The 56,413-nt window shown below is 58.6% G+C and carries 59 protein-coding genes (2 of these 59 running past the window's edge); 19 read left to right on the forward strand and 40 right to left on the reverse strand.

What is annotated here, in order from left to right; all coding sequences use genetic code 11:
- Nucleotides 1–984: the 5' portion of an alanine racemase gene (locus Q666_RS51700; RefSeq protein ID WP_023000454.1), read on the reverse strand. 237 nt of this gene lie to the left of the window's left edge; 984 of the gene's 1,221 nt are visible here — the first part of the coding sequence; its start codon is at nt 982–984; its stop codon lies beyond the left edge, outside the window.
- Between the two features lie 73 nt (nt 985–1,057).
- Complete coding sequence (locus Q666_RS65560) at nt 1,058–1,894, reverse strand: extensin family protein (RefSeq protein ID WP_161633245.1); 837 nt, start codon at nt 1,892–1,894, stop codon at nt 1,058–1,060.
- 50 nt (nt 1,895–1,944) lie between these two features.
- Here Q666_RS65560 and Q666_RS51710 point away from each other — a divergent pair, with 50 nt between their 5' ends.
- Entirely contained in the window at nt 1,945–2,571 is a 627-nt protein-coding gene (locus Q666_RS51710; protein ID WP_023000451.1) for a LysE family translocator, read from the forward strand.
- Between the two features lie 5 nt (nt 2,572–2,576).
- On the opposite strand, the gene Q666_RS51715 is transcribed toward Q666_RS51710, so the two are convergent.
- The 26 genes from Q666_RS51715 to Q666_RS51835 form a co-directional block, all read right to left on the reverse strand.
- Entirely contained in the window at nt 2,577–3,722 is a 1,146-nt protein-coding gene (locus Q666_RS51715) for a DUF2336 domain-containing protein (protein ID WP_023000450.1), read from the reverse strand.
- A gap of 748 nt (nt 3,723–4,470) precedes the next feature.
- A complete protein-coding gene (locus Q666_RS0133415; RefSeq protein ID WP_031269103.1) occupies nt 4,471–5,070 on the reverse strand; it encodes an NAD(P)H-dependent oxidoreductase in 600 nt (199 codons plus the stop codon).
- Nucleotides 5,071–5,202: 132 nt separating this feature from the next.
- Nucleotides 5,203–5,457 (reverse strand): hypothetical protein, encoded by a 255-nt coding sequence (locus Q666_RS51720; protein WP_023000448.1) that lies wholly within the window; start codon nt 5,455–5,457, stop codon nt 5,203–5,205.
- On the reverse strand, nt 5,454–5,681 hold the full coding sequence (locus Q666_RS51725; protein WP_152533359.1) for a hypothetical protein: 228 nt from the start codon (nt 5,679–5,681) through the stop codon (nt 5,454–5,456). Before Q666_RS51725 ends, Q666_RS51720 begins: the two co-directional genes overlap by 4 nt.
- A gap of 7 nt (nt 5,682–5,688) precedes the next feature.
- A complete protein-coding gene (locus Q666_RS51730; protein ID WP_023000446.1) occupies nt 5,689–6,042 on the reverse strand; it encodes a hypothetical protein in 354 nt (117 codons plus the stop codon).
- Nucleotides 6,042–6,506: a lysozyme gene (locus Q666_RS51735; RefSeq protein ID WP_023000445.1), complete on the reverse strand. Its 465-nt coding sequence runs from the start codon at nt 6,504–6,506 to the stop codon at nt 6,042–6,044. The genes Q666_RS51730 and Q666_RS51735 overlap by 1 nt, the downstream gene beginning before the upstream one ends.
- 273 nt (nt 6,507–6,779) lie before the next feature.
- Nucleotides 6,780–7,052: a hypothetical protein gene (locus Q666_RS51745; RefSeq protein WP_023000443.1), complete on the reverse strand. Its 273-nt coding sequence runs from the start codon at nt 7,050–7,052 to the stop codon at nt 6,780–6,782.
- A 9-nt stretch (nt 7,053–7,061) separates the two neighbouring features.
- Entirely contained in the window at nt 7,062–9,020 is a 1,959-nt protein-coding gene (locus tag Q666_RS66775) for a collagen-like protein (protein WP_023000442.1), read from the reverse strand.
- A gap of 90 nt (nt 9,021–9,110) precedes the next feature.
- Entirely contained in the window at nt 9,111–10,451 is a 1,341-nt protein-coding gene (locus Q666_RS51750) for a hypothetical protein (protein ID WP_152533360.1), read from the reverse strand.
- A 211-nt stretch (nt 10,452–10,662) separates the two neighbouring features.
- Entirely contained in the window at nt 10,663–11,163 is a 501-nt protein-coding gene (locus Q666_RS51760; protein ID WP_152533361.1) for a hypothetical protein, read from the reverse strand.
- 3 nt (nt 11,164–11,166) lie between these two features.
- Entirely contained in the window at nt 11,167–13,599 is a 2,433-nt protein-coding gene (locus Q666_RS51765; RefSeq protein WP_023000438.1) for a hypothetical protein, read from the reverse strand.
- The gene (locus tag Q666_RS51770; protein ID WP_023000437.1) at nt 13,596–14,183 is read right to left on the reverse strand and encodes a hypothetical protein; all 588 of its coding nucleotides are present in this window, start codon (nt 14,181–14,183) and stop codon (nt 13,596–13,598) included. Before Q666_RS51770 ends, Q666_RS51765 begins: the two co-directional genes overlap by 4 nt.
- A gap of 21 nt (nt 14,184–14,204) precedes the next feature.
- A complete protein-coding gene (locus Q666_RS51775) occupies nt 14,205–14,543 on the reverse strand; it encodes a hypothetical protein (RefSeq protein WP_023000436.1) in 339 nt (112 codons plus the stop codon).
- 212 nt (nt 14,544–14,755) lie between these two features.
- A complete protein-coding gene (locus Q666_RS51780) occupies nt 14,756–15,793 on the reverse strand; it encodes a hypothetical protein (protein ID WP_152533362.1) in 1,038 nt (345 codons plus the stop codon).
- 378 nt (nt 15,794–16,171) lie between these two features.
- On the reverse strand, nt 16,172–17,080 hold the full coding sequence (locus Q666_RS51785) for a hypothetical protein (protein WP_023000434.1): 909 nt from the start codon (nt 17,078–17,080) through the stop codon (nt 16,172–16,174).
- A 14-nt stretch (nt 17,081–17,094) separates the two neighbouring features.
- On the reverse strand, nt 17,095–17,541 hold the full coding sequence (locus Q666_RS65945; protein WP_152533363.1) for a hypothetical protein: 447 nt from the start codon (nt 17,539–17,541) through the stop codon (nt 17,095–17,097).
- Between the two features lie 278 nt (nt 17,542–17,819).
- Nucleotides 17,820–18,605, reverse strand: coding sequence for a hypothetical protein (locus Q666_RS51790; RefSeq protein WP_031285083.1), 786 nt, complete (start codon nt 18,603–18,605; stop codon nt 17,820–17,822).
- Nucleotides 18,606–18,742: 137 nt separating this feature from the next.
- Complete coding sequence (locus tag Q666_RS51795; RefSeq protein WP_023000432.1) at nt 18,743–19,654, reverse strand: hypothetical protein; 912 nt, start codon at nt 19,652–19,654, stop codon at nt 18,743–18,745.
- Between the two features lie 2 nt (nt 19,655–19,656).
- Nucleotides 19,657–19,971 (reverse strand): hypothetical protein, encoded by a 315-nt coding sequence (locus tag Q666_RS51800; protein WP_023000431.1) that lies wholly within the window; start codon nt 19,969–19,971, stop codon nt 19,657–19,659.
- Nucleotides 19,958–21,661, reverse strand: coding sequence for a portal protein (locus Q666_RS51805; protein ID WP_023000430.1), 1,704 nt, complete (start codon nt 21,659–21,661; stop codon nt 19,958–19,960). The genes Q666_RS51800 and Q666_RS51805 overlap by 14 nt, the downstream gene beginning before the upstream one ends.
- Complete coding sequence (locus Q666_RS65950) at nt 21,661–21,882, reverse strand: hypothetical protein (RefSeq protein WP_006936041.1); 222 nt, start codon at nt 21,880–21,882, stop codon at nt 21,661–21,663. Before Q666_RS65950 ends, Q666_RS51805 begins: the two co-directional genes overlap by 1 nt.
- A 325-nt stretch (nt 21,883–22,207) precedes the next feature.
- Nucleotides 22,208–24,457, reverse strand: a complete 2,250-nt coding sequence (locus Q666_RS51815; RefSeq protein WP_023000428.1) for a hypothetical protein — start codon at nt 24,455–24,457, stop codon at nt 22,208–22,210.
- The gene (locus tag Q666_RS51820) at nt 24,457–24,936 is read right to left on the reverse strand and encodes a hypothetical protein (RefSeq protein WP_023000427.1); all 480 of its coding nucleotides are present in this window, start codon (nt 24,934–24,936) and stop codon (nt 24,457–24,459) included. Before Q666_RS51820 ends, Q666_RS51815 begins: the two co-directional genes overlap by 1 nt.
- 146 nt (nt 24,937–25,082) lie before the next feature.
- Complete coding sequence (locus Q666_RS51825; RefSeq protein ID WP_023000425.1) at nt 25,083–25,553, reverse strand: hypothetical protein; 471 nt, start codon at nt 25,551–25,553, stop codon at nt 25,083–25,085.
- A gap of 148 nt (nt 25,554–25,701) precedes the next feature.
- A complete protein-coding gene (locus tag Q666_RS51830) occupies nt 25,702–26,172 on the reverse strand; it encodes a hypothetical protein (RefSeq protein ID WP_023000423.1) in 471 nt (156 codons plus the stop codon).
- A 225-nt stretch (nt 26,173–26,397) separates the two neighbouring features.
- Complete coding sequence (locus Q666_RS51835) at nt 26,398–26,796, reverse strand: rhodanese-like domain-containing protein (RefSeq protein ID WP_023000422.1); 399 nt, start codon at nt 26,794–26,796, stop codon at nt 26,398–26,400.
- 80 nt (nt 26,797–26,876) lie between these two features.
- Here Q666_RS51835 and ftrA point away from each other — a divergent pair, with 80 nt between their 5' ends.
- Entirely contained in the window at nt 26,877–27,878 is a 1,002-nt protein-coding gene (ftrA, locus tag Q666_RS51840; protein WP_023000421.1) for a transcriptional regulator FtrA, read from the forward strand.
- Between the two features lie 167 nt (nt 27,879–28,045).
- Nucleotides 28,046–29,830 (forward strand): radical SAM protein, encoded by a 1,785-nt coding sequence (locus tag Q666_RS51845; protein WP_023000420.1) that lies wholly within the window; start codon nt 28,046–28,048, stop codon nt 29,828–29,830.
- On the opposite strand, the gene Q666_RS51850 is transcribed toward Q666_RS51845, so the two are convergent.
- From Q666_RS51850 to Q666_RS51865, 4 genes are all read right to left on the reverse strand, one after another.
- Nucleotides 29,827–30,444, reverse strand: a complete 618-nt coding sequence (locus tag Q666_RS51850; protein WP_023000419.1) for a hypothetical protein — start codon at nt 30,442–30,444, stop codon at nt 29,827–29,829. The two genes, Q666_RS51845 and Q666_RS51850, sit on opposite strands and share 4 nt — an antisense overlap.
- A gap of 74 nt (nt 30,445–30,518) precedes the next feature.
- The gene (locus tag Q666_RS51855; RefSeq protein WP_152533364.1) at nt 30,519–31,085 is read right to left on the reverse strand and encodes a hypothetical protein; all 567 of its coding nucleotides are present in this window, start codon (nt 31,083–31,085) and stop codon (nt 30,519–30,521) included.
- Complete coding sequence (locus tag Q666_RS51860) at nt 30,995–32,575, reverse strand: terminase (protein WP_023000417.1); 1,581 nt, start codon at nt 32,573–32,575, stop codon at nt 30,995–30,997. Before Q666_RS51860 ends, Q666_RS51855 begins: the two co-directional genes overlap by 91 nt.
- Nucleotides 32,547–33,038, reverse strand: a complete 492-nt coding sequence (locus Q666_RS51865; protein WP_023000416.1) for a hypothetical protein — start codon at nt 33,036–33,038, stop codon at nt 32,547–32,549. The genes Q666_RS51860 and Q666_RS51865 overlap by 29 nt, the downstream gene beginning before the upstream one ends.
- 526 nt (nt 33,039–33,564) lie before the next feature.
- Here Q666_RS51865 and Q666_RS51870 point away from each other — a divergent pair.
- The 7 genes from Q666_RS51870 to Q666_RS51900 all read left to right on the forward strand — a co-directional run bounded on the left by Q666_RS51870 (nt 33,565) and on the right by Q666_RS51900 (nt 41,340).
- The gene (locus Q666_RS51870; RefSeq protein WP_031269095.1) at nt 33,565–34,779 is read left to right on the forward strand and encodes an ROK family transcriptional regulator; all 1,215 of its coding nucleotides are present in this window, start codon (nt 33,565–33,567) and stop codon (nt 34,777–34,779) included.
- A complete protein-coding gene (locus Q666_RS51875) occupies nt 34,779–36,059 on the forward strand; it encodes a M20/M25/M40 family metallo-hydrolase (RefSeq protein WP_023000414.1) in 1,281 nt (426 codons plus the stop codon). The genes Q666_RS51870 and Q666_RS51875 overlap by 1 nt, the downstream gene beginning before the upstream one ends.
- A gap of 24 nt (nt 36,060–36,083) precedes the next feature.
- Complete coding sequence (locus Q666_RS51880) at nt 36,084–37,139, forward strand: substrate-binding domain-containing protein (protein ID WP_023000413.1); 1,056 nt, start codon at nt 36,084–36,086, stop codon at nt 37,137–37,139.
- A gap of 137 nt (nt 37,140–37,276) precedes the next feature.
- Nucleotides 37,277–38,344 (forward strand): substrate-binding domain-containing protein, encoded by a 1,068-nt coding sequence (locus tag Q666_RS51885; RefSeq protein ID WP_023000412.1) that lies wholly within the window; start codon nt 37,277–37,279, stop codon nt 38,342–38,344.
- A 67-nt stretch (nt 38,345–38,411) separates the two neighbouring features.
- Nucleotides 38,412–39,365 (forward strand): ABC transporter permease, encoded by a 954-nt coding sequence (locus Q666_RS51890; RefSeq protein WP_031269094.1) that lies wholly within the window; start codon nt 38,412–38,414, stop codon nt 39,363–39,365.
- A 14-nt stretch (nt 39,366–39,379) separates the two neighbouring features.
- Entirely contained in the window at nt 39,380–40,591 is a 1,212-nt protein-coding gene (locus Q666_RS51895; protein WP_023000410.1) for an alanine racemase, read from the forward strand.
- Nucleotides 40,588–41,340, forward strand: coding sequence for an ATP-binding cassette domain-containing protein (locus tag Q666_RS51900; RefSeq protein WP_023000409.1), 753 nt, complete (start codon nt 40,588–40,590; stop codon nt 41,338–41,340). The genes Q666_RS51895 and Q666_RS51900 overlap by 4 nt, the downstream gene beginning before the upstream one ends.
- A 42-nt stretch (nt 41,341–41,382) precedes the next feature.
- Here Q666_RS51900 and Q666_RS51905 read toward each other — a convergent pair whose 3' ends face one another.
- Nucleotides 41,383–46,266: a choice-of-anchor D domain-containing protein gene (locus Q666_RS51905; protein WP_161633244.1), complete on the reverse strand. Its 4,884-nt coding sequence runs from the start codon at nt 46,264–46,266 to the stop codon at nt 41,383–41,385.
- A 609-nt stretch (nt 46,267–46,875) separates the two neighbouring features.
- On the opposite strand from Q666_RS51905, the gene Q666_RS51910 reads away from it, so the two are divergent.
- From Q666_RS51910 to Q666_RS51930, 5 genes are all read left to right on the forward strand, one after another.
- Nucleotides 46,876–47,388, forward strand: coding sequence for a tail fiber protein (locus tag Q666_RS51910; protein ID WP_023000407.1), 513 nt, complete (start codon nt 46,876–46,878; stop codon nt 47,386–47,388).
- Nucleotides 47,389–47,406: 18 nt separating this feature from the next.
- Nucleotides 47,407–47,925: a tail fiber protein gene (locus tag Q666_RS51915; RefSeq protein ID WP_023000406.1), complete on the forward strand. Its 519-nt coding sequence runs from the start codon at nt 47,407–47,409 to the stop codon at nt 47,923–47,925.
- 10 nt (nt 47,926–47,935) lie between these two features.
- On the forward strand, nt 47,936–48,463 hold the full coding sequence (locus Q666_RS51920) for a tail fiber protein (RefSeq protein WP_023000405.1): 528 nt from the start codon (nt 47,936–47,938) through the stop codon (nt 48,461–48,463).
- 64 nt (nt 48,464–48,527) lie between these two features.
- A complete protein-coding gene (locus Q666_RS51925) occupies nt 48,528–49,751 on the forward strand; it encodes a hypothetical protein (protein ID WP_031269093.1) in 1,224 nt (407 codons plus the stop codon).
- Nucleotides 49,748–50,296: a GNAT family N-acetyltransferase gene (locus Q666_RS51930; RefSeq protein WP_023000403.1), complete on the forward strand. Its 549-nt coding sequence runs from the start codon at nt 49,748–49,750 to the stop codon at nt 50,294–50,296. The genes Q666_RS51925 and Q666_RS51930 overlap by 4 nt, the downstream gene beginning before the upstream one ends.
- A 57-nt stretch (nt 50,297–50,353) precedes the next feature.
- Here the strand turns inward: Q666_RS51930 and Q666_RS51935 are convergent, their stop codons facing one another.
- The 5 genes from Q666_RS51935 to Q666_RS51950 all read right to left on the reverse strand — a co-directional run bounded on the left by Q666_RS51935 (nt 50,354) and on the right by Q666_RS51950 (nt 52,466).
- The gene (locus tag Q666_RS51935) at nt 50,354–50,647 is read right to left on the reverse strand and encodes a hypothetical protein (protein WP_031269092.1); all 294 of its coding nucleotides are present in this window, start codon (nt 50,645–50,647) and stop codon (nt 50,354–50,356) included.
- A 265-nt stretch (nt 50,648–50,912) separates the two neighbouring features.
- Nucleotides 50,913–51,296, reverse strand: coding sequence for a DUF6362 family protein (locus Q666_RS51940; RefSeq protein ID WP_023000401.1), 384 nt, complete (start codon nt 51,294–51,296; stop codon nt 50,913–50,915).
- A gap of 86 nt (nt 51,297–51,382) precedes the next feature.
- Complete coding sequence (locus Q666_RS66230) at nt 51,383–51,547, reverse strand: hypothetical protein (protein ID WP_023000400.1); 165 nt, start codon at nt 51,545–51,547, stop codon at nt 51,383–51,385.
- 155 nt (nt 51,548–51,702) lie between these two features.
- Entirely contained in the window at nt 51,703–52,119 is a 417-nt protein-coding gene (locus Q666_RS51945) for a hypothetical protein (RefSeq protein ID WP_023000399.1), read from the reverse strand.
- Nucleotides 52,119–52,466, reverse strand: coding sequence for a hypothetical protein (locus Q666_RS51950; RefSeq protein WP_023000398.1), 348 nt, complete (start codon nt 52,464–52,466; stop codon nt 52,119–52,121). The genes Q666_RS51945 and Q666_RS51950 overlap by 1 nt, the downstream gene beginning before the upstream one ends.
- Before the next feature lie 178 nt (nt 52,467–52,644).
- Between Q666_RS51950 and Q666_RS64975 the strand changes: the two genes are divergently transcribed.
- Nucleotides 52,645–53,373: a S24 family peptidase gene (locus Q666_RS64975; protein WP_161633243.1), complete on the forward strand. Its 729-nt coding sequence runs from the start codon at nt 52,645–52,647 to the stop codon at nt 53,371–53,373.
- 216 nt (nt 53,374–53,589) lie between these two features.
- Complete coding sequence (locus Q666_RS51960) at nt 53,590–53,913, forward strand: hypothetical protein (RefSeq protein ID WP_152533365.1); 324 nt, start codon at nt 53,590–53,592, stop codon at nt 53,911–53,913.
- Nucleotides 53,914–53,946: 33 nt separating this feature from the next.
- Here the strand turns inward: Q666_RS51960 and Q666_RS51965 are convergent, their stop codons facing one another.
- Nucleotides 53,947–54,429, reverse strand: coding sequence for a sigma-70 family RNA polymerase sigma factor (locus Q666_RS51965; RefSeq protein ID WP_023000395.1), 483 nt, complete (start codon nt 54,427–54,429; stop codon nt 53,947–53,949).
- Nucleotides 54,430–54,803: 374 nt separating this feature from the next.
- Here Q666_RS51965 and Q666_RS51970 point away from each other — a divergent pair, with 374 nt between their 5' ends.
- The gene (locus Q666_RS51970; RefSeq protein WP_023000394.1) at nt 54,804–55,166 is read left to right on the forward strand and encodes a hypothetical protein; all 363 of its coding nucleotides are present in this window, start codon (nt 54,804–54,806) and stop codon (nt 55,164–55,166) included.
- A 67-nt stretch (nt 55,167–55,233) separates the two neighbouring features.
- Here Q666_RS51970 and Q666_RS51975 read toward each other — a convergent pair whose 3' ends face one another.
- On the reverse strand, nt 55,234–56,181 hold the full coding sequence (locus tag Q666_RS51975; RefSeq protein WP_023000393.1) for a helix-turn-helix domain-containing protein: 948 nt from the start codon (nt 56,179–56,181) through the stop codon (nt 55,234–55,236).
- Between the two features lie 77 nt (nt 56,182–56,258).
- On the opposite strand from Q666_RS51975, the gene Q666_RS51980 reads away from it, so the two are divergent.
- Nucleotides 56,259–56,413, forward strand: the 5' portion of a protein-coding gene (locus tag Q666_RS51980) for an acyl-CoA dehydrogenase family protein (RefSeq protein ID WP_023000392.1). 1,006 nt of this gene lie beyond the right edge of the window; only the first 155 of its 1,161 coding nucleotides appear in the window; its start codon is at nt 56,259–56,261; its stop codon lies off the right edge, out of view.

Genomic DNA, 56,413 nt, shown 5'->3' on the forward strand with positions numbered 1-56,413 from the left:
GGGAACAATCTTGTCGGGCTGACCAGCCCGTGTTTTGCGAGCCGGATCTGGAATGAAACGAGCCGGCAGCGTGATCTTTCCGGTCCAACTGTCGGAAAGAGATGCCCAGATGCCATCATTGATGTAAAGGCGGCGCCCCTTTTTCAACAGTACTCTGACAATGAGAGAGATCGATCGGGCCACGATCACTCTGCCTGGCTCGGCGACAAGAGGCAGGTCATCAAATTGCCAATCAGCAATATCGGCTTTCAACTGCCCCATCAATTCCACGAGCGAGGGCATCTCAGGCGCTTTGCGGCGCGGATCGTGACCATAAACGGCCGGAAACCCTCCCCCGACATCAAGCTCCACAACGGGCACGCCAGCACGTGACCTGATCCAATCGGCTGAAGCCAGCGCTCGCTCATAGGTTTCCGGTTCTTCGATCTGGCTTCCTACGTGAAAACACAATCCGCATTTGAACCCGATACGGTCGATCCGTTGCAGCAACTCAACGGCGTGACCTGGAGCCGCGCCAAACTTCTTCGACAACTCGTAAGCAGCATGCCCCTTTGTGGCGATACGAACGAAGAGCGTGATCGTTCCAGGATCTATATCAAGGGCCCTAACAACACGCAGGATCTTCGCGACTTCGTCTTCGTGGTCGAGCGAAAGGGTTCGAATACCGTAGGTTTCCAAAGCTAGCCGAATGTCCGACTGTGCCTTGATAGGATGCATGTAAAGCATCTCAGCCTTTGGTGCTGCCTCTTTCACCGCGGCGAACTCTGCAGGCGATGCGACATCGAAACAACTGATCCCGGCCTTTGCCAGTGCCTCAAGGACAAATGGCTCACCATTCGTCTTGACCGCGTAAGCCGTCTTGCCGGGGAAGAGCGACTGGAATTGCTGTGCGTCATGCCTGAGCACGTCCGGCCGGAAACAATACACAGGCTGATCGGGACGAAGATCCAAGGCGGCGTCAAGAGCTGTTTTATAACGTTCCATCAGTCCTTCCGGCGTTAGAAGTCATCGAATAGAAAGGAACAAGCTTGAGGCTGATTTGCAAGCCGGGATTGGGTTATTGGCAGATAATGTAATTACAGCTTTTGCCGTGGCATCCGATATCGAGATGGAAGTGAGACTTGTGATTTGGGTCTGCATCGGGGCCGAGAACGGTGGTGAACCTTTTACAGGCAGCCTTGTGTATGGCGGACAGGAAGCTTCCGCTCTGCGTGTTGCGCGCCCAATCCTTTTCAACTGAAATCTCAGTACCGTCACTTAATCGGAAGGCCACAATATCAATGGCTTTGCCAAGCGCATGTTCGGAGAGCTTTCCATCTGGAAGATTGTTTCGTCGGCGACACTGATAACCAGGGCCTGTGAGAAACTCGGACACTGGTTTCCCGAACTGTGCTTGTGCAATGGGCAAGACATCTTCGATCACCCACGCTGTAAGTGACGTCGCAAAACCGCATGATAGCGTGGCTTTCATCGGGAAGGTCACTTCGGCATCCTCGCCACGTAACCCAGAAAGGTTGACAGGTACGGTGATCCCGCAATCCTCATCAGGTTGATCCCCTTGCAAGGGAGCAAGTTGTTCAAAAGTAGCACCCGGAATATCGCAAGCTGACGGTGTGGAGGATTCGCCCGCAGAAGCTTTTCTGCCACTGTCGTCAGGTCCTGCCAAAGGCCCTTCCGGAAGAGTAGCTGGCTTGATCGCCGGCACATCCACCCCCTCGATGAATTGCGAACTACCGAGGCCAGGAAGCGGCTTTTCCTGCGGCAATGGAGGATTTGCGTAAACATCTAAAGGCAGCAGGCAACACAACGCGAGAGCAGTACAAATCGACACGAGGTTTAAGTGCATTCCCAACTCCGCACATTGTACTTGCCAGCGACCCTCATGATTGATCAACGCTTGTCCTGCGTCTATGGTTGCATGACCCAAAAAGTGGATGGCTCCCCATGACATTAGAACTCTTTTTCGCCTATGTGATTGCCACATTGATCGTCCTCGCCATCCCGGGTCCGACGATCATGCTTGTTGTCAGCTATGCTTTGACCCAGGGACGCAAGTCTGCGGTTGCCAGCGTATTGGGTGTTGGCTTGGGGGACGCGACAGCAGCAGCTGCGTCGCTGATGGGTCTCGGTGCCATTCTGGCGACGTCTGCAACAGCATTCACCGTGCTCAAATGGGTAGGGGCGATCTACCTGGTCTGGCTTGGCCTGAAAATGTGGAGAAGCCGGCCAACTGCACTTGGGCCGCATCAGGTTGCCGATGTTCCCCCCAGAAAAATATTCTGGCATGCATATGTGGTCACAGCGCTCAATCCAAAAGGCATTGTTTTCTTTATGGCTTTCCTGCCACACTTCATCGCACCTCACGCCCCAGTTGTCCCGCAGCTCGCACTTTTGGGAACGACCTTCGTCGCATTGGGTGTTTTGAATGCAGCTGTTTACGCCTATGCAGCAGCAGCCCTCGGACAAAAACTGAGAAGTCCTTCCCTGCTTAGACTGGTAAACAAGGTGGGCGGCGCATTCCTGATCTCCGCTGCGGCGATGACGGCAACATTGCAGAGATCTGCGAACTGAAAAAATCAGCGACTTGATGCGAAGGGAATGTTCTTTTTTGACCGTACGGCTTCCGCTTCGGTTTTTTCTTCTTCAGTTTTCAAACCGAAATTAGCACCGGATTGCTTCAAGGTTTCAAGTGATCTGCGAGCGCCATCTTCACTAAGCGCTGCATAACGCTGGATGGCGGCATTCAGCTCCAATCCGCCAATGCGCAACCGCCTGGCCCTCATCGTGAGAATATCCTTGTAGGCTTCGGCTGTAACGCCGTTCGCCTTGCAAAGAATTATCAATGGCTTGTCGCTTGCGCTGAACAAGAGCTGGGATACCGCACTGGGCGGCAGATTGCTTACCTTGGCAAGCAACATACCCAGCTCCGCTGTTCGATCCGAACGGGCGAACAAGGTCACGGCATCATCGATTTTGGTCTTCTTGCTCACCACGTCACGGATCAATGCGTTGGATTGTTCACGTGCCTCTTCAAGCTTGTGCGCACGAGCGGCCACTTCGGTAGCGGCACGTTCAGCCAGGAGCTGAACAAGCGTGCTGTCGGCACCGAGTGCACTGACCCTTTCTTTCAACTCTTCCGTCAAGAAAGGCAGCAAGGCATGAGCAGCTGCATCCGGCAAGTCGGTGCGGTTGATCAAGGCAGCCTGGATTGCTTCACTCGATCGGGCTTTTTCCACCAATTTCAGGAAGGATGCATCAGCGAACTCTGCACCCTGGTTTTCAGCGACTTTACTTAAAACCGCCGTATCCCCCCGATCCACCAATACAGTGGTAACTGCCTTGTCGACGGTTTCACGCCCGGCAATTGCCCCCAGATGCTCCATCGACGCAGAACATGCGATCTCGACCAGGTCTTCTGAGGTGAGTGCAGGTGAGTTTTCCAGAACCGGGCCGGCAACCGGAAATTCATCCTGTGCCAATTTCACCATCAGTTCACGAGGAGCATCTTTCTCCTTGCAAACTCGTTTGGACAGAATGATCCTGGTTTCTTCCTCCAGCTGTCCGAGAACTTTGAGAACGATGTCGCCAAATAGCAGGCTGATCTGCTCGTCACGGTCGTCACCGGAGTTCACGAATAGGTCCGTCAGCATGCTGACCAGGCTTTTGCGCCCTCCAGCGCTTGTGTCCCTCGCCAGATCAGCAAGTTTTGCAAGATTGATCATCGACACTCCGGCGCGACAGTCGCGTAAGCCTCGACATTATCAGCAGGCCCTTAACATTAAGCTACCGTTGAACGCCGCATAACCTGGAGAAACGGCCAGCAGCAGGAAGGCCTCCCCACAAATAAATCGACGCGCCAAATAATTATTTGCAACCCTCGATCGTACCTCCAGGACAAATTAGTTCTGTTTTTTCGCAAAAGGCAGTGAACGTTTCCAATCAAGGCTTTACTTAATGCTTCCTCAACAAACACAACCCTGGAATGCAATTCTCCGCTGCGCTGCAGCATCTTTTTTGCTTCGCTTCGGCATTATGCTGACTTAGTATCACCCCGTCAGAAAGAGGTAATCGGGAGCGGACATATGACCCTTGTACGGAACCTGAACATGATTGCCTTCCTAGCAGCCTTTGCGTTTTTGGCTGCAATTGTAGTTGGTGCAATCTGAACCAAACGGCAAAAAATCAAAGAAAACGAGCTGCGCCGAGCAGACAGCAGGACAATTCAACGAACAATTTTAGATTCCCGGCGTAGTCGGCTGCACCAGAAGGTGCAGCCGCCGAAGATGCTGTGCTGATTCCAGAATTGATTGCTCGTACGGGTGTCGAGGGAGAGAAATAGCGCCCGAACGCACTGGAGACTGGGCAATTGCCGCAGCTGCCCAGACACAACCAAAAATTTCACTTCACAGGAAGCCTGTTGCATTCCGCAATTTCAAACACTGGAATATTAGGTCTCAACACAGGTTCCGCTCATGCGGCCAACTCTATCGTTTGAGCCAGTGCTGCGTCACGGTTTTCCGGTTCGATCATCAATTGATCTGCCGCGATCATTGTCACATCGGAGATGCCGATAAAGCCAAGAATATGCTTCAGGTAATTTCCGGCAAAGTCGATCTCTGATCCTATTTTGGTTCCACCAGAGGCAATGATGACGTACGCCTTTTTACCCTGAAGCAGACCGACAGGTCCGTTCTCAGTGTACTGAAACGTCTCTCTTGCTCGCGCGATCATATCAACCCAGGCTTTTAGCGTAGCCGGAATAGAAAAGTTGTAAACAGGCGTCCCAATTACGATGGTGTCTGCCTCCTTCAATTCTCCAACAAGCGTGTCGGACAGAGCAAGCACCATTTTTTGTTCTGCACTCCGTGCAGCAGGATCTGTAAAAGTCGCGCCAATCCACTCTTCGCTCAGGAACGGTACCCCTTGGGAAACATCGCGAGTAAGGACTTTTGCATCTGGTGATTTTGCCAGCAAACGTGTCACGAAGGTCTGCCCGAGGTCACGCGTCACTGAACCGGCGGTACGTGCTGAGGCATTGACATGCAGAATTGATTTCAACGGTGAGGACATCTTGATCTCCAAAGTTTCAAAACCGGCATCGGCGTTTGTTCGTTAATTGGAGATAGTTTTGATATTTTCGAATAACTAGAATTAAAATAGTGAACAGTATGTCAAGTTAACGAACAATGCCTTTTTGAGAATTCAAGCCCCCCATCTAATTCCCGACAGAAGCTTGTAGAGGCCAGCCAGCGCCAACGCCCCCACAACGGTATTGATCACCTTGCCTTTGACGCTGGACGTTCCTTTTCGCAGATCACGCAGAAAGTGCATGTCTTTCTGCGCTTCGATGGTATTCTCGATGTCAACACCGAGCGCCTTGAGTACTTCTTGGGCAGCTTCCCGGCCGCCTTCTTTGCCACCTTCACGGGCGATTTCCCGCATCTGATCTTCGTTCATTGCACGCCCCCTGCGTAGCCCTGTTTGATTTCGTCGAACCACCGGCTGCACCGCATCACGCGGGCATTGGCCCGGCCAAGCGCCTGGTCTGTCCGGATCAGGGCCACGTCCAGAGGCTCCCCGACCCGAACGCCGGACGCTTCTTTCTGTCGGCAGTCGTCCGGATAACCCGGAAGCTCTTTGGTGATTTCCACTTGTGCCGACAATGCGGCGGCCGTTCGCAACCGGTCGTCATTGGTTGCGCAAGCGCTCAAAAAGATCAGGCTGCAAAGTGCAGCCATCCCCAACGGTCGAAACATAGTGTTCCAACTCCTTTGCTGCGGCTTCCGCTTCCGCGTTGGCCTGATCGATAAGAGAGAGGAAACGCCGGTTTGCCCGTTCCGTGACAACCTTCCGGCGTTTCAGTTCTTCAAGCTGCACCCGGGCTGCGGTCAATTCCGCGTCGGCCACATACTCGACAACGGCCTGGCGAACCGCGCTCGACTTGTCGACCTTGTGCCAAACAAAAAAGCCGCCCAGAACGGCGGCAATGGCGAGGGCAGCACACGCGGTGCGGCTTTGGAGTATCCAGGCGATCACCGGCATTACCGCAGCCCTTCCAGGCATAGCGAATGCTCGGCCGCACGGCGGTTTACAAGTCCCCGGATCGTCCGGCCGCCTGCCTTGTTGAACCACTTGGCTGTGTTACAGGCGCCGCGCACGTCCCCGGCATCGAGACGCTTGCGCGCAGTCGACCGGCAAAAGTCCCCTACCCCGATGTTGTAGGTGAGACTGACGAACGCGACATAGGATTTTGCGGGAATGGCATCCGGCCGCTTGAGGCACTTTCTCATTCCGGCTTCATGCCGTTGCAACGAGGCCAACAGCATTGCGTCACACTCGGCCTGTGTGTGCTTGTCCCCAAGCTTCACCCCGAGCGTTTCGCCGTAACAGACGGTTGGAACGCCGACAACGTCCCGGTATGCCGCCAGGCGCAGACCTTCCCAGGCACCGACCAGCACAATCGCAGCCGTGCCAATGCCGCCGACAAGGCGGGTTTTACGTCCCATCGTTCATGTTCCTTTGTACGAGAAGCCGGGCCACGAACGCGGCCGACACTGTGAGCGCCGACAGGGCTGCAAGTAAGCCCGGCGCAATGAAGTCGCCCAAAAAGGGCAGAGCCACTTCCGCGCCAGAGAGCAGCGCAGAAAGCAGCATAAGGCGCACGCTCCAAGCCCTTTGCAGGACCGCGCGCCAGTCTGAAACCAATTTCATTGGAGTGCCTTTCAGGCATAAAAAAACCGCCTCAAGGGCGGTGCGTGTTTCGGTCGGTTGGGCCGAGTTTATTCAGACGTAGACGGAACCCATTCCGGAATGACCCCACCGGAGTTTCGCCAGGCCTGCGCAGCCTGGATTACCTTAATGCTCCACCCGAAGTTTTCGCCCGGCCGCAAGCCGGTTTCGATTGTTTCCGTGTACCCATTTGCGTGTTGCACATCATAGGAGCACGCACCGACAATCTTGGACATATCGGTTAGGGTGTGGTCGGTTTCGTGGTTTGCAAAGAAGCCATGAAAATTGGTGATGACGGTTGTCTTGACGTTGATTTCGGTCATGCCTTTTCCTCACGCAACACGCTGATAGATGGCGACAGCACCGGCTTGCCCTCGGCATCGCCAAGTGCCCGATAGGCCGGAAGATCTGTTACCGTCCGAACTGTCGGCGTAGCCCGTTGATGCCGTGTGCAAGTAGCAGGCTCGTGAAGCGTTTCTGTTGATCCCGGCGGGTGCAGATGCCCAGATGATATGCCCAATCGGAAAGTTGGTTTCGTTTACACTTGAGCCGTCATAAACAAGCGCCAGCTTGTGAATGCCGCCGTCATTCTCTTCAGCAACAAGGGCATTCGCACTGTCGTCCCAGCCTAAAAGGCGGTCTGCACCGCCGCTGTTTGCATCCTTGAACACAATCCAGGCGTCGCCGCTATTGTCCGTGTTCACGTAAACGTAGCCGGTGGCGTAGACGTGACCGTTGACGGTCAGACTACCGCTGATCGTGCCCCCGATGTCGGACCGTAAAAGCTGGCTTGGCGTCAGGCCGCCAACGGTCCCGGCGTCGTAACTGGTTGAACCTTGTGGCCCTTCCGGACCAGTTGCGCCAACCGGCCCCACATCACCCTTTGCAGCAAGCAGGCCCCAATCATCCGGCGAAATGCTTGGGTTCTGTCCGATGCTCACCCGCAACGAGATATACGAAGATCCGTTGTATGTGACCGTTTCGTCAGAATTGTACGTTTCGCCCGAAGTCCAGACACCGCGATAGCTCAACCCGGGATCGCCCTGCGGTCCTTGCGGACCTTCCGCGCCCGTCGGCCCCTGCGCGCCGGTATCACCTTTCGGGCCTTGGATACCTTCCGGACCTTGCACGCCCTGCGGGCCTTCCGGACCCTGAATGCCCTTCAACCCCTGCAGGCCGCGCTCCCCTTTGGCGGTGACAATGTCCCATTCGGCCGCAGCATCTTCCGGGGTGACGCCGGTGTGAGCCGCCACGCAGATGAAGTAAGACCCGTCATGGCTGACCGTATCCCGCTCGACGTAAGCGGTTGCCACGTTCCACGTTCCCCGGTGGTTCAGCCCGACAGGACCAGCCGGGCCTTGAATGCCCTGTGGCCCCTGCAAGCCCTGCGGCCCGCGCCCGAAGTTGACGCCCGTCGACCAGGCGCCGACCGCGTTGGAGAGCTTCCAATAAACAATCCCGGCCTCGGTATCGAGAAAGGACGTGTCTTTGGGTTCGGCGTCATAGGCTGCACGGTCGGCCGTCAGGCCGGTGTAATCCGGGTCAAATGACTTGCCAATCGGCCCCTCTGGCCCGTGTGGACCCTGCGGCCCAATCGGTCCTTGCGAGCCAGTCGGACCGGATGGCCCTTCAGGACCGCGCGGGCCTTCCGGACCTTGATAGCCGGTAGGGCCTCGCGGACCTTCATAACCGAGCGGGCCACGTTCCCCCTGTGGTCCCTGCGGACCCGCAGGGCCTTGCGGACCGGACGGACCCGTCGGGCCTTGGTTGCCGACCGGGCCTTTCGGCCCTTGCGCGCCTGGCAGTGAGGCGATTTCAAGAACCTGCTGCAGCGTCGGCAAGTCCTGATTATCGGCCGCATCAAGCGCGTTGATCATCCGCCGGCCTTTCAGGTCAAAGCCGCCGTTGACCTCGATCAGCGCCCGAGTGGCGACCGACTGCATGTTGATCGCCGTCCGGTCCATGGCGCGTTCCATGACCGCAGGGTCAATCTCACCACCCGCCAGGCTGTAAGGCTGATCGTATTTGCTCACCAGCAGAACCGTCAGCGTTTCGCCTGCCTGCAATGCGCTGGCGTCAAAGAGCACGGTACCGGTGCCGAAGTTGCCGCCGGTAAAGTGCCAGTTGCCCGGGCTTTGCTGATACTGCCAAACGGTAATCACGCCGGTTGCAGTCCGGTGCGATACCTGCAGGTTGTTCTGGTCGACAAACTGGAAAGGCAAGTCGACGCGATCCGTCACGCCGTCGCCCGTGATCTGGGCGCGGCCTTCGGTCAAGGCTGCTACTGTCATGGAGTTCCCTGGTAAAATTTGAGATCAGAAATTGAGCCACGGTCACATTGGCGGCTCGAAAAGGCTCTCGCCGGATTGAACCTGTTGCGCTTATCCGCCAGATCCTTCTGGAATTCTTGTATCTGCAGGTGTCAGCAACTCTTTCAAGGTCTGGCTGCCGAGGTCTTTCCCTTCCCAATCAGGAAACTGCCGGTCAAAAGCCTCCTCCAGATTGTGCGCAGAACCAGAATCATTGCCTTTCGCCAGCGTCTCCGCGGCTTCCTCAGGACTCAGGCCATAGCCTTTTGTCAAAAGGGTCCACTTTTCAAACCTGTCGACAAGGTTGCGTTCTCTTTTTGCCAACACCGCCGACTGCGGTGCCAACGCCAGAACCTTTGCGAGGTTTTCGTATGCTCGTAAAATGACCTCGGGTTCGTTGCTCCGAGTTCCCTTGCTCAAAGCGGCGGCATAACTCTCCGGAACAACGCCCTTCGTTTCCACAATCTTGAGTGCAAGTGTGTCCCGGTCGATTTCGCCATTTTCCAGAAAGATGAACGCCCGGTCTGCGTTCTTCTGGCGCTGCGGTCCCCGATCCCCTTCTTCAGAAGACAAGAGCCAGTTCGCAGCTTCAATGTTCGCGATATGCTCCTTTTTTGCGACTTCAAGCTGAGCGATCAGTCGTGTTTTCTGCCTTGGGTCGAGCAACCCGTTTGCTTCGATCTCGTATTTGTCGAACTGGCCAAAACTCGCCTCGATGCGGCGTTCGATCTTGCCAACTTCCCCAGCAGCAATCGCCGCTCTGCTTTTAACGGCATTTACCTGCATTCGGCCCAGTGTTTCACCAGGCAGCAGTTTCAGCCGCTCTGCCAGAACCTGGCTTTCGTCCGCAAACGCCTCCGGCCCGTCGGGGCCATTGACGGCCTCACCCACCTGGTCGAGCTCATTTCCTAAACCTTCCGGTCCTGCAATCTCTCGCCTTGCAAGTTCGTCGCCGATTGCTGGTAGCAGTTCTTCAAACGGTCTTGTCTCAGCCCACGCCTCTGCCAGTGTCTCGCTTATTTTCGCATAGGCTGCCTCTTTGCCTACGGCCGGCAAGGGAGCAGCCGACAGCAACGTTCTTGCCTGTTCGAATGCTTCTTCGAGACCATCCGGGTTCTCGCGCACCTCTGATGCCAGCCGGATGCCTTCTTCTTCCAAACCCTGCTGGAAATAGCGTTCGTTTTCCCCCGCCTCAATTGCAGCAAAGCCGTTGATATAGCGGTCGCGCTGCGCCTCCACGTGGCGGTTGAACGCATCTCTTGAACCTGCAGGCAGTTCCTTGAGCGCCTGCTCTCTAGACTTTTCAAGATGAGCCATCATGGCCTCGGTGAAGCCGAAGCCGCCTGGTTGCGCCTGCCGCTGTTCCTCCGCAGCCTTTTCCTTCAACCTGGCGTCAAATTCCCGTTGAGCCATTTGAACTTTAAAGTCCTCAATTCGCCTGCGTCTTTGAGCAGCGGTCCCGGCAAGATCACCGAAAGCCCCTGCCGAACGGCGGATTTGTTGTCCCAGCCCTGCCACAGCTTGTCCAACCGCGGTGTCAGCGACAACTTGCGGACTGCCAACGCCCGGAAGGCTGTCGGCACCATTGAATTTCTGCAACCTCGCCATTGTCAGTACCGTTTTGTCACCTGAATTTGAAAGCACCGTTGTAGGCGGCATTGCCAAGCGTCGTGAATGCCTGGGTAACACCACCCAGCATGGCACCGGTGGCGCTGATACGGCCCACGCGGCGGCTCGAATGTGCCCGCTCCCGGGCCGTTTTCGCCTCGAAGGTCAGATTGTCCCGCTTGCCTTCCGCGCCATACCGAATTGCCTCGATGCTTTGTGCCGCTTCAAAGGCATTGTCGTCCGCGACGTCAGTCAGCGAACCGGTTTGCGATAGCCCGCGTTCGGCTCCGGCAGCCCGGTTGAAGCCGAGTGCCCTTTCGTATTTGTCCAGGGTCCGTTTTCGCTCAAAAGAAGCCTGGGTCTGGTTGACCGCCTTCTGGCGGTCGGCCAGTTCTGCACGGCGCTCTTCCGCCTTTGCCTGGGCATCTGCCTGCTGGCGCGCGCCCTGCGCTTGCACGGCGCCGCCGGCCAGCGATCCCGCAACGGAGACCGCAGCCAATATTGCTGGGTGACACATGAATTAAGGCTCCACGTCTCGGCCGAAATTAACGGCCAGGATGGTGCAGGGTTTGCCGCCGCTGGCTGCCAGCGTAAGCTGCCCCCCGTCTTCCCATCGCGTTTCTATTGGCTGGTCGAGCACCCCAGTGCGCAAGGGCGCCGGCTCTCCGGCAGGATCTCCCGCACGGTAGTAGATCAGCTCGTCCAGAAAGGTTTCGTCTGACCCGGCCTTCAGGGTTCCGGTGTTCAGAACCGCGATGCTGCAATTGTCTACGCGCATCTTGCGGCCCATGGCTGAGCCATCCTGCGCATTAATGGGAAACGGCAAGGTCTTCGCCCTCGCCGAAACATTCAGCCCGACCAGGATCTTTTCCGCTGTCTGGCCATTCGGCAGGCTCGCTTCTCCGGCGGTCACAGTTGCCGGATAGTCGGTCCCATCGGCATAAAGGATCACCTCTTCGCCTTCCAGATGCTGAAGTCCCGAGACCGTGTTTGCCGGCTGGCCTTCGTAGCGCGCGCTGCAATCGAGATGCCACGCATCCTCGATTGCCCCGCCCGGAAACGGCCGCTGCATGATTTCGATGTACCGCCGCACCTGTCCGTCGATGGTCCGTTTCACGATCATCCAGACGGTGTCCGCTCCAGCGCCCGAAAGGTCTGCCATACATTCCACCACACCACCGAAATCGTGGCGCTGCATGCCATAAACCTGCTGCTGGCGTTCATAGGTGAAGCCGATCCCGAGGCCTTTCTGGTCCCACTGCCAGATGACGCTATCGGGATATTGCTGGTAGCAGGCCCCGGAAATCCCATCCTGAAACAGATGCGACTGCACCTCGCTCACCGCCTGAGACACCCGGCCATCGGAGCCGAAGTCATAGGCCATTTCGCGCATGTCGGTTCCATAAGGGCCGTAGTAGATCAGCACCGACCCCACCTTGATCGGGCTGACGTCATTGGCGCCGAAATTCGTTTCAGGCTTCTGGTCGACATTCTCCGGCCCGTAAGGGTCCTGATCGGTCGCCTTGCCGACGGCACGCACCGCGCGGGTCGTGCCGACAATCAGGTCGTTATCATCGACCAGCCACTGGATCCGGTTCACCTGTCCGGAAAGAATGCCCGCGGTCACCGCGTCGGATGCCTTCAGGACATGGGATACGGAAAAATTGGTGAAGTCCTCCGTCTGGCTTTCCCAGATCTTCTGCGGTTCCTCGCTGGTGCCCGCGAAGGCGAGCCTGTTCTTGTGCCAGCCGATCGTTTCCGGCCACCCCGTCGTGCCGGACCATGCCCCCAGCCGCCAGATGCTTTGCGCCTTGGTGTCCTGCAGTGCCTGGCCGAAAAGCTGCACCTTGACAGTGGTTGCCGACTGGCGGCTGTAGATCCGGAACCAGCGCCAGAACCCGTCCGACCCGCGAAACCGGATATGCCGCCCCACGTCAGACGACTGAAAGCCGGCACCTCCATTGATCCCTGCAGTGCCTGATGCGGTCAGCGTGAAGGGGTTCTGATCGTTGCCAGCCTGGTGAAACACCAGTTGCCCGATGGCGGAATTGTCCGAAGCAGATCCGCCTCCTTGCGTGAAGCTCAGCCGGTAATGAGTAAAGGCGGTTTCGTTGTGAAAATCATATTCCCGCCATTCGTTGGAGGCCCAGGTATCCTGACCGTCCTGCGTATCCAGAATTGTCCAGTCGGAGCCGTTGTTCGACGCCTCAATGTTCCACTGCCAGGGCATGTCGTCGTTCTGGCTGTTGTCGTTCGGCGCCTGCAGCATGTAGGCGTCGATCACGACACTGCTGGGGAACTGGTATTGCACCCAACCCGTTGCCCCGGATGAAAGCACTGTCTTGCCCTCCGACCGGCTGAACACCTGCCACGCCGAAGCGCTGCCGTTGGAGGCAGACACCACTCCGCTCGGGGCTGAGTTCGATGTCATTTTCGGAACAGCATTGCCCGTGCCGGCCGGTTTCAGGTTCGTCGGCGAGATATTGACATCCAGATAGGGCCCATCCCTGAACGCCATCGGTTCTATCGCCCAGGAAAGTTCCGACAACCGCTTGAGCGCCTGCGGGGCAACGCCGCCTCCGGCGATGAACAGCGTGTCGGTCGACTGCACGAATTTCAGCCGTGGCAAAACCTCGGAGGAATAGGGTGTCGCCACTTCAACAGTGCCGACCCGCCCCTCGCTGGTGAACACCCGGAACATGTAGTGGCCGAACTCAAGCATGTAATATTGCCCGTTTCCGAACTCGAACGGGATCAGCCAGCCTTGCCGACTGCTGTCCTTCAGCTCTGCAATAAATTTGGTGCCGCCGCGCCGGCGCAGACCGCCGCGTTTCAGGGTCAGGAAATTCCGGCATTCGGCCAGGGAGGACCGGAACAGTTCCAGGTCCGAACGGTAGATCAGCTCCGGGTCGAGTTCGCCCCGGCTGAATGTGGCTTGAAGGTGATAGCTCATCTGTTTGCAATGATATCCAGGTCAATCATGGGCAGCGGCGTGCCCTGCAGGGCGTCGGATGTTCCGGCCTGGTCGAAGGCTTCCCGCGCCGCCTGGCGCAAGGCTTCCGCACGGCTGTTCTTTCCGGTGATCGAATGGGCGCAGCCTGCCGCCAGAAACAGGGCGAACCCGTTCACGAACAGCGGCGCGAATTCGGCCTCCCGCACCACCCGGTGCACATGGCGGAGCGGAAACGGCGGCGGATGATCCGACATGATGCGCTGGCCCACCACTTCGAAGGGAATGATCGTCCCTCCCGGCGATCCACCAACACTCTGCTGTGGAATGCGAAGCGTGTCGGCCGGCAGCTTGTACTGGTAGGCCCAGCGAAACGGCGGTTTTTCGGTTTCCGCAGGCAGGTTCACCAGCTCGATGGCAAAGTCCCAGTCGTGCATGGCCAAATAGGCATCCCGGTGCGCTGCATAATGGTTCCTGAACCAGCGCGACGCCACGGAGGAAAAATCGAAGTCGCGGATGGGCGCTTCTTTCAGATGCGCAAGCGCAAGGTTCGCCATCTCAACGGCTGTGTTGACGGTTCCCGACATGAAACAGTTTCCTTGAAAGGATCAGGCGGCGGCAAGGTTGCCGGCTTTGGCCTCATAGGCAGCAAGCGCCTGAACAGCCTCGTATTTGTTGGCGGCCTTCACACCGGCATAATCCGCGGCCATGGCCTGCTGGGTCTTCCAGTGCTCCTTGCGCCAGCCTTTGGGCAGCGGCTTTTCGGCCTGTGGCTGCCTTGCTGCCCTTTGCTTGCGGTTCCAGTCCGCGGCCAGCGCATCCGCCAGGTGTTCCTGCCGCTTTTCGACCTCGGTTTTGGCCGGGGCGCAACGGGCAAGAAAATCGGCTTCGTGTTGTTCTTCCAGGCGCTGGAGATGCCGCAAGCGGCGCATGATGATCTCGTCCATGTCTGGCCTCTTTTTCGAGAAAATGAAAAAGGGCGGCAAACGCCGCCCGAAGAAGTTTGGCAGGCCCTGACTTGATCAGGCCCATGAGGGGTCGAACCGACCAAACAAAAAGCCCGCAGGAAAGGCTACGGGCAGAAACGTCGATCGGTGGCAAAAACGTTGGGGTGGATGTCTGCGGTCGCTCGCCTCCAGACTGCCCGCTGGGTACGCCGTCAGATGTTCACCTTCAGGCAGGCCAGCTTCACGTTCTTGCGGTTGTATTTCCGGTCCCAGTTGGCCGCGTTGCGCAGTTCGGCCAGGCTCGCCCCCTGGGATTTGGCAAGAGAGGACGCCGTAAAGTCCATTCCGGCCGGATGGATCAGCTCGAAACGGCGGGTGGTCAGATAGTCGGCACCACCACCGTCGCCGATGTCCGGATCACGGGTGATTTCGGTGCCTTCGTTGCCGTAGATCGTCGAGCGGCTCGGCACTTCGTCGATATGCATGAAAGCGCCCGGTGCAAACAGGAAGCAGGAGTATTCGTCCGAATTGGCACCCGCCGTCACCGGCATCATTTCCGAATGCACCACCATCATTCCGGCGTAGTAAGGCACCTCGAACGGCGCTTCGGACGGTTTCTTGAACTCGATCTTTTCGTCGTCCAGAAGCGTGCCATAGGCGAAGCTGTGCATGGCGATCACGCGCAGGTCGTCCAGGTTTTCACCCATGGTCAGCCGGGCCCGGTTGATCGCCTGATAGCTGATGCGGTTGGCAGCCGTCGGCGAACCGACATCGGAATAGATGGAATAGACCATGTCGCCGCTGTCATTGGCGACATTGTCGGCGATCACGCCTTCAGCCGTCGCAATGATGCGCTCTTCCTTGCGGCGTCCCCAGTAAGCGCTGATCCGCTCCGCCACCCGGTTCATGGCGCTGTCGCCCCGGCCCGTTGCGGCATAGCTTGCCACCGTCTTGGCACCGTATTTCTTGGCCAGGCGGTGCTTGTAGGCCTTCATGTCACTGGCGGTAATCTTGCTGACACCGATCTTGTTGTCGCTGTCGTCGATCACCGTCGGCTCGGCATCATCAAGGTCTTCCCAATAGGGCACTTCAATCTGGTTGCCACCGGCCTTGAAGCGCTTGCCGATTTCCGGTGCCGGACCGGCCAGAATGCCGGATTTTTCCAGCATGATCAGCTTGGCCGGCTTGTTCTCCGCCATATAGGGGGTGAACACACGCGGGACGACGATGTCTGAAATTTGAGATGTCATTGAATTTCCTTTGATTTTGACAATTTTCCGGCTCGAACGGACTGCTGTCGATGGCGCACGTTTTCTCGCCATGGCCGCAGGCAATTTGCCAAAAAGTCGCCCCTTCCAATTTTGAAGTAGCTGAAGCAACGTTCCGGTTGAAAAAAGTAATACGCAGTTTTGGAGGACTTCCGTTTCCCCGATTAACGGGGCAGAAATCGCTCAAAGCGGGTACGATCGCTCAGCCGAGGTGGCAATATCGCGATGACAGTCACAGGCCTGCGTTGCTTTGACGGCAAAGCGCACAAAGGACTTCGCAAGTGAGCAAGTATCTGGCGTCTGATGGATCCGATTTGTGAGGTAATGCATCGGACCACGTAAATTCGAGGAGTCGTTCAGTTAAACGACAACACCCTTGAACCCGAACAACTCCGGGTTTCGTCCAGCAGAAAGGATAAGCTGCTTCGCCTTCGTCGGCTGATGGTCCAAAAGGAAGGCCTGCTGTTTGAGGTCGGGTTTTCTCACGTCGAATGGATTTGCATTCTTCAGATTATCAGGCTGGAGCATAGAGCGAGCTCTACTCGGTTTGGCGCTCGGAATGGGACCGTTCTCAAAAGCCTCACCGCTCTTCGGTTCGCTCAAGGATGGCGGCGGAATATCACTTTCGCCACGCAACGCGGGCTGACTATCCCTCGAACGGTTGTCATCCGCTGCCAAATGAGGTCTCGGCATCGGAAACGGAGCAGAAACATGGTTTCGTAATCTGTTGCCATGCGCCGACTGACCATCCAATTCAGGATCTGACTGCGCCGATCCTGCAGATAAGACATCTTTGTTGCCGATCAGATCTTCGGTAAAGCCTGGGACTGGTTTTTCAAATTGATGCCTTGTTGAATTCAGCAATTCCTGTGGCGAAATCCCGAAAGACTTCAGGACCGTCCCCGCCACGCTGTTGCTATTTTGGTTGTCGATTCTGTAATCAAGGTTTTGAGCATTGATCCGATCAATAGCCCTGCGAGCTCTTATCCTGTATGCCTCGATTTCAGCCGGCGTCCCCGCGATAATTGTTGTCTGGTTGTCGACGAGATGCCCCATCCTTGAAAAATTATCCAAGTGACCTTTGATCGTATCGCTTCCGTCCCAGGGTTTTCCTATTGGAATTATATTATTTTGCCTGTCATGTGAAAGTCCGTTGACTTCCCAGATCTGCTTGCCGGTTTCATCATGAGCTGTGATGACAATATGTGAGGCAACACCAAACAGCTTGTACTCACCGATGCGTATCGTTTGCTGTCTGTGATTATCCATTACTTGGCCCTTATCTAAATGTTGTCAGTCCAACCGCCCTTTTCGCAATACCATTTCGGTGCGGAAATCAACGAACTTTCCGAGCCCTCCCGACTGAGGCAAAGCTCACCTTTTCGGGATATTTTTTGCGTATAAATATACGGGGGAGGCGGTGGAAAACCGAGAAATGCGGCGGTTCTTTTATCAGCATATTCTTGCTTCACGACATAAGTCATATCTTGAGTTTTGTCGCAAATTCTCACTATTCGAAAATATTCGTTGTATACGCGAGAAATCCTCTCCTGATCCGCGCCAGCAAGACCGGTTTTCATTTCTTTCTCAAGCCGTTCGAAAATCGGTCCGGGATCACAGGCCGAAACCACCGTTTTCCCGTTTGCACCTGATAAATTTCTCTCTTCATCTGACGCACAGGCAACGAGAAACAGGCCCAACAAAATGCCCGATAGTCTTGATAGTTTCACAATCGAACTCTCCGATTTCGATCTTTTGATACCGGTATATTGTTCATGATATGTTCCAAAAAACAACCGTTAATTGCATCCGGTTAGAAAGCCAGGCCTTCGCACCGGAGACTGAAAAGATCGCCAGATTTTTCTGCCGGGGTGTCTGACCTGCTCCACAGACGGGTTGCTGGCATCAGGTGGCACGATTGCTCATGGCACAGCACGACTTTGCAGGCAGGTGTCAGCTTGTGCAGGTTTATGGAAATGCGCAATAAACCGACACCTGCCAGCGAGTTTCATCTCTCTTCGAGCGCTGTGGAAAGTGGTAGGCTCGCAGGCCGCAGGAAGACCAAAGACTGCATCTTCAGGCACTGGAGCTGGTCGGCAGAACCGGGTTCGGCGCCGGAATAGACAACCATGGTATTTTCCTGTCCACCGTCGTCAAACCCGGCGAACTCGAAGACCGATGTGCAAGGCGTTCCGAGAACCTTGTCCCGAAAGGAAAACTCGAAATCGCCGAACTTCGTCATTGGCGGCCCGAATTCGACGAGGGTGCCTCGACCGTCCTTGACCTTCATCAACTCAAAAATCGATAATCCGAGCGACTGAAAGAACCCTCCTTTCGGTGCAAGGACTTCAGTCAATTCCGTGCTGTTCTCGCCACTACCTTCTCCCGACCCCGGCTTCTTGGCCAGATCGACATTGAGAACGGTAATCGTGTTGGAAAGCTGGTAATCCAACTCATCCACCGGAATGCTGTAATAGTCATTCCGTCCATAGGGCAGGTGCGAAATGCGATGCCCCGGGACATCCGGAAACTGCTCCGCATTTTGGTCGATTTCCTCAGGCGAGAAGCCCAGATAAACCACGCGGACGTCCTCCGCGACCCGCACCTTGAACGTGGCGGGATCGAGGCTTGATTTGACATAGCCCTCAATCTCCGAGCGAAGAATTTCAGGCTGCTGTTCCCACGGGATGGCGGAACCATCTGCAGCCAGGCAAACCGACGGGAGAACAATGATCCCCGTCACTTTGAGAATTGCCCCTAATCCTTTGAAACAACGAAAGGTGCTTGTTTTCATTCCGGATCCCTCAAAATATGATCGCTCGCGAAGAAAAGCGTCGAAACGCTGAACAATCAGAATATGTTCATTATTTGTTCCAGATCAACCCTTAATTGAAATCGGCACGAAAACCTCTTCCGAAATCGGCGGCATTTTCAGAGACCGAACAACTGTGGATCCCGCCCCGCCGCGACGATCATCTGCCGTGCCCGCAAGGGGCTGTTTTCCAGAAGGTCCGACTGCTGCCTGAGGTCCGGATTGCCGGTCTCGAAGGGATTGCCGCCCTCGCCACCCGAGCCGAAACCGTTCAGGCCGTCTTCCGAAAAGGCGCTGTCGTGGATGAAGGCGAGCAGCTTTACCGCCACGGGGTCCGTCACCTGCTGCAAACCGTCGCTGCCAGCCGTGGTCAGGGCGCCTTTTTCCGCAAACCATCCCGTCAGATCCACCCCGGCCGTCTTCAGGGTGCTCAGCGCCCGGTCGGCCTTGGCAATGGCGTTCTGATAGCCGTCGCTGTCCGGTTCGCCATATTCCCTGACCAGGGAGAGGTGCGCAGCCTCGGCGGCCTCGCCCTGTTTCTGCGCGGCGTCAACAGCCGCTTCCTCATGGGCGGAAAACTGCTCTGCCATCTTGCCCACCCACCGGTCGTGCAGCTTCTGCGCTGCCTCCGGGTGAAGCCCCGCCTCCTTGAACCAGTCTCCGGCTTCCTGCGCAAAGGCCCGGTCGTAGGGAAAGGTTTCCGGCAGCGTCTCGGGCATCTTGAAGCGATAGCCGTCCTTCGGCGTCCAGCGGCTGGAAACATCGGCATAAAAGGCCGCCTGCTCCTCGCTGCCGGCCTCCTCGCCCGGAACCTTAAGCGCCCCGGACAGTCTGTCTTCCAGCGAGCGGTAGCTTTCCAGAATGCCGGCGGCATCGCGCCAGCCATGGCTGGCGGCCATGTCCCGGTCGGCATCGCTCAGGCCGTCGATGAAACCTCCCCCCTCCGAAGGGCGATGTCCCATACCATCCTGTCCAGAACCGTCATGCCCGCCGGCCTCCGGCCCCGCTGCCGGCTGGATCGCGTCGTACATCGTCAATATTCCTCGTCAGTTTCGAACTCGGGCAGCATTTCCAGCCGGGCGGCTTCCTGCAGCGCGGCGTGCTCTTCCGGCGGAATGCGGATCATGGCCAGGATGCGGGCATAAAGTGCCTTGCGCCCGTCCAGATAACCGCCCGCCCTTGGCTCCAGGTTCACCGGCGGCGCCTGGTAGATGCCACATTCGGCAGCCAGGTCCGCCAGCACGATTTCGCCGTCCGGGCACAAAAAAACGGACCGATAGGCCCGTTCCAGCACTCCAGCCCGCTCCCGGCGCCGCCGGGCGGCTCGTTTGAGGCTACGCCAGACCATCCAGCCCTCCTTCGCCGCCCAGGGCCTGCAGAAGCGGCGCCCCGTCGCGGGCGATCCGCGCCATGCTTTCGCCGGTCGCAAGCTGCTGCTGTTGCTGCTGCTCGGCCGCCCGTTCCTGCCGCAGTGCCTCCACCTCTTCCGGCCGCCGCCTCAGCTTGGCGGGCAGCCCCAGCGCGCGGCGGGTCAGGTCGTACTCGGCTTCCCGGTCGTGCAGATCCAGAATGGAGGGATCGGCCCCTGCTGCGATGCCGAGATATTCCTGGAAGCCCATGATCGCCTCGAAATGCCCGGCCTCGCGCATCTGGTCGATGGGCGCCGTCGGCGTCAGGGTCACATCGCCCTCCAGCACGCTTTGCGGCGGGGCAAGGGGCGAACCGGGGGCAAAAGCGCCCCTTCGGCCCAGAATGCCGATCTCCCGTTCGAACAAGGCTTCGTTTCCGGCCATGATGTTGGTGGAGAACGGCCCGATCATGTCGGCCATTTCCTTGCGGCGGATATTGGCTTCCGTTGCCGTGCGGCCATTGCCTTCCAGCAGCGTCTGCCACAGGTCGCCATAAAGTCCCACCCGCAGCTTCTCGCGGATGGTCTCGATCTGCGCATCCGCCGCCCCCGGGTTCACCGTGTCGATCATCGGCCGGAACAGCGGCCGGCCCTGCTCGTCGATCAGCCCGGGGTTGATCCGGCCGGGGTTGAGGTCAAGCTGGCGCTCCTGCGCATGGGTGGCGATCGGCGGGCGCACCGCCTGCGAACTGGCAATCAGCCCGTCCCGTGCCAGGCTCTGCAGGCTCTTGATGTCGCTCATCAGCTTTGCCTGCGGCGGCGAGCCATAGGGCGACAACCCGTCCCGGTCCCACCGGCTGATCACCAGCGGATATTCGAAGAAGCCGCCCCGCCGGCAGATATGCCCGCTGTCTTCCTCGAAGTGGATGCTCTCGAACCGGGATTTCCTGGTGTCGGTTGCCTGGGCGTGGCCGCCTTCGCGCACAAAGCAGGCATGCACGAAAGTGTAGTCCGTGTTCTTGCGCTTCGCGTCGGCTGCGTCTTCCTTCACCTTGGGCGACACCTTGCCGGCATATTCCTTCACCGCCTGCCACGCCTTCAGCGTGCGCACCCGAAAGAACCCGCAATCGTTGCCCTGGGCATCGATGACCAGGTAAATCTCGTAAAGCGGCACATAGCGGTAGTGAACCGGTGTGCGGATATCGGCCAGGCTGTCCTCGTTTTCGACCGGAAACAGCACACCCGTCCCCAGTTTCACGGTGGACAGCAGACGCGAGCGGTTGGCCAGCGCAAAGCCGGAACGTCCCGAATACCGCACACGAAACAGGTGATCGCGCACCAGTTCGAAAAACTCCTCGTCCGCCTGGCTGGGCGCTGGCGCAAACGGATCGCCGAAGCCGACCCCATGCCAGGGAAAGCCTTCGGGCATGGTCAGCGAGCCGATGCCGGAGGCAAGCCTGTCCAGCAGCCAGACAGCGGTCGGGTCGTACAGCTTGCGCGACCGGTCCCGGGCGGCAGACCCGCGCAGGGCGCTCATGCCATCCCGGGCGCTCACGCCGCCGGGCCGGTTGAAGGCCCGCTCCATGTCCGGCGCCGTATAGGTGACATAGTCCTGCCAGTCCGCCTCCACCCATTGGCGTTCCGCACGGGCCGATTGCAGCTCGGTTTTCAGATCGTCGACAATCCCCATCACGCACGCCCCAAAAGTGTGACACCGGGCCGCGAGGCACTGCCGTAATCGGCAACGCCCAGCGGGCCGGTCAGGTTGGTGGCCCGGGTGTTATAGGCGGCGGCCCGGCGCCGGCGCCCGTTTTCCTGCAGGTTGCGCGCCTGCCGCTGCGGGTCGGGTTCGCGCGGCGGCGGCGGTGTCGGTTCCGGGTCCGGCTGCTTGGAGCCTCCCCCACCAAACATGCACATGGGTGGTCCCTTTCTCTCAATGTCTTGAAAACGTGTAATCGGCGCCGCCTGCCGGCACGGCGGCAGCGCCTCAAGGCCGGTCCGCGCAGGCGGCCGGAAAAAAATCGAACGGACGTATCCGGCAGCGCCAAAGCGTTCCTGCCGGCCAAGCCGCAATTTTCCAAAGTACCGGTATGAGGTCTGTTTTAGCCCTGTTTTGACGAAGCGTCCAGCAAGGCCAGATGTCTGAACCTGTTGTTCAGACACGCATTTCCGGAAAGCTCTTGCCACTCAAAGGCTTTTTGAAGCTTCCCGGTTGTGCGCCCGAGGCGGTGTTTTTTCACCGCGCCCCGGTGGAAGCTCCATCCAGCGGCGCGGCTTTACCGGGCGCTGCGGCAGCCAGTTCCGCCGGAACCTTTCCAGCCGGCGCTGCAGGGGCGTGCCACGCGGCACGCCTGCTGTTGTTTTTGGCGTACGTCTGCCACGCCCTGTCCCGAACCCGGCCGACATTTGCCTGAAAGTCTTCCGTCAGCAAATGGCGCTTTCCGGTCTCGTCGTCATAGGTCAATGTCATGCGCGGGCCGTAGCCGTCCTCGTCCGCCGGGGCCTGCTGCCTGTCCCGGCCGGTCTTGTCATTTGGCATCAGATGCCATTTCGCGGCGCGCACACCCTGTGCTTTCAGCAGGTCCTCAACGTCCTTGCGCACGTAACCATGTCCGTCTTTTTCAAGATCCGGATAGGCTGTCTCGACCGCATATTTCAATACGGTCCCTTCCGCCTCCGGCGCGAAGGCCGAAAGACCCCACATCTGCTTGAACCGGTAAATCGCATAGTCCCTGGCAGCCTCCTTGTGGCCGCCCAGTTCGACATAGCTTTGCCTGAACAGCCTTTCGTAATCCGCAAGCGCTTCCGCCTCTTCCGCGGCAGTTCTGCCGATCTGCCGATATCGGTCATAGGAACTTTTCCGGGCCAGATCAGCAGATGCAGCCAAACCGGCTGAGGCGTCAGCAACATCGGCCGCCGTTGTGGCACTCACGCCGTCCAGCTTGCCGGTGCCCACTTCGGCCCCAACTGCGCCGGCTCCAGACACGCTGCCCTCAGACACGCCGTTTTGGCGCGCCTCCTCAAAACCAGGGGCCAGAATGGCGGAAGAGCCTGGCAGAACCGGCTTCTCGCCCAATGGCACTTGCCCGCCATCCATCAGGATGGTTTCAGAAGAAAGACTGCCGTCCTCCAGCCGCGGTGCCGTAAGCGGCGCATCTGTCGCCGCCACCGGGGCCGCCGACAACAGTTGCCTGACCTGTCCCCGGTGCAGCTCTGCGTCTCTCGTCAGGGTGTCAGTCAATTCTTCGCGTGTTGCGCCGCGGTTTGCGGCCTGCTCCACGGCTCCGCCGGCCTCAAGCGCGTTCTGTATCCCCTGCAGCGCCTGCAAGGCCTCTTCCTCACCCTCGCTGCCGGCAAACGCCCAGTCGATTGCGCTGCCCACCGCGCCTGTCAGCGCGTCCCGGCCATAAACGTAAGCGCCAAATGCCTCCGATCCTTCGACGGTTGTAGCAATTTCGGCCATTTTCCGGATCACCAGGTTGTCCGGATAGGCTTCGCCATAAAGCTGGGTCAAGGCGATAATGTCGTCCAGATTGCCCAGAACGTCCCAGGCCTTTTTCAGCGGCCCGACAGGCGTCAGCGAAACGGCCAGGTCGAGGCCCGCCTCCGCCGCCATGGACTTCAGATCGTCCTCTGTAAACTCCAGCCCCAGCTCTCTTGCCGCCTGCGCAAACGGTATGTTCCGCTCGTCCGCACGTGCCTGAACCTTGTTGAATATCACCGGCGCGGCAAGGCCAAGAACGAAAACCGGCGCGCCGTTCTTGACCAACTTCTTAAACCGCTTGCCAACGTTGAGTTCAATCGGTCGGTGAGCGTTCTTAATCTCGAGCGCTGCCTCGAAGCTTTCAGGAATCTTCGGGTGACTTTGCTCTAGATTGTGAAAAGCACCAAATTTTTGGCTAGTCGAGTTCGCTGCGTGAACAATTGTGTCGTGCTGTTGCGGTGTCAGCGGTACATCCGGATGGGTGAGCATCGAGATCATCAGGGATTTGAAACTCATCCGTCTGAATTTCATGCGCTCAAGTGCATTGTCGGCATTGAATTTGTTATCTAGAAAAGCACCGTCCGCACTAATAACGAGAAAATCGTACTTCTCTCTGTTGTTTCTATTCAGCATGAACTGCCGGACATCCATATCCCAGCCTTCATACCCCCCTCTGGACGAGTTTCGCCTATTATCCGGATCGAATTTCTTCTTGGCCCGCTCGGATTTCACCTCGGATGCTGTGAGGATCTTGTTGTTGTAAGTTCTTTTTTTCAACCAGCCATCGAAATGCGGCAGATATTCAATCGCAATATTGTTTGTGAGTTCTGTTGTTCCAACGCTTGGTACATAGAGAACCTTGTCGCCCAATCCAGCAACGGCATCAAGAACAGAAAATACTTTGTTCCTTATTTGTTCTTTTGGTAATTTTTTTTCGACAGTATAGGCGAGCAACGTCCCGACCTTGGCATGGTCGAGTGCAACGACTGTTTGCTTGCTCATCACAAGCCTCCTTCGTCTTGCTCGATGTAACCACTATCTAGCAAAAATTCGACACACGCCTTTGACCGAACAGATTCGTATTTTCCCGCAAGGACATCGCAGGCAGTAAACATACCAAAACTATACAGGTGCCTGGCTTCGTGAGGATACCCGGATTTCAGGCAGTACCATTCGTAAAAGTCTCCCATGAGTATGTGAGCCTCTAGTGGCCGGTTGTCCCATTCCGGATCCCCCCTGCCAACGGCTCCCCCATTGGCGTCAACAACTTTCAACCACTCCATTTGCTGAGCAGTCGCATCTCTAAGTTCCGGGTCTTTTAGCAGAAGTTCAGCAAAACGCTGCACTTGGGAGAGCCTGGTACTCACAAGGAAGACCTCTGGATCATGTCGATAGATATAATCGACCGCCTCTTGCCCCCCTTCTTCGTAATATGCCTGCAATTCTTCCCGCCAGCCGGTAATATCTTCAAAATCCGCCATGGGTGCTGTGTCCAAATTATCTCAAATGTTACTAATTGTTCCGAAACTCTCTCAGCCCCGCTTTGCGGTGGCGATCAATCCTTCCAGCCCGAAGTTTTTCATGATCGGGCTGATTTCATTGGCATCTATCGCAACAATCTTCTCCATCACGCCTCCTCCCCCGGAAAGGAGACAAAAGACGCATAGTTTTCCTTGATGAAGTCTCGGGCCTGTTCAGTTCTGAGTGATGTCAGCCTGCCCTCCTCCAAATCGATGGCCAGCCATGTCGCAACGATCATGTCCCTTTTGTCAAAGCGAACCGGAGCTTTCATCAGGTACCATTTCCTGAAATCGATAATGGTGTCATGAGCCTCGAGCGGGTTCAGCTCTACAAACTCATCATCGTGAACCTCCAGATCATGCTTTTCGGCATAGGCCGCAAACCAGATTTTCTTCCGTAAAGCCTCGTGCAGCTCTTCATCCCCGCGGATCAGTTCAACCATCTGCACGACGTTCTCATGTGGAACTTTAATGCCACCGTAGCGCTTGTTGCCGGCAAAGAAGGCCCTGCCTTCTTCCGTTTTCTCAAATGCGGCCAGCTCTTCCCGCCAGCCGGTAATGTCGTCAAAATCCGCCATGGGTCCTGTTTCCAAACTCGTCTCAAATGTTCATCAATTGTTCCAAAGCTCTTTCAGCCCCGTTTTGCGGTGGCGATCAATCCTTCCAGCCCGAAGTTTTTCATGATCGGGCTGATTTCACTGGCATCTATCGCAACAACCTTCTCCATCACGTCTCCTCCCCCGGAAAGGAGACGAACGGAGAATATTTTTTCCTCGTGAAATCCATCGCTTCCTCTGTTCGGAGGTCGGTCACATTCCCGGCCTCGACGTCATCCGCCAAATTTGCAGCGATCAGTAGGTTGCTTTTGTCTGCGTGAATCCGGGATTTCGTCAGGTACCAACGTCCGAAGAAAATAAGGGTATCGTAAGCGTCAATAGGATGAAGCTCCTGATACTGCTCGTCATAGGCCTCAAGGTCATGTTCCTCGACGTATTGAGCAAACCAGAGTGTCTTCTTCAAAGCCTCGTGCAGCTCTTCATCCCCGCGGATCAGTTCAACCATCTGCACGACGTTCTCATATGGAACTTTGATGCCACCGTAGCGCTTGTTGCCGGCAAAGAAGGCCCTGCCTTCTTCCGTCTTCTCAAATGCGGCCAGCTCTTCCCGCCAGCCGGTCAAATCTTCAAAATCCGCCATGGGTCCTGCGTCCAAATTCCCTAAAAAATGTTCATTCTTTGTTCCTGAGAGGATTGTGGTTGATCCAGTGAATTTTTGCAACCTGCCGCTGGAGCTTTCCTGAAGGCTTCCCTTGCCGCGGCCCTAGCTATCGTTTCTCTTCGACCGATGCTGCTGGTAATGCCCCCGCCTGACCGGCCAAAGCAGGCAGGGTCAGGCAGGCAGGGGCTCTTGCTGCGGCTCAGCTCATGAATTACCGGTTGCCAGCTCAAAACCTTCGTCGATCCAGCCGGTCACGCCACCTGCCATGATCTTCACCGGGCGTCCCAGTTCCGCAAGCCGCAACGCCCCCCGTGCGGCACCGTTGCAATGCGGGCCGGCGCAATAGGTCACGAACAATGTCTCCTCCGGCCACCTGGCCATCTTGGAACGGATGATCTTGCCGTGGGGAAGGTTGATCGCGCCGGGCACATGGCCTTTTTCGAACAGCGCCGGACTGCGCACATCCAGCAACACAAAGCCAGGCTCGCCCTGAAGGGCGTCGTGCACATCCCAGCAATCGGCCTCGAAGGTAAATTCAGCGGCAAAATGTTCCCTGGCGAGATCGCTCGGTGCGGCCGGAACAGCGGTGACATTGTTGGTCATGAAGGTCTCCTTTCCCGCTGTTTGTCGCTCGTCTGAACGCCGATTGGCAATTGGCGCGATTGACTATATACGTAAATATCATGACAAAAGATCCAGTCCCTCAAACCGCGGCCCCCTCAGCTCTGGAAGGGCCGCTTGTTGTCGCCCTGCTGTACGATGGGCTCTGCACGTTCGAGTTCGGTATCGTCGCCGAGATATTCGGTCTGGCCCGCCCCGAATTCGGCACCGACTGGTACCGCTTCGCCAGTTGCCCGGTCGAGGAAGGCCCCTTACGCGCCCATGGCGGTTTGACACTCGTGCCAGACCAAGGCCCGGAACGCATAGCCGAGGCGGACATCATCGTCGTACCCGGTTGGAAAGGGGCGGATTGCCCGGTTCCCCAAGCGCTTGCCGACCGGCTTTGCGAGGCCCACAGCCGGGGCGCGCGGCTCGTGTCCATCTGTTCCGGTGCGTTCGTACTAGCAGCCACCGGTCTGCTCGACGGTCGCTCCGCCACCACCCATTGGCGCTACGCGGACAAGCTGCGCGAGCGGCACCCCGCCGTCACCGTCGACGAGGCCTCGCTCTACCGTCAGGAAAACCGGATCTACACGTCTGCGGGCAGCGCCGCCGGCATCGATCTGATGATCGAGATCATCCGCCAGGATTACGGAGCCGACAAGGCCAACTCCGTTGCGCGCCGCCTCGTCGTTCCCGCCCACCGCACCGGCGACCAGGCTCAGTTCCTGGAACGCCCCGTCGCCCACCGCGAGGGCAGCGAAATCGCACCTGTTCTGGAGCGGGTCAGGCAGGCGCTGCAGACAGCCTGGACCATTGAAACCATGGCGGCCCTCTGCCGCCTCAGCCCGCGCACCTTCCAGCGCCGCTTCACCGAAGCAACGGGGCTGACACCGGGCGAGTGGCTGGTTCAGGAGCGCCTGGAAGCCTCCAAGGAGATCCTCAGCCGGGGCGACGACGACATGGAAACAATCGCGGCCCGCGTCGGTTTCGGCAGCGCCCACGCGCTCCGCCACCACTTCCGCAAGAAACTCGGCCTGCGCCCGACCGACTACCGCATCCGCTTCGCTGCTCGCACGGCCTGATGCCAGCGGCCCTGCCCCAGGAGTATTGTCCCAGCAGACTTATCAAAGCGGCGGACCATGGACATATTTCCCGAATGCGAGAACCTTCCCAAACGTAATCTAAGTATTTCCTCCGAACCGGATCCTTGTTAGCCTGATTTTGAATAATTCAACCGGCGGGGAAAGCCATGAAACCGGATATTTTTCACCTGGTTCTTATCAGGCCAACGAAATATGACGACAACGGCTATCCGATTCACTGGCACAAAACTTCGATACCGGCCAATTCACTTTCCTGTCTTCTCGGAATTTCCAGGGATTGCGAACATAGGCAGGTTCTGGGGCCTGAGGTGGAAATGGTCATCCAGGCAATTGACGAAGGCAACAGCCGCATCCGACCGGATCAGTTGATCGCCGGTATTCAGCGGCGGGGCGGTAAGGCCCTCATCTGCTTCACCGGCGTCCAGAGCAACCAGTTTCCGAGAGCTGTCGATCTTGCTCGCCCATTTCTCCTGGCCGGCCTCCCGGTTTGCATCGGCGGCTTTCACATCACCGGCTGCATGGCCATGCTGCCGCAGATGCCTGCCGATATGCGCGAAGCCGCAGATCTCGGCATCAGTTTTTTTCTGGGCGAGGCCGAAGGCGGCCGGTTCGACCCGGTCCTGCGCGACGCCTATGCAGGCAAGCTGAAACCCATCTACGATCACCTGAAGGACTTGCCGTCCCTGCCCGGTGAGCCGGTGCCCGTTGTCGATCGGGCGCAGGTCGAAAAATCGACTCTTGGCTATGGCAGTTTCGATCTCGGCCGTGGCTGCCCCTTCGAGTGCAGCTTCTGCTGCATCATCAATGTCCAGGGGCGTGGCAGCCGGTTCCGATCGACGGAGGATCTGGAGAATATCATCCGCGACCACGCAAGAATCGGGGTCACCAAGTTCTTTGTCACCGACGACAATTTCGCCCGAAATCGCAACTGGGAAGCCTTTCTCAACACGCTCATCCGCATGCGGGAAGACGAAGGTCACACATTCACGCTGATCATCCAGGTTGACACCCTCTGTCACAAGATCCCGAATTTTATCGAGAAATGCGTACGTGCCGGTGTTGATCAGGTTTTTATCGGCCTGGAAAACATCAATCCGGACAATCTGGCAGGCTCCAAGAAACGGCAAAACAAGATCACCGACTACCGGGAGATGTTCCTGGCCTGGAAGAAACACCCGGTCATCCTGACCGCCGGTTACATCATCGGCTTTCCCAACGACACCCGCGCCTCGGTCCTTCACGATATCGACGTCCTCAAGCGGGAGCTTGCCGTCGATATCCTGTCGCTCTCCATCCTGACGCCCTTGCCCGGCTCGGAGGATCACCGCGATGCGGTCGCCGCCGGCACCTGGATCCATCCGGACCTCAACCGGTACGACCTCACACACAATGTCATCCGCCATCCGAACCTGCCCGGGGAGGAACTGGACAAGCTCTATCTGGATGCCTGGGCCAGCTTCTATTCACCGGACCATTGCCGCACGATTCTGCGCCGGGCTGCCGCCCTCGGCAGCAACAAGAAGATCGCCACCATGAATCGGCTGATCATTTACGGAACCGCGTCCCGGCTGCACAATGTGTTTTCGCTCGATGGCGGCTTTCTGCGACTGAAATACCGCAAGGACCGCCGCCAGGGCCTGCCTCTGGAAAATCCGTTGGTCTTCTATCCGAAATATTATCTCGAAACCCTGCGGAACCTTACCATCCTGACTGCCACCCGCTGGCGCTATCTGCGTTTCATCAGGAAACTCTGGTCAGATCCGAACCGCTTCGCCTATTCCGATCAGGCAATTGCATCGGTGGAAAAGGCCGAGTTCGAAACGCTGGAACTCTACACCGCGACCCGCGGCGGCCGTCAGGCAGTTGCCACCCATCGGAAAATGGAAGGCATCAAGCAGCGCGCGCGCGGAACGAAGGTGGCAAAAGCTTAAATCGTCTGCAGATACTTCTGCAGCTTCTCGCGCTGCGGATAATCGGCCAGAAAGTTGTCCGAGTTCACCTGAAATATGCCGTCCACGGTCACCACCGTGCCGCCCGGTTTGAAATGCGCCGCGCAGAAAAACGGCAAGCCGGGCTTCTTCAGGTCCCACTGCAGAAAACCGCCGCCCATCGGATATTGATCGCGCGGGGCCATATGTTCGTCATGCCGGATCGTGGGCATGACCTTCACCAGACGCTTCGGCCCGGTCACGGTTGCAAGGCTCAGGGCGCGGGTCTGCAGATCGCGGTATCCCGCAGCGCCGCGGTCCGCCAGAATGCCGTCATGCACGGTCGCGCGTCGCCTGTCCGCCTCCTGCGTTTCCTCCGGCAGGCCATACCGCCCGCCTGATCGCAAGGTCGTGCCCTGAAACTCGAATACTTCCGGCAACGGCAAGTGCTTGAGGACCAGCAGCTTGAAACCCTGGTCCAGGCGGCCCTTGTGATAACCGATGTTTTCCTCGGTCCTGCGATAATCGGACAGAACGATGGCATTCAGTTGAGAGATATTGCCTGCGAAATGTTTCGTCATCTGCCCGACGGGCAGATCGTCCTTGGATGAAGACAAGGCTGAGCCTCCAGATAAAAACGTCAAAATAGCAATGGCCGGACGCTACCAGCCTTCCCGGTTTCGAACAACGCTCATGGCCGCTTGTCCCCCCTTACCCAGGCGTAGACAAAAAAGTCCTCGCCGCCCCGGCCATAGGCTCTAAGCCGCCCTTCCCGTGTTGCGCCCAGCGCCTCGATCCAGCCATGGGCAATGTCATGATTTTCCAGCGTAATCACCTGCAGCCGCCGGCATTCCCGTTCCACAATCTGCCGGATATCCAGCAAGTGCCGTGTGATCGCCGGCACACATCGGCGGAATCGGTCCGTGCCGAAGGCCCAGGCCTGCCAGTGGTCCGGATCGAAGGCGGATGCCCGGCTGAAGCCATAGGCCGCCGCCGGCTGGCCGTCGTACCAGAGCGACCACACCATGCCCCGCACCGCCGTCTGCAACGCGCAGGCCGCCAGCGCGCGCGTGTCCCATTCCTTCCACAGACAGGCGATCTCGCGCAGGTCCTGATCGCGCATGTTGGCAGCGATGAAGCTGGCGTCCCGCAGGCAAAGGTCGCGGATCAGAAACCGTCCAGCGGGTCGCCCAGTGGCGCCATCCGGCTTTCGGCCCCGGTTCTCAGAACCTTCTTCAGCTCCGCTTTCTGTTTCCATCCCAATGCCTCGACAATCGCATCCGCCTCGTCCGGGGAAGAGCCCAGCCGTTCCTTGATCTCTTCCTTGCTCTCAATCAGGATTTTCCCGTTTCGCATTTTCCAGCGATGCGCCGTCAACTGCGCCTTCACCGTCGCCGAACGCCGGATTGCCAGCCCCAGCCCGCTCTTGGGGTGCAAGGCCTCGCGCAAGCGCCAGTAAAGTTCGGCGCGCAAGTTGTAGAACGGGATCCTGCTGTCCTTCGCACTCTCGCCCGACTGGGCGGAGAAGACGCATTTTTCCGCCGGAATGTTGTTTTCCCGCTTCAGGAACCCAACCGTGTCCCCGCCCCAGCCGCCCGTGCAGTCCACCACGATCATCGCATTGTCGCGCCGCTCGCGGATGATCAGCGAACCGACATCCGCACCATCCTTCGTGTCGGCGCCCTTGCGCACGATGTTGGTTTCAAAGCGCCGGCCATGCAGCGGCTGCAGCACCGTCCGGTCCTTCCCGCCCTGGGCAACGTCCACCGCCAGCACTGTCATCGGTTCGTCCCGATCGATGCCCTGGTCGTATCGCTCGAAGGCAAGGTCCACCCAGTCGGACGGGATAACCTGCCACTCGTGGTCCTGTCGGGCCGCCAGAAAGTCTCCCGTCTTCAGCGCCGTGCGCATCGGCTCCGGCATCTGGTCGAGCTGGGCATCGTAGTCCGTTCCCAGAAAGCGGTTGTCCTGCCGCCGGGCCGGAATGAAGGTCCGGCTCTTTGGGGTGCGGACTTCGCCTTCGATCTCCACCGGCTCCGGCCCGTCCACCCACACCGTGCGGATGGCATCGCCGTCGTCGATGAACACCGCCCACAGGATCTCGCCCGGCTGCACCTTGCCATAAAGCGGATGCAGCGGATCGAGCCAGGGCGCGAACCAGTCGCTCAGGTAGTCCCCCTGTCCGCCCAGTGGCGGATTGGTGGCGATCAACCCGCGGCAGCGCTGCCCCTTCCGTGTCGTGCGCAGCCAACCGAGCACGAAGATGATCTTGCGCGGGTCCATCTGCGCCCCTTCATCGAAGGCCTTCAGGTCATGGTCACGGCCCTGCCAGTCCTCTTCCGCGCCCGGCAGACCCAGATGCCCGAATTCGATCAGCCGCTCGTCGGGCCCGGTCCACCTTGGCGGATTGCCGGAAATCTTGCCCATGCCCGCCTGCCGCATCAGCGCGTTCATGCGTTCGCTCAAGCCCTTCAGGGACTTGAGCGACTGGCGGAAGATCGCCGCCTTGTGGTGGGCAAACAGCGCCAGTCCTGCAATCAGATCCGTCTTGCCGCCGCCCGCCGCACCGCCGTAAAGCGTCAGATCGGCTTTTGAGAAATAGCCTTCCGTTTGCGGTCCGGCCTGAGGCCGCCAGACGGAAAACTGGTCCAGCACCCCCGCCTCATCCAGTTGTTTCTGCAAGGCAACCCGCTCGTCCGCGGGCATCTGGTCGATGTGGTCAATCAGCGTTTCGAGGGCCGTCGCCATCCTTTGGCATATCCTTTCCGGTCAGCAATGCCATCACGCCCAGAGCGATTTCCTCCGAGCTGCGCGGTTTCAATGTCTCGAGTGTCTCGAGTGTCTGGCTGTCTTCCGGCCCGCTCCAGACAGGCCAGGCATCAGGCTCCGTCCGGTCCCGCCAGCCAGCACGGTTCTTCATGGCAAAGGTCCAGGCGCTGGCGTTGAATTTCGCCAGCTCTCCCCTTGCGCCGTCCTTGCCGATCCGCTCCCACTCCAGAAGGCCGCGCCGGGCGGCTTCTTCCAGCCTCGCGGGCGGAAAGTCCTCGGGAAACTGTTCGGCGTAATAGCGGATCGTCCGGCGGTCGGCGTCCGGAAAACTGTCGATCGAATATCCGGCGGCAATATGCGCGCAAAACTCCGCGCACACCTTCCGGCGCGCTCTGGCTGTCGGCCACTTCAGCGCGCTGCCGCCCCCTTCTGGCAAAGTCATGGGTCGCACTTTCCTGCAATTCGTCTGGAGGTCAGTTCAAGACACGGTCCGCAGCTTCCCCACCGCCGGTCCTTGGCCCCGGCGCTCGAAGCACCAAATGCAAAAGCCTGCGCCTTGCTGAAATTGTCTTTGGTTTTGGGAAGAAGCGTAAAACCGGTACCAGGCCTCTTGGGCACACTGATCCACGGTAAAATAAGGAAGCCCCTTTTTGCCCGGTTTTGTCGAAGCTGTCCACGTCGCCCCAATGTCTGAAGCCACTGTTTAGACCGCATTTTTCAAAATCACTCTTGCAAACAGGAACTTGGTGACTGCCTCCGTTGTGCGCATCGGAACATTTTTTTCGGCCCTTCCTGCCCCACCCGCAACTGCCTTCACGCGCTTGTCTTTTCGATTGCTCAGACATCGTTTTTCTCTCGCCGCCCCCCTCAACCTGCTTTCAATCTCTCCCGATTTTTCAATGCACCGCTTGACTCGTGTCTCAAAATCTAATTAGTTCGGTAACAGAACGAACTAATGGAGCGTAGCCTTGGCAGACCCCTCGAACATCTCCAGACGCATGTCCTTGAGTGCCATCGTCCAGGCGATTGCCAGCTACAGCCCGATCTCCCGGGCGAGCGTCTCCAAGATCACCGGCCTGTCGAAACAGACGGTTTCGGAAATCGTCGGCAATCTGGAAGAAGAAGGCTGGGTGCGCACGGTTGGCCAGACCGAAGGCCATATCGGCCGCCGTGCCGTGGTTTATGAAATCGTGCCGGATGCGGCATCCGTTGCCAGCGTCGATCTCGGTGGCACCAAGATCCGTGTTGCCATCTGCAACCTGACCGGGGCCGTCGTCTCGGAGCTGGTGGAGCCGACCGACAGGCAGGGCGGCATCGCCGTCGTCAATCAGGTCGCGGACCTCATCCGCCGGGCAGCGACCGAAGCCAGCCCCTCGCTCAAGCTGCCTCGTGTCGCCGTCATTGGCGTTCCGGGCGCTCCGGACCCGGCTACCGGCCACATCCGCATGGCCCCAAACATCCCCGGCATCGGCGACATCGACGCCCCCGGTCTTTGGCGGGAGATCCTCGGCATCGAGGTCTTTATCGAAAACGACGTCAACCTTGCTGCCCTGGGTGAACACTGGCTCACCAAACGCGGCGACAAGGACGACCTGATCTACGTCTCCATCGGCACCGGTATCGGTGCGGGCATCGTCATCGGCGGCCAGCTCCACCGGGGCATGAACGGCGCTGCCGGTGAAATCGGCTACCTGCCCTTCGGCGCTGATCCGTTCGAACCGGAAAGCCTGGAAGTCGGTGCCCTGGAACGTGTCGCCGCCACCCACGCCATCACCGATCTCTATAAAAGCAAGACCGGCAGAACACTGGACGTGCCGGACATCTTCGACGCCGCAAACACAGGCGACACTGCCGCCAATGAAACACTGGAAGAAATCGCCCGCCAGGTCGCCCGCGTCATGGCAGCGCTGGCAGCGGTCATGGACCCGTCCTGCATCGTCATCGGCGGCTCCATCGGCACACGGGACGAGCTCTTCGGCAATGTCCGCAAATTCATTTCCAGATGCTTTCCGCGTCCGGTGCTGATCGAGAAGTCGACGCTCGGCAATCACGCAGCTCTTGCCGGCGGTGCCTCCGTCGCCCTCTCCCGCCTGCACCTGTCGCTGTTCACCGAAGGCCTCAAGGGCGTTGAAATCGCCGTTCCGCCGCCGTCCATCGAAACCTTCAAGAAGGGAGCGGCCTGATGGTTTCCTCAAACCTGCATGAAAAGCTGCTGGCCACGCAGGACCGGGACGCCGACATCGACCTGCTTCGCGGCGCACTGTCGATTGACAGCGTCACCGGCAACGAAACCGGCTTTGCCACCTTCCTGAAGTCGCAAATGGAAACGCTCGGTCTTGAAACCGGCTCCGGCGAATTCCTGCCCGGCCGCCTCAACGTCTGGGGCCAGCACCAGCCGGTCCCCGGTGACGATGCCCCCCACCTCCTCTTCGTCGGCCACACCGACACCGTGCATGTGCGCGGCTGGCAGGAAGCCTGGCAGGGCAAGCCGCAGGAAAGTCCCTTCGGCGGCGCCTTGATAGACGGTGAGATCTGGGGCCGCGGCGCCTGCGATCTCAAGGGCGGCATCTGCGCCGCACTTGGCGGCCTCAGGCTCTTGCAGAAGGCGGGCTACCGTCTCGCCGGCGGCCTCTCCTTCGCTTTCATCGGCGATGAGGAAAGCGGCGAACCGGGCACCGGCGTCAGCGCCGGCGCTCACGATCTCGTCAAAAGGGTCGAGGACGGCACCATCGCAAAGCCGGATTTCGCGGTCTATGTCGAACCGACCAGGCTGGATGTCTATACGGCCCAGATCGGATTTTTCATTGCCGATATCACCATAACCGGCAAATCCGCCTATTTCGGCACGCCGGAGCTGGGCGTCGATGCCCTGAAGGCAACCCACGCAATTCTGGGCAACCTCTGGCAACATGAGGCGGAACTGGCAGCAGGACCGAAGCACGATCTGGTCGGCGCTTCCTCCATCCTCGTCACGCATATCAATGGCGGCGGCTATATTGCCGTTCCGGGCGAGTGCAAGCTCTCCCTGATCCGCAAGCTCCGCCCCGGCGAGAACCTGGATGAGGCGGTCGCCGCCTTTGAAGCGGTCGTCCGGTCGGCTCCAGTGGCCGACGGCATCGGCATCGGGATTGCGTACCCCGCCGGCCGTGATCACCGCTTCGGCGGCTCACCCGTCGAGATCTCCCGCGAAACCCCCGCCGCCCTGCAGTTGTCCCGCTGCGTCGAGGTCGCCACGAACGGCCAGAACCTATCCGGCGGCGCCATCGGCGGCGCACCTTACTGGTCGGAATCTCCCTTTCTTGTCAACGAGATCGGGTGTCCCGCGGTCTACTGCGCACCTGGGGACATCAGCGTCGCACACACATTCGAAGAGCGCATCGAGGTGGAAAGCTATCTGGCAGCCGTCAGGGCTTTCGCGCTGTTCGTGGCCGACTATTGCGGCCTGGAAGAAGAAGCAGACTGAACCAAACATAACAGAGGGTTAGAAATGAAACTGCTAGTCAAACATCTGGCGACATCCGCCCTTCTCGGGCTGATGTCCGTCTCCGCCATGGCCCAGACGGTCGGTCCCAAGGGCGAAGCGGCAACGCTTTCCGCCGAAGTGACGGTTCCCGACGATGCCGTCACCGCCATCAAGGATGCAAAGTACAAGGCCGCCCTGCTCTGGCACGACCAGTCCGATTTCGTGAACGCGGTCTCAGCCGGTGCAACGGACGAGTTCAAGCGCCTCGGCATCGAGGTTGTCGCAACCACCAGCGCCGGCTTTGATGCCGCCAAGCAGCGCAGCGACGTTGAAACGGCCATGGCCAAGGAACCCAACATCATCCTGTCGCTACCGCTTGACCCGGTCACATCCGCCGCCGCCTTCAAGGAAGCCCGCGATGCCGGTGTTTCCCTGGTTTTCCTGTCCAACCTGCCCGCCGATTATGAGCACCCGCGCGATTATGCGGCCATCGTGACCGACGATCTCTACCAGATGGGCAAACAGGCTGCCGACGCGCTCGCCAGCGCCATGGGCGGCAAGGGCACCGTCGGCTGGATTTTCCACGACGCCGACTATTACGTGACCAACCAGCGTGACAACGCCTTCAAGTCGACCATCGAAAACGACTATCCGGACATCAAGATCGTTGCGGAACAAGGCATCAGCGACCCGGCTCGCGCCGAGGAAATCGCCAACGCCATGCTGCTCAAGAACCCGGATCTCGGCGGCATCTATGTGACCTGGGCCGGCCCGGCCGAAGGGGTGCTCGCAGCTCTGCGTGCCAACGGCAACAAGGACACCAAGATCGTCACACTCGATCTGTCCGAGCCGGTAGCTCTCGACATGGTCCGCGGCGGCAACGTTGCAGCCATTGTTGCGGACGAAGCCTATGAACTCGGCCGCGCCATGGCAGCTGCCGCAGCACTGCGCCTCGTCGACAAGGACGTTCCGCCCTTCATCGCGGCACCGGCCATCACCGTGACTGCAGACAACGTTGCCGAGGGCTGGAAGAAGTCCCTCAACATCGACCCGCCGGCAAGCGTTACCTCCGCGAATTGACCCGGCATTCCGGCAGGCTGCCCCATCACAGCCTGCCGGCCAACAGGTCCTCACAACAATTCTAAAAACCCGCACGGACCTCCGAGAAGCAACACCGTCTTTCCGACGGTTAATACCGAACCTTACGGAGAAGTCGCATGTTCAAGTTACAGACACTCCTGGCGTCGACACTGCTGGTCGGCATGACCGCCCTGGCCTCGGCTGCTGACCGCCCGCAAACGGTTGGCCCCAAGGGCGAAGCCCCGACCCCGGTCGCAACGCTCGAGCTGACCGATGCCGAAGTCGCGAAAGTAGCCGAAGGCAACTACACGGCCGCCTTTGCCTGGCACGAGCTCTACGACTGGTCCAACGCGGTCGCACGCGGCGCCAAGGACGAGTTCGAACGGCTCGGCATCAAGGTCGTTGCCGAGACCGACGCCGGCTTTGACTCTGCCCGCCAGAAGTCCGACGTCGAGACGATCATGGCCAACCAGCCGTCGATCATCGTATCCCTGCCGATCGACCCGACCACAGCACAGACCGTTTATGGCATCGCCCGCGATGCCGGCGTGAAGCTTGTCTTCGTCGACAACGCCGTCGATGGCTTCACCCATGGCAAGGACTATGTCACCGTCGTCTCCGCCGACCTGGTTCAGATCGGCGAAAAGGCTGCCCGGGCACTCGCTGCGTCCATGGGCGAGACGGGTACGGTCGGCTACATGTTCCACGATGCGGATTTCCCGGTCACCAACCAGCGTGACCAGGCGTTCAAATGGACCATCGAAAACGAGTTTCCGAACATGGAAATCGCCATCGAGTCCGGCATGACCGATCCCGCAAACGCCGAAGACATCGCCCGGGCGATGTTGTCGCGGAACCCGGATCTCGGCGGCATCTATACGCCGTGGGCGGAACCTGCCCTTGGCGTCCTCTCAGTTCTGCGCCAGCAGGGCAACGACACCACCAAGGTGGTCACCATCGACCTCAACGAGCCGGTTGCCCTCGACATGTTGAAGGGCGGCAACACCGCGGCAATCATCGCGGACGAAGCCTACAGCATCGGCGTCTACGCCGCCCGGTCCGCTGCGGCCAGCCTTCTCGGCAAGTCCGTCGATCCGTTCCTGGTGGTCGACGCCATCACGGTTGGCACGGATAATGTCACCGAAGGCTGGAACAAGTCCATGAAGATGGATCCGCCCGAAAGCGTTGCCGAAGCAGCCAAGTAAATCCCTTTCCGTGCAGGCCGCGCCTTGCGGCCTGCCGTCACCTACCTCTTCGAACTTGAGGCAATCCATGACCCAGGCGGTTTCGAGACTAAGACAACTCGATTACAAGCAAGGCGTGATCTATTTCGGGTTTCTCGGAATCTTTCTTTTCTTTGCTCTCACCCTTCACGACGTCGGCTTCCTGTCGCCCCGCAACCTGACCAACATCGTTCTGCAGACCGCACCGGCAACGATCATGGCCATCGGTCTGGTCTTCGCGCTGTCCGCCGGGGAAATCGACCTCAGCTTTGGCTCAGTCGTTGCCGTCTCGGCTCTCGCCGCAGCGCTTGCACTGCAAAGCTACCCGCTGGTCGTCGGCGTCATCGCCGGCATCGGCGCCGGAGCTCTGATCGGCGCCATGAACGGCGTCCTTGTCGCCTATCTCCGCCTGCCGTCCTTCCTGGTGACGCTGGCCACCATGGGCCTCTTCGCCGGCATCGCCCGCTCCATGACGGACCTGCGCTCGATCCCGGTGCTGAATGACACCTTCGCAGGCATCTTCGGCTCCGGCAGCCTGTTCTCCATCCCCTCGCTGGTCATCTGGACCATCGCTGCCGTCGTCATCGGCCACATCGTCTATCGCAACACCCGCTTTGGCGCCCATGTGGTGGCAACGGGCGACAATCCCCGGGCCGCCCAGGTTTCCGGCATCAAGGTTCCGCGCATCCGCCTCAGCGTGCTGACGCTGTGCGGCGCCATGGCAGGGCTTGCCGGCCTGCTCTACGCCGGCCGCCTTCAGGCTGCCAAATACACGCTCGGCGAAAGCGACCTGATGACGGTCATCGCAGCCGTCATCGTCGGGGGCACCGCCCTCAACGGCGGCAAGGGCTCCGTCATTGGCGCCCTGCTCGGCTCGCTGCTGATGGGCATGCTCAACAACGGACTGATCCTGATGGGGCTCGATGTCTCCGACCAGATGATCGTCCGCGGTCTCATCATTCTCGTCGCAGTCGCCGTCTCCCTGCGCGACACCAGCCGGTAACCTGGAGGACCACGATGTTTCTCGACGTTCTCATGCGCCGCAATCCGGCCTTCATCGAAGCCGCCATGGCGCTGCATCAGGCCGGCAAGATCCCTGCCAATGCCTATGTTCTCGATCTGGACGCGGTCGAACGCAACGCTCGACTTTTCAAGGGAGAGGCCGACAAGCACGGCCTGAAAACCTTCGCCATGACCAAGCAGGTCGGACGCCATTCCGGTTTCTGCCAGGCAGTCATGCGCGGCGGCATAGACCGCTCCGTCGCGGTCGACATGGCCTGTGCCCTTGCCTGCGACCGTGCCGGCCTCAAGACCGGGCATCTCGGCCACCTGGTCCAGGTTCCGAGGCAGGAAGCCGCTTTTGCCGCTGCGAAACTGCAACCGGATTACTGGACGGTGTTCTCGGCTGAGAAAGCACAGGAAGCTGCCGCTGCCGCCAAGTCCGCCGGCAGGACACAGAACCTGCTCGCCCGGATCCAGACCGAAGGCGACACCTTCTATCGCGGCCATGAAGGCGGCTTCGACGCGGAAGACATCGTCTCCGTAGCAGCCGAACTCGATGCCCTGGAAGGTGGAGCCTTTGCCGGCATCACGACCTTCCCCGCCCTGCTTTTCGATCTGGAAACGCGCAAGGTCAAACCGACACCAAACCTGTCGACCCTCGCCCGTGCCGCCGAAGCACTGGCAAGCGCAGGTCGCGGTGGTATCGAGATCAACGCTCCTGGCACCACGTCCTCCGCAGTGCTCGGCGCCCTTGCCGAAGCCGGTGCCACCCAGTGCGAACCGGGCAACGGTCTCCACGGCACGACACCTCTTCATGCAGTGGAAGACCTCCCGGAAGATCCTGCCGTGCTCTATCTCTCGGAAGTCTCTCACCACCACGGTGGCAAGGCCTACTGCTTCGGTGGTGGCCTCTACATCGATCCGGTCTTCCCGAAGTACCCGGTCAAGGCCCTAGTCTCCTCGGAGCCGACTTCCCGCCAGTCTGATCTGCTTGAGGTCGAAATACCTGACTATTCCGCCATCGACTATTACGCGATGATCGACGCCACCTCGCCCAAACCCGTGCGCGCCGGTGACACGGTGGTCTTCGGCTTCCGCGGTCAGGCCTTCGTCACACGGGCGCTTGTCGTCGGCATTTCCGGTGTCAGCGCTGGCACGCCTGCCGTCACCACAATCGAAAATGGCTTCGGAGATGCCGTCTCCTGGCCGGGAGCGTTTCAGCAATGACCGCCGACAATCCCGTTCTGTCCCTGAAGAACATCCACAAGGCGTTCGGTGGCGTGGTCGCCATCGAGAACTTCTCACTCGACCTTCACGCGGGAGAGATCGTTGCTCTTGTCGGCGACAACGGCGCCGGCAAGTCAACGCTGGTCAAGATCATCTCCGGTGTCCATAAGCCAACCTCGGGTGACATCCTGCTGGACGGCACGCCGGCATCCTTCTCCGACGCCAGCTCGGCCCGCAGTCTCGGCATCGAGGTCGTTTACCAGGACCTCGCTCTTGCTGACCAGCAGCCGGTCTACATGAACATGTTCCTCGGCCGCGAACTGACCAAGCCGCCGTTCGGGCTGCTCGACAAGAAGCGCATGCGCCGGGAATGCCAGGAGCTGGTCGACGAACTCGATGTCCGCATCCCCTCCGCCGGCTCTGTCATTCGAGACCTCAGTGGCGGCCAGCGGCAGGGCATTGCCATCGCGCGAGCCACCCACTGGGCCAGCAAGCTGGTTCTGCTGGACGAACCGACGGCTGCCCTGGGCGTCGCGGAAACGGCCAAGGTCGAACAGCTGGTCGCATCGCTGAAGGAAAAGAACCTCGCCATCCTGATCATCAGCCACAGCCTGGATCAGGTCTTCCGCCTCTCCGACCGCATCTGCGTCCTGCGCCGTGGTCAGCAGATCGGCGTTCGCAAGACCAGCGAGACAGACAAGAACGAAATCGTCTCCATGATCACCGGCGTTTCCGGCCAGGCAGCCTGAACCTTCAGCCTCCGGCAACTGCCGGAGGCTGGTCTGTTCACATCAGAACGGAATGGTGACGTTAAGCGTCGCACCATACGAGCGGAAGTCGGACGTCCCGATCCCGTCGTAAAAGCCCTCCCCGGAAATCTGGATGTTACGGCCGGGCACCAGCAGGCCCGCGCCGGCTTCCACACGTGCCCGCAGATCTTCATCGGAAGAGGCAAGCGTCGCATCCGTCGGGGTATCGTCCTGCAACTTGTTGAAGTCGTAGATCCCGGAGAGCGACAGGAACGGCGAGAACAGCAGCTCGTTCAACTGCAGGTCCCAGGAGACCTTTGGTCCGAACTCGAGCCGCCCCAGATCGAAATCCTGCGACGGGATCAACCGCCCCAATGTGTCCGTGTAGCTTTCCTGCTCTTCGTAGTAATAGGTGATGCGGGCAAATGGGCTGACCCTGGTCGTTTCACTGAGCTTGAAGTCGCCAGTCAAACCGCCCTGCAACAGAAACCGCTGCGTTCTGAAATCATCTTCGAAAAGCCCAAGCGCATTCACGGTGTTGTAGGACTGGCCATACGTCGCCAGACCATCCAGATAGAAATTCTGATGAACCCGGAGAACAGCATAAGGGCCAGCCATCCAGCCGACGCCGTCGGCGGAGGTATCGGCGGCACCGTTTCTTTCCTCGGTCAGGTCGAGCTGCCCCAACAAGCCCAGGACGGCCCGGTCCTTGTAGCGATAGTCGACCCCGGCAAAAAACAGCCCGGTCTTGCTGTTGCTGCTATTGTTATCGGTAATTGCATACGTTCCCTGGGCCCAGAAGTCCCATCCCGACTGCCACTCGGCACTGCCCTCGCCGCCTGAAGGTGCATCTCCGTTGGTGCCGCTCAGGATCGCGAGGGTATCATCCTGCATCACCTGCGGACCGACGGCCGTGTAACTCATCGTGCCGGAGGAAGTGAAATTGTCGAAGACCGCGTACCGTTCCGGCTCGGCATCCGCCGCGCGAACGCCGCTCCCGGCTCCTGCCATTGCCGCACTGTTTCCTGTGCCACCACCTTGTTGAAGAGAATTGGCAAAGGCGCGCAGGGAGAACTGGAAGTTTCCGGACTGCGAGGTAGGCGTAACGTCGAAATTGAACCCGTTGCGCCCACGCTGCCGCCCAAAGGGGCCGCTGGTCAGGCGCGAGACGATATCAGGCTGTCCGGACACGATTGCATTGGCCCGGCTTGTCACGAAGGAGGCAATCACTTCCTTTGTTTTCTGGATATCGGCCGATGCGTCCCGGTCATTGGTGAGAGAGAAGCTGACGCTGCTCAGCCCCGTGGCACTCGCCGTCACCGAATATGGCGTGAGAGCACCACCGCCGTTATAGGACGAGGCAACCGCGTTTGCGGTCATGACGGAACTGGTCGCCGTTCCGTCCGCAGCCGTGGTCACCGTTTCCGTGTTGGTTCCCGTGCTCGCAAATGTCAGTGACGCGCCACCGGCCGGTGCAGTGAATGTTACACTGACACCTGCAGCAGCGTTGTTGTTGACGTCTGTCGCTCTCGCGACGAGAACTGCCTCGAACCGGGTTCCGACTTCGGAACTTTGCCCGGACCCCGACACGACCGACAGCGCCGCCGCCGCCCCGCTTGCCGTCCCGCTCACCGATACGTTGAAGGGGTTTTCGTCCGCATCGTCATTGGCGAAGTTGAAGTCGAACCCGAACGCTCCAGGCGCTGTTGGCGTATAGGCCACAGCCAGCGTCGCCGTTCCACCACCGCTGCTTACGGTGTTGGAACTCAATGTGAAGCTGTCGACTGTGACGTTGCTTGTGCCGGTAACATTCGCACCAACCGTTGGAGTTGTAAGGTTCAGGACGGCCGACCCGGTGTTCGTGATCGTGTAAGTGATGGTTGACGTTGTTCCCGGCATGACAATTCCGGGAACGGTGTCTGTTCCCCCGTCCGATACAGCATTGCCTGTCGACGATGAAACCTCGATTTCCGGACTGCCAATCGCAGTACCGCTCACCAGGATGTCATACGTGGGTTCGTCGGCGTCATCGCTGAGAATATCGAGTTCGAACGAAAAATTGCCAATTGCACTAGGCGTGTAGAGAACAGTGAAGGTGGTCGATGCACCACCCGCGAGCGTTGTGAGCCCCGGCGCGGAGATTGAATCGACCGAAACATTGCCTGCCGAGGCACTGGTTGGCGTTCCGGTCAGGGTGAGCGTCGCGGTACCCGTGTTTTCGATCGTGTAGACCAGTGTTTGCTGGTCTCCCACGTTTACTGTTCCCTGAGCATCCGTTCCGTTATCCGCAATAGAGTTTCCTGCAGGACGCTGCACGTCGATTTCAGGGGTAGCAACCGTCAGAGTGCTTGAAGACGTTCCGGAGTTTCCAAGGCTGGAGGTCAGGTCTCCAGTTGTGTTCGCGAAGGAACCATCTGTGGAGCCGGTAACGTCCGCACTCAAGGAACAGCTGCCCCCGGCCGCAACGGTGCCTCCGGTGTAGGAAATCACACCAGAACCTGTCGTCGCCGTTATCGTTCCCCCGGTGCAGGTGGTTGAGGCGTTTGCAGGCGAGGCAACCGTCAATCCTGCGGGGAGATTGTCGGTGAAATCCAGCGAGGTCGCGGCGACAGCGTTGGCGGAATTGTTGATGACGAAGGAAACCGTCGAGGTTCCACCTGACAGAATGGTCGCTGGAGCAAAGGACTGCGTGAAACTCGGCGTGGACGTTCCCGTGCCCTGTACCCTGAATGTGTAGATTCCCTCGTCGGCATCGTTGGAGTCAATCGTGATCGTCGACGTTTGGGTTCCAAGCGCATTGGGATCAAAAGTGACCGTGAACGTCACCGACCCCAGGGCGGCGATCGAACCGCTCGTCGTACCAGACACCGCAAATTGCGTATTGTCCGAGGATGTCACGCTCGTCAGCGTCAGCGTGTCCGTACCCGTGTTCTGGATCGTGAAGACATTCGCATTGGTTCCGCTGGACACTGAAACACTACCGAAGTCGGTGTCGTCCGCAGCCGACGGCGTCGTATCACCACTGGCGATACTCGTGCCGTTCCCCTGGACGTTGATCTCCGGTGCCACACCCGTGCCTTGAACAGTAAACGTGTATGTTCCTTCGTCGGGATCGTTAGATTCAATCGTGATTGTCGACGTCTGCGTTCCCAGCGCATTGGGATCAAAAGTGACCGTAAACGTTGCAGACCCCAAGGCGGCGATCGAGCCGCTGGTCGTCCCGGATAATGCGAATTGCGTGTTGTCGGAAGATGTCACGCTCGTCAGCGTCAGCGCATCTGTTCCGGTGTTCTGGATCGTGAACGTATTTGCGTTGGATCCGCTCGCAACCGAAACGTTGCCGAAGTCGGTATCATCCGCTGCGGACGGCGTCGTATCGCCACTGACGATACTTGTCCCGTTTCCCTGGACGTTGATCTCCGGTGCGATACCAGTCCCCTGTACCGTGAACGTGTACGTCCCTTCATCGATGTCATCGGAAACGATGGTGATCGTCGCAGTCTGGTTCCCACCGGCGTTGGGATCAAAAGTGACGGTAAAGGTCGAAGACCCCGAAGATGCGATCGAACCGCTTGTCGTACCGGAAATAGCGAACTGGGTGTTGTCCGACGACGTTACACTTGTAAGCGTCAGCGTGTCGGTTCCTGTGTTCTCGATGGTGAACGTATTCGCCACAGATCCGCTCGAAACCGCAACACTCCCGAAGTCGGTATCGTCCGCCGCACTCGGAGACGTATCCCCGCTGGCAATACTGACACCGTTTCCCTGGACGTCGATCTCGGGTGCAATGCCTGTTCCTTGAACACTGAACGTATAGGGACTCTCGTCCGCGTCGCTCGAGACGATCGTAATCGTTGACGTTTGCAAACCCGTCGCGGACGGATCGAAGGTGACCGTGAAGGTTACAGATCCCGAAGACGGTATCGAACCGGCCGTTGTCCCCGACACTGCGAATTGTGCATTGTCAGAGGACGTCACACTGGTCAGTGAGAGCGTTCCATTACCCGTATTCTGGATTGTGAAGGTGTTTGCATTTGTACCGCTCGAAACAGAGACGCTGCCGAATTCGGTATCATCTGCCGCCGAAGGGGTCGTGTCCCCACTGGTGATGCTTACCCCGTTGCCCTGAACGTTGATTTCAGGAGAGGCAACCGTCAGCGTGGCAGATGACGTCCCGGAATTTCCCAGCGATGATGTGAGATCACCTGTGGTGTTGACGTAACTTCCGTCACTTGCAGACGTCACATCGGCACTGACGGTACAAGTCGCACCCGCCCCAGCGGTTCCGCCAGTGTAACTGATTACACCCGATCCGCTGGTCGCCGTGAGTGTGCCACCGGTACACGTCGTGGCAGCGTTCGACGGAGAGGCAACGGTCACTCCCGAAGGCAAGTTGTCGGTGAAATCGAGAGATGTCGCGTCCACACCGTTCGCAGAGTTGTTGATCGTGAATGTGACGGTCGAGGTGCCGTTTGCCACGATCGTACTGGGGGCGAATGCCTGGGTGAATGTTGGAGGCGTCGTCGGTGGAGTAACTTCACCGCTGGAACCGGCATCAAGATAGGTGAAATTAATGCCTGTAGCACCGTAAGATCCGGTGATTGTGCATGTCGTGGTACAATCGATCGTCTGAATACCAGGCGACGTTACGTTGATGGTATCCGTTCCATTGGTAACGGAATACGAGAGTACATTCCCCGGGTCGTTTGGACCATTGTTGATATCGAAATTGGTGAGACTGCTTCCAGAACCCTGATCCTGGATCAATATCCAGTCGTCGTCCGCCGTCGTAGGTCCGATGCCACTTTCCCGCGTGCATTCATCCAGCGTGAGGTTCAACACGAGAGGATCGAGCGGGACAGAATTGCTTGGACAGTCTGTGTAGGCCGCCTTCGCGTCGTCAGGTACGGCTCCCAGAAAAAGCATCAGAAACGCCAGCTGTACAAAGCGCAACAAGACGCCTGCGCGCGCGGCTTTGCTGAGCCTGGTTCCCCATACGTCACAAATCATCAAATCACCACAGAGCGAACCACGGTCGCTGCACCCCAAAAAGAAAGAGCCAAGGCTCGAAGGCCCGGTTTTTGTTAGCTGTCAAACACAACTATAACGTGATTTTTATCAAAACAATCTTTGGTTTAAATTCTACTACGCTCAAACTTAAATAGAATTCAAGCGCAAATCCGATCACATTTTTGACTGACCACATCTGCGTCAGGAAAAAGGATTCAATTCTGACAAATTCTAACTATGGTTGAAAGATTTGGTCAGAATTGGCTTTCATCCTCTTTAAGGCGAATAATTCCCTTAAAAATTGCAGAATTTGGCGATCTTTAACACTATTTCCAGTAACGAACACTCAACAATTCAGGAACTGATTTCAAAATTTTATAATTGCATTTTGAAATACATGTGTGTGAAGGTTGCAATGTAATTTGAGTCCTATTTCTCTTTCATGCAACCTGTGATTCGCAAGAGCAGGAAATCCAGACAACATCTGCAAGACCGAAACTTCCTTCGGAAGCAACGGGAGGAAACATGTCAGAACCATTTCTCGCCGAAATACGGATTGTCGGCTTCAATTTCGCGCCACGCGGCTGGGCTTTTACCGACGGACAGATTTTGCCGATCAATCAGAACCAGTCGCTCTATTCGCTGCTGGGCACGACCTATGGCGGAGATGGGCGGACGACATTCGCCCTGCCCGACCTGCGCAGCCGGACGCCGATCCACGAGGGCGCCGGATATCAGCTCGGCCAGAAGGGGGGAGCGGAAACCGTCACACTTACGGCAGCTGAAATCCCGGAACATTCCCACCCGGTGAAAGCGGTCTCCACCGCAGGAAACAGCAGAACGCCCAACATGGCCCTGTTTGGATCCGAAATCGCACCGGACAAGGCCTATCGGCCTTACGAAGTCGGCACGATGACGCAGATGAGATCAGGAACCGTGACCAACGCAGGTGGCGGGCAGGCGCACAACAACATGCAGCCCTACCTGACGCTCAATTTCTGCATCGCCCTTCAAGGCCTGTTTCCGTCCCGCAACTAATCTCCGAAAGGACATAGAATGTCTGAACCTTTCGTCGGTGAAATCCGCATGTTTGCCGGTAATTTCGCACCGCGCGGCTGGGCCTACTGCGACGGTCAGCTGCTGGCAGTTTCCCAAAACGATGCCCTGTTTTCACTCCTTGGAACCATCTACGGCGGAGATGGCCGAACCACATTCGGTCTGCCGGACATGCGCGGACGAATTCCGCTGCACGCGGGCACCGGCCCCGGCCTCAGTCCGCGGCGGCTCGGCTCCAAAAGCGGGTCGGAAAACGAAACGCTCACGGTTAACCAACTTGCCAGTCACTCGCACGGCTTCAATGCCAACACCGGCCTGGCCGACCAGACGTCGCCGGCGATGCATGTTCCGGCAGCCGGTGCAGGCGTGAGTTTCTACGCCGATGCCAGTCAGGACATTTCCATGGCGCAAGACATGATTTCAAACTCTGGCGGCTCCCGGTCGCACACCAACCTGATGCCGACAATATGCGTGCATTTCATCATCGCGCTCTACGGCGTTTACCCCAGCAGGCATTAGGAGGCGAACCATGTCGGAACCCTTTATCGCTGAAATCCGAATTTTCGCAGGCAATTTCGCCCCTCGAAGCTGGGCCTTTTGTGACGGCCAGCTCCTTCCCATCTCCCAGAACACGGCGCTGTTCTCGCTTATTGGAACGACCTACGGCGGCGATGGACGCAGCACCATGGGTCTGCCGGATCTGCAGGGACGTGCCCCGATGCATCCAGGCAGAGGCCCTGGCCTCACATCCCGCAGACTGGGGGAAAAGGTTGGTGTTACGACCGTCACCCTGACGGAAGCGCAGATCCCCTCACATTCTCATACGGCACGAGCAACCAGTGGCAGCGGCGGCGTTCCCGGCCCCTCGTCATCGACGTCCTTTTCCAGCTCCGGCCTGGATTCGCTTTACCACACGGACACTCAGACGAACCAGGTCGACATGGCCATGGAAACGCTGTCCGCCACCGGCGGTAGCCAGTCACACGACAATGTTCAGCCGTATCTGACGCTGAACTTCATTATTGCGCTCCAGGGGCTTTACCCCTCCCGCGGCTAATCAATGCAGGACGTTGCCGGACAGGCCAGGCCGCCGGCTTCAGATCAGCAAGAGGAAACGCATCATGTCAGTCGAAGAAGCAGTTCCCGAGGAATTTGAAGGGAACGTGACGGCCGATCCGGTCTATTTCCGGATTTTCTTTGCCGCAGTCACACCGGACGGAGCACTTGAATACAAGGATCAGACGTCCGAGAACGGCGCTTTCAGTGCCTCCTTTACCCAACTTACCAATGCAAGCTTTGCCACGGAACGGCTCAACGCATCCGTGACCCAGGAGGGCTATGTTGCCCTGCTTGCGCAAGACAGCGGGTCCGGAAACCTGGCCTATATCCGGGAAAACCGGGACGAAAACGCACCACAGCGTTTTGCTGACCCGCTTGATCTCGGCAAACCGGCCGGCGTTCCAGGTTTCAATGATACGTTGCTGATCAACGGCGTCACCGGTCGGCAGAACATTTTCGTCACAAGTTCGGCGCCGGACAACGCCATCTGGTGGCGCTTCCAGAACAACAACACCGTACAGATGGAAACCATCAAGGTAGTGCCACCGGGCACAACGACACCAATTGAAGTTACGGTGCCGGTCGAAATTCCGCCGAGCCAGCCCTGGGCGGACTGGCAACAAATGGCCGGGGCACTGCGGAGCCTCGCCGCAACCCAGAATGCCGATGGCCGCATCATTCTCACCGGCATCAATTCGGACAGCGTGCCTTATCTGAACTTCCAGTCCACCGACAGGCCGCTTCTGCCGGAGGGCTGGGAAGGTTGGCAAGATATCAGTGGCGGCCTGACCGGCTTCGAACAGCTTGTCCTTTGCATCGACGGCAATGCGCTCGTTCACATCTTTGCCCGCATCGGAAACAAGATTTACATGAAAGCTCAGGACGAAGTCAGTTCACTCGACTTCTCCGACTGGGCACTGTTTGCAACGTTTGATGCGCCTGTCGGCAGCATGGCCGCTTCCAACTCCTCCAACGGAGGAATTTATCTGGTTGCGCTGACTGTCTCAGGATCCGACAGTCCGGTCTACGCAAGCTACCAGACCAGTTCCGTGGAAACCTCCTGGACGGCTCCACGGGTCATCGCCCATGCGGATGGTGGCAGCACGCTCAAACTTCAGCCGAACGCCAATACGCTCCTGAGCCTTTTCGCCCTCGATCCGGCGTCAAACACGGCTTCCTACCTGCCTCAGATATCGCTTGATCACTGGTCGGCGACCTGGACGTCCCTGGGCGGACCGCTTTCCGTAAGCGCGCTGACCCGGGACGTTACACCGAACACCGAATGACGACCGCGTTTGCGATCGATCTGCCGATGCCGCAGACAGACAAGTCCCTGGCCTCGCGCGCACGCGCGGCGGCCCGGGGCATCACCTACCGGGCCTTGCATTCGGGCGATCTTCCGTTTCTGGCAAGCCTATACCGTTCGACGCGCAAGGCCGAGCTTGCGCGCACTCCATGGACGGAAGCCGAAAAGCAGGCCTTTATCGCGATGCAATTCGAAGCCCAGCACAGACATTATCAGGAGCATTATCCTGACGCTCTCTGGCTGGTGATAGAACGAGACGCCAGACCTGTTGGCAGGCTTTATCTGGAACGCTGGACCCGCGAACACCGGATTATCGACATCGCCTTGATACCCGAAGTACAGGGACAAGGCCTTGGCAGCGCCGTCTTGCAGGATCTGATGGAAGAGGCGCAAGAAGTTGGCAAAGCGCTTTCCATTCATGTCGAAAAGGAAAATCCTGCCATGCGGCTCTATCACCGCCTCGGTTTCGAAAAGCGGGAAGACAAGGGCGTCTATGATCTCATGGAACACCCCTGCCAAACCTGAAGAACCGAGCCCGGCCACCAGACTGCGGCGGCCACCGGCCTGTCAGACAGTATGTGATCAGGTGAACACGGCTTCATACTGAATGCCGGCTTCCTTCTGCGCGACCGGAACCAGAAACACGTCCTGCTCGCCGAAATCCGGCCGATAGAGCCTGTAGATGGATTGCTCCAGCAATGGCTCCTGCGGACCTTGCCACAACGTGGAAAAAGCCCCTCCCTGCCGCTCGCCGGAGCCCATCAATTTGACCTCCACGAGCGACAACTGGATATCAGCCGGAACCGACCTGACCTCGAACACCTGATCCAGCAGCTTTTCAAAGTCGTGAAGGGTCAGTGTCTTCAAGTCGGTCATCATTTTCTCCAAACCATCTGTCCAAATGTCCCGGTGTCGACGCGGGGGACGAGCAATTAAAAAGTTGTAGTTCAAACTTCCGACAACCGTAAAGGGGCGATTGCAAAACCTGCTGCAAACCTTTTGAGAACAAGGGCGAAGCCCCTCTTTCAAGTCGTGCATTCCTCCTGCATTGGCGCAACGCAGGAGGAATGACATCTTCTTTCAAAAGCCGATTCCCGGATCAGCAAGACACCAGCCCGCCTCCGGTCCGACGTCGCACCGTTCAGTGATCGACGGGGCTTTCCTCACCAAGCCTTTTCGCAAGCCGGCGCAGAACAGCCTTGTTGCGGCTGGTAACCGTCGAGCGTTTCCAGCCGTATTTTTCGCAGATCCGGGAAAACTTGCCGCCGCCCGCCTTGCACATCACTTCGAACTGCAGGGCGCGGCGCGCATCCGGGTCCTCGATCAGGGAGAACCAGGTGATCGCCTCTTCAGCCCGGCTGATCGCCCGGGGCGGGTAGGTGCGCCGACGCCGGGCGATCTTGCCCTGGCATTCGGGCCAGCTTGCCAGGACCGCCCGCGGTCCGTCACCCTTTCCGGTTACCGCAATCACTTCGACAGCCTCCGTCAACCGGGCCAGGATCTGGTCAGGTACGCTTGTTTCCATATCGTCTCTCTTGAAACTGTAGTGGGCACAGAACCGCGCGGCCGCTCAAACGGCCCCGCGGCAGCAAAGATGCAGGCCTGAGGCGGTTATTTGCCCTGGCCCTCACGCTCTTTCTGGTAGCCCTCTTCCCACAAACCGAAATAATCGGCCTTCGGCGGATAAGGATTGTCCTCACGGGACTTGCCTTCCCGGCACGCGGTCGCTCCGCGTTCGAAGGCAAAAATCTGTGCCTTCGTCAGGTAACCGTTCATTTTCAAAACCCCCTCTCTCAAAATACCGGTGAAAGATCCGTCCGGCGCCGCTTCCCCCGAGCGCGGCAATCCAAGCGTGCAATCCCTGAGCGACTCAATACAGCCGAAGATTGACGGCCGCAGTGTAATCAACCGACACAAACTGACAATAGTGCTCATGCAGCGATCCCCTCCCGGCCCGTTTCCAGGAGTTTGTCAAGTTCGTAGGAGAGCAGAACGGCGAGCGTAAGGGTCGGAGCGGATGGGTTTATATGTCTTGCACTGCCAAGCAACGCCTCCAGATCGATCCTGTCGAACTGGTCCAGAAAACCTCGCCGTTCCACCCAGTCCGGCTTGTTCAAGACAAGCCAGGAAACGGCAGTAAAGCATGGCGCAGACCAGTTCCCCCGGTTCTCGGCGGTGTTGATCAGACCGAAGACGAGGCGCAGATGTTCCGCCCCGTGTTTCGTCAGCAGGGTCTGGCAAGTTCTGCGGGCCTTCGACTGGTGCCGCCCTTGCACCCGTCTGGTGTGGCTGATGAAATGAACGCCATACTCGGCAGCGATCCTGTCGACCAGTCCTCCCGAAGCCATCAGACCCGACCTTTCTTTTCCGCCGCGATACCTTGCACCGCTGCAAAAGCCGCTTCTGCCTTTTCCCTGGCCGTACGCGGCAAATGTTCACTATTTGTTCTTTTTGCGAAGGGCGCTTGCCTCATGTGCTGCCTGCTCCCGACAACACCCGGATTGCCCTTCGGGCTGGAACTGCCGCGCACGTCCCTGCCCTGCTTCAGGTTCCGCAACTCCAGAGTCAGCAACCTGTTGCGCGCTTTTTCCAACGCGAACTCGTCTTCCAGCCGGGCACTCGGTCGTTCCGCCCTGATCCTCAGATGCGCGACCTTTGCCTGCGCTTCCTCAATTTCGTCCTTCAGGTCCCTCATCGGCCGGTCTCCTCTGCCATTTGTCGAAGGATTGTCTGAGCTTCCATCGTCACTCCCACGCATTCACTTGATGACTCAAATTTCGTACGCTTATTGCGTACGTATGTCAACTGGACTCCGTACGTTTTTACTGCTAACACGTATGCATCTTACGTGACCTGGTGACCGAATTATGGATATGGACGAACAATCTGCAGTCTCCCGCCAGCTTGTGGACCTGAAGGACCGCAGTGGCCTGTCGATCCGCGCCATCGCACGGGCCATGGGCTATCAGAATGCCTCTTCCATCCAGCGCTACTTCAGCGCCGACTACCTGAAACCTGCACTGCCGTCGGATTTCGTGGCGAAGCTTCTCCCTGTCCTCCTGGGCAAGGGCGCGCAACCGATCACCCGGGAAGACATTCTTGCGCTCGCCCCCGATTCCATCACCGATCTGGATGCCTCCAGCGCACCCTCAAGAGCCGCCACACCTCTGGAGATCAAGGGCCAGGTGGCTGCCGGCCTCTGGATGGAGTCCGGACTGTTCGAGACGGACGCCACCAAGAAAACCAGTTTCGCGGGAGACCTTCGCTTTCCGAGCGAAAGCCAATATCTGTTGCAAATCAATGGCGAAAGCCTCAACCGGATCGCCTGGAGCGGCGATTTGATCCTGTGCGTCGACTATCTGGAAGCCGGCATCGAGATCAAGTCGGGAGACCTTGCCGTCGTGGAGCGGACCAGAGATGGTGGCCATACCATCGAACGCACCGCCAAGCGGATCATTCGCCGGAACGGCCAGATAGAACTGCAACCGGAATCCAACGATCCGCGCTTTCAGGAGCCGGTGATTTTCAACGAGCACGATGAAGAAGCAACGGAAGTCCGCATCATAGCCAAGGTATTGAGCGTCATCCGGCAGGTCGTCTAGCGCCGCCGACCCCGCCTCCACTTCTTCTCAGGCCGAAACTAGGCCCGCCCCCCCTCGCGCATTTCGCGCAACCGGTCTACCGCGACCGATCACGTCTTGACGCGACGCCAACACTTCGGGGCGGTCATACGCTTTTGTCATATAGCCGATTAACGAAGATTTGACATGTACGCAATTTGCGTATACGTTTTCAACGTATTTCAGATGGAGGCTTTTTTGGCTTTGAACCTCGACATGTCGTTCTATTCAGTGATTTGCGAACTCGGAAACTGCTTCTATACGCCGGAAACCGATCTGGCAGACATGAGCCTGCACAGGATCATCGAGGATCTTCAGGCCGGGCAACTCGAGAAGGTTCAGGCGGTTCTGGAATTCAATCCCGCGGAAGGCTGGTGCAACGACATCACCAGCACGGTCCTGTCCGCCGCCTTCCCCGAGATCGGGGAAGACGATGAGGAAACCGCGGAAAACTGGTCGGACTATCGAACCGAACGTCTGACCGCCCGGCTTGCCGGTGTCACCGCCAGGGTCGCGGCCTGACGCCGAAAGACAAGGCGAAGCGCCTGCCGGTGGTCAGACGGCAGCAAGCAGGTGCCGCGCCCTGGAGAGCCGGCTTTTCACGGTCCCGACGGCCACACCCGTCTGCTTGGCAATTTGCCCGGTGGACAGGCCCGAAAACACCCGCAGTTCGAGAGCATCCCTGTCTTCCGGCCGAAGTCCGGCGATGCCCCTGGCAACATCTTCCAGCTCCAGATGCTTTTCCTGAGCGGGCGCTGCCTGGGTTTCCTGAAGCCAGTCCTCTATGGGCAGGTGGTCACCCCGCCGGGCAAGCCATTTTCTTTCGTCGCGATAGGCATTGCGGGCAATCGTGAAAAGCCAGCGGCGCAGCTGCGTACCGCAGTGGAAGCTGGCGTGATGCCGGAGCGCCTTTTCCAGCGAGGTCTGCATCAGATCATCGCCGGCTTCAGGATTTCGCGTAAGAGAGCGGGCGTATCTGCGCAGATGCGGGATTTCGCTCTGAAGGTCTCTGGTGAAGTCGTCCTTGGTGCAGGCCATCGTGACATTCCTGTTCTGCTGTTTCTGGACGAGATGTAAGACGTGACGGTGTTGGCAGAAGCGCGCTCAAGACCTTGTCATCGCGGTTTGAAAAACAGATGCAAAACGGCCTCTCCGGCTCCCACGCCTTTCACGGGTCGGTGAGCCGGGTACCGCTTGCCGAATGATCATGATGAACGCGTGCGTGGTGTCAAAACACGCGCCTCGCAAGGCTTGAACCCTCTCACAGGGCCTCATGTTTTTGTGTTGATGTTATTACCGCCACCGCCGCAACCGATCAGCATTCGTGTCGTTGTTCCCGGCATGAACAGCCTGCGGGGCAAACAGCGCTCTGCAGTCATTCATGAGTTTAAACAGACACATGGAGCAAGATCATGCGTACTTCTAAGAAAATTCTGTCGACCCTGCTGACCGCAGCCTTTGTATCCGGCGCGCTGGCCGGCAACGCCTTCGCCATCGACCCGGACGACACCCGCGGCGATCTCAACGGCGACAAGCCTGTTTCCGTCCGTATTCAACAGACCGTCAATGCAAAGGCTCTGGCTGAAGCGCGCAGTGGCAATCTGCTGATCCTGCCGGTTGTCGGCAGTTACAATGGCGAAGAGCGGCTGACAGTTGCCCAGCAGCAGGTCGCCGGTGCAAGGGCACAGGGCGCCAGGGCGAAGAAGCCGCTGCATATCCTGCCTTTCCAGGGCGACTGGAACGGTACTGCAAAAGCCGGTTTCCCGCACAAGTAAGGTCTTTTCAAACCTTCCAAGAAAGGGCCGCGCGTCTAGCGCGGCCTTTCTCGTTTATCAGCCGGGACTATCTGCTTCGCCGGTGCTCGCGTGGCGACTGGCCGAATTCCTGCCGGTAGGCTCGGGTCATTGCACTCGCGTTGCGATAGCCGCAACGCTCTGCAATTTCCGCAATCCCCAGCATGGTCAATTCCACAAGCCGGCGCGCCTCGCGCAGGCGGATCGCCTTGTAGACCCCTAGTGGCGTCATCGACATTTCCCGCTGGAACCGGTTCTCCAGGGTACGCTGGTCCACCTTCAGCTGCCGGGCAAGATCTTCAATCGGCATCGGCGCCTCGATGGTCCGCCGCATCAGCGCAGTCGCGCTGCGCACCAGGGCATCCGCCGACAAACGCTTGTGCGGATCGTGCATGTCCAGCTTGTCGCCATACATGAACAGGGCTGCCACCTCGAGCGCGAACATCGGGCTGTGATGCCGCTTGATCAGTTCCAGCGCCAGTTCGAATGTGGTCGACGCCCCGCCGCAGGTACAGATGTTGCCATCAAGTACAAAACGGTCCTCCACTGCATCGACATCCGGAAATCTTTCGGCAAATCCCGTAAGTTCATCCCAGTGGATCGTTGCCTTGCGTCCTTCCAGCAAACCGGCGGCCGCCAACAGCCATGCGCCAGTATCCATGCCGACCAATGTGCCGAACCGTTGCCTTGCGGCCTTCAAGGCGCGCACGGTTGATGGACCTGCAAAAGCCTCGAAACCGTAGCTCGGCATGATGAAGAGATAATCACCACCAGGCTTTGCCTCCGACCAGGCAGACGTCGCCACCGGCAGACCGCTGGATGACGTGACGGTTCCTCCGGCAAGGCTCACATGCTGCCAGGAATAGAGCTGCTTTCGGGCAATCGTGTTTGCTGCCCGGAACGGCTCGATCGCATTCGCCAGGCAGTGGTTCGAAAAGCTTTCGAACAACAGTACGCAGATTTTTCGAACCGAATTCGATTTTTGTGAAATCGGCATGATTTCAAACCAAAATTGCACAATGGAGCAAGCCCGTTTGTCTCACTCTCGTCGGCCTGAGGCAAGAGGAGATTCCGATGCATTTTGGGCTGAGCGAAGAACAGGAGATGATCGTCTCCACGGTCCGGTCCTTCGTTGAAAACGAGATTTACCCGCATGAGGAACTTGTCGAGAAGACGGGCCAGGTGCCCGCCGAACTCGGCGAGGAGATCAAGCGCAAATGTATCGATCT

Source organism: Labrenzia sp. C1B70, assembly GCF_000475395.1.
Lineage (GTDB): Bacteria > Pseudomonadota > Alphaproteobacteria > Rhizobiales > Stappiaceae > Roseibium > Roseibium algicola.

Bases quoted from the DNA above. Each gene is read 5' to 3' on its own strand.
- Q666_RS51710 (WP_023000451.1), top strand. From the start codon at position 1,945: ATGACATTAGAACTCTTTTTCGCCTATGTGATTGCCACATTGATCGTC.
- Q666_RS51715 (WP_023000450.1), bottom strand. From the start codon at position 3,722: ATGATCAATCTTGCAAAACTTGCTGATCTGGCGAGGGACACAAGCGCT.
- Q666_RS0133415 (WP_031269103.1), bottom strand. From the start codon at position 5,070: ATGTCCTCACCGTTGAAATCAATTCTGCATGTCAATGCCTCAGCACGT.
- Q666_RS51720 (WP_023000448.1), bottom strand. From the start codon at position 5,457: ATGAACGAAGATCAGATGCGGGAAATCGCCCGTGAAGGTGGCAAAGAA.
- Q666_RS51730 (WP_023000446.1), bottom strand. From the start codon at position 6,042: ATGCCGGTGATCGCCTGGATACTCCAAAGCCGCACCGCGTGTGCTGCC.
- Q666_RS51735 (WP_023000445.1), bottom strand. From the start codon at position 6,506: ATGGGACGTAAAACCCGCCTTGTCGGCGGCATTGGCACGGCTGCGATT.
- Q666_RS51745 (WP_023000443.1), bottom strand. From the start codon at position 7,052: ATGACCGAAATCAACGTCAAGACAACCGTCATCACCAATTTTCATGGC.
- Q666_RS66775 (WP_023000442.1), bottom strand. From the start codon at position 9,020: ATGACAGTAGCAGCCTTGACCGAAGGCCGCGCCCAGATCACGGGCGAC.
- Q666_RS51750 (WP_152533360.1), bottom strand. From the start codon at position 10,451: ATGGCTCAACGGGAATTTGACGCCAGGTTGAAGGAAAAGGCTGCGGAG.
- Q666_RS51760 (WP_152533361.1), bottom strand. From the start codon at position 11,163: ATGTGTCACCCAGCAATATTGGCTGCGGTCTCCGTTGCGGGATCGCTG.
- Q666_RS51765 (WP_023000438.1), bottom strand. From the start codon at position 13,599: ATGAGCTATCACCTTCAAGCCACATTCAGCCGGGGCGAACTCGACCCG.
- Q666_RS51770 (WP_023000437.1), bottom strand. From the start codon at position 14,183: ATGTCGGGAACCGTCAACACAGCCGTTGAGATGGCGAACCTTGCGCTT.
- Q666_RS51775 (WP_023000436.1), bottom strand. From the start codon at position 14,543: ATGGACGAGATCATCATGCGCCGCTTGCGGCATCTCCAGCGCCTGGAA.
- Q666_RS51780 (WP_152533362.1), bottom strand. From the start codon at position 15,793: ATGACATCTCAAATTTCAGACATCGTCGTCCCGCGTGTGTTCACCCCC.
- Q666_RS51785 (WP_023000434.1), bottom strand. From the start codon at position 17,080: ATGGATAATCACAGACAGCAAACGATACGCATCGGTGAGTACAAGCTG.
- Q666_RS51790 (WP_031285083.1), bottom strand. From the start codon at position 18,605: ATGAAAACAAGCACCTTTCGTTGTTTCAAAGGATTAGGGGCAATTCTC.
- Q666_RS51795 (WP_023000432.1), bottom strand. From the start codon at position 19,654: ATGTACGACGCGATCCAGCCGGCAGCGGGGCCGGAGGCCGGCGGGCAT.
- Q666_RS51800 (WP_023000431.1), bottom strand. From the start codon at position 19,971: ATGGTCTGGCGTAGCCTCAAACGAGCCGCCCGGCGGCGCCGGGAGCGG.
- Q666_RS51805 (WP_023000430.1), bottom strand. From the start codon at position 21,661: ATGGGGATTGTCGACGATCTGAAAACCGAGCTGCAATCGGCCCGTGCG.
- Q666_RS65950 (WP_006936041.1), bottom strand. From the start codon at position 21,882: ATGTTTGGTGGGGGAGGCTCCAAGCAGCCGGACCCGGAACCGACACCG.
- Q666_RS51815 (WP_023000428.1), bottom strand. From the start codon at position 24,457: ATGAGCAAGCAAACAGTCGTTGCACTCGACCATGCCAAGGTCGGGACG.
- Q666_RS51820 (WP_023000427.1), bottom strand. From the start codon at position 24,936: ATGGCGGATTTTGAAGATATTACCGGCTGGCGGGAAGAATTGCAGGCA.
- Q666_RS51825 (WP_023000425.1), bottom strand. From the start codon at position 25,553: ATGGCGGATTTTGACGACATTACCGGCTGGCGGGAAGAGCTGGCCGCA.
- Q666_RS51830 (WP_023000423.1), bottom strand. From the start codon at position 26,172: ATGGCGGATTTTGAAGATTTGACCGGCTGGCGGGAAGAGCTGGCCGCA.
- Q666_RS51835 (WP_023000422.1), bottom strand. From the start codon at position 26,796: ATGACCAACAATGTCACCGCTGTTCCGGCCGCACCGAGCGATCTCGCC.
- ftrA (WP_023000421.1), top strand. From the start codon at position 26,877: ATGACAAAAGATCCAGTCCCTCAAACCGCGGCCCCCTCAGCTCTGGAA.
- Q666_RS51845 (WP_023000420.1), top strand. From the start codon at position 28,046: ATGAAACCGGATATTTTTCACCTGGTTCTTATCAGGCCAACGAAATAT.
- Q666_RS51855 (WP_152533364.1), bottom strand. From the start codon at position 31,085: ATGGAAACAGAAAGCGGAGCTGAAGAAGGTTCTGAGAACCGGGGCCGA.
- Q666_RS51860 (WP_023000417.1), bottom strand. From the start codon at position 32,575: ATGGCGACGGCCCTCGAAACGCTGATTGACCACATCGACCAGATGCCC.
- Q666_RS51865 (WP_023000416.1), bottom strand. From the start codon at position 33,038: ATGACTTTGCCAGAAGGGGGCGGCAGCGCGCTGAAGTGGCCGACAGCC.
- Q666_RS51875 (WP_023000414.1), top strand. From the start codon at position 34,779: ATGGTTTCCTCAAACCTGCATGAAAAGCTGCTGGCCACGCAGGACCGG.
- Q666_RS51880 (WP_023000413.1), top strand. From the start codon at position 36,084: ATGAAACTGCTAGTCAAACATCTGGCGACATCCGCCCTTCTCGGGCTG.
- Q666_RS51885 (WP_023000412.1), top strand. From the start codon at position 37,277: ATGTTCAAGTTACAGACACTCCTGGCGTCGACACTGCTGGTCGGCATG.
- Q666_RS51890 (WP_031269094.1), top strand. From the start codon at position 38,412: ATGACCCAGGCGGTTTCGAGACTAAGACAACTCGATTACAAGCAAGGC.
- Q666_RS51895 (WP_023000410.1), top strand. From the start codon at position 39,380: ATGTTTCTCGACGTTCTCATGCGCCGCAATCCGGCCTTCATCGAAGCC.
- Q666_RS51900 (WP_023000409.1), top strand. From the start codon at position 40,588: ATGACCGCCGACAATCCCGTTCTGTCCCTGAAGAACATCCACAAGGCG.
- Q666_RS51905 (WP_161633244.1), bottom strand. From the start codon at position 46,266: ATGCTTTTTCTGGGAGCCGTACCTGACGACGCGAAGGCGGCCTACACA.
- Q666_RS51910 (WP_023000407.1), top strand. From the start codon at position 46,876: ATGTCAGAACCATTTCTCGCCGAAATACGGATTGTCGGCTTCAATTTC.
- Q666_RS51915 (WP_023000406.1), top strand. From the start codon at position 47,407: ATGTCTGAACCTTTCGTCGGTGAAATCCGCATGTTTGCCGGTAATTTC.
- Q666_RS51920 (WP_023000405.1), top strand. From the start codon at position 47,936: ATGTCGGAACCCTTTATCGCTGAAATCCGAATTTTCGCAGGCAATTTC.
- Q666_RS51925 (WP_031269093.1), top strand. From the start codon at position 48,528: ATGTCAGTCGAAGAAGCAGTTCCCGAGGAATTTGAAGGGAACGTGACG.
- Q666_RS51930 (WP_023000403.1), top strand. From the start codon at position 49,748: ATGACGACCGCGTTTGCGATCGATCTGCCGATGCCGCAGACAGACAAG.
- Q666_RS51935 (WP_031269092.1), bottom strand. From the start codon at position 50,647: ATGACCGACTTGAAGACACTGACCCTTCACGACTTTGAAAAGCTGCTG.
- Q666_RS51940 (WP_023000401.1), bottom strand. From the start codon at position 51,296: ATGGAAACAAGCGTACCTGACCAGATCCTGGCCCGGTTGACGGAGGCT.
- Q666_RS66230 (WP_023000400.1), bottom strand. From the start codon at position 51,547: ATGAACGGTTACCTGACGAAGGCACAGATTTTTGCCTTCGAACGCGGA.
- Q666_RS51945 (WP_023000399.1), bottom strand. From the start codon at position 52,119: ATGGCTTCGGGAGGACTGGTCGACAGGATCGCTGCCGAGTATGGCGTT.
- Q666_RS51950 (WP_023000398.1), bottom strand. From the start codon at position 52,466: ATGAGGGACCTGAAGGACGAAATTGAGGAAGCGCAGGCAAAGGTCGCG.
- Q666_RS64975 (WP_161633243.1), top strand. From the start codon at position 52,645: ATGGACGAACAATCTGCAGTCTCCCGCCAGCTTGTGGACCTGAAGGAC.
- Q666_RS51965 (WP_023000395.1), bottom strand. From the start codon at position 54,429: ATGGCCTGCACCAAGGACGACTTCACCAGAGACCTTCAGAGCGAAATC.
- Q666_RS51970 (WP_023000394.1), top strand. From the start codon at position 54,804: ATGCGTACTTCTAAGAAAATTCTGTCGACCCTGCTGACCGCAGCCTTT.
- Q666_RS51975 (WP_023000393.1), bottom strand. From the start codon at position 56,181: ATGCCGATTTCACAAAAATCGAATTCGGTTCGAAAAATCTGCGTACTG.